Consider the following 53703-nt stretch of genomic DNA (forward strand, 5'->3'; position numbering starts at 1 on the left):
TTTACCTTGCGCAATCTCACCGAAATCCTGCAGGCGCGCGAGGAATCGTCCCGCATCATGGCGCTGCTGCTGGCGGCGGTCGCCTCGGTATCGCTGCTGGTGGGCGGCATCGGCATCATGAACATCATGCTGGTGTCGGTCACCGAGCGCACCCGCGAGATCGGCCTTCGGATGGCGGTCGGTGCCCGCGCCAAGGATATCCTGACGCAATTCCTGGTCGAAGCCGTAACCCTGTCGCTGATCGGCGGTCTCGTGGGCGTCCTGCTTGGCGCGGCCGGCTCCTTCCTGGTGGCGCATTTCGCCGGCTGGGCAACACAACTGTCGCCGCAATCCATCGTACTGGCGGTAGGGTTCTCCGCCGCCATCGGCATATTTTTCGGTTTCTATCCGGCACGCAAGGCTTCCCGGTTGCTGCCCATTCAGGCATTGCGTTATGAATGAAGTATCCTGCCGTCCCGGTTGCGGCGCCTGTTGCATCGCGCCGTCGATTTCGTCGGCCATTCCCGGCATGCCGGACGGCAAACCCGCCGGCGTGCGCTGCGTGCAACTCGACGAAGCCAACCGCTGCCGCATTTTCGGCAAGCCCGAGCGACCGGCGGTCTGCGGCAGCCTGAAGCCGTCGCTGGAAATGTGCGGTGAGCGCAGTGAACATGCGATGCATTATCTGGCGACGCTCGATGCCCTGACCGCCGCTTAAAAGATCAAGGATCACCATGACAACAAAGTCGTTTCGATACGTGTCTGTTTTGCTTGCCATCCTGCTCGCCGGTTGCGCCACGCTGCTCGGCCCGCGCCAGGTGGAAGTGCCGCTGGCCTCGCTGGAAAAGGCCCTTGCCAGCCGCTTCCCGTTCAACAATCGTCTGCTGGAGTTGCTGGACATCACAATTTCCAATCCGCGCGTGACGCTGCAGCCGGAAACCAATCGCATCCTCACCAATCTGGATGCGGTGATCGCGCCGCCTTTCATTAACCGCTCCTACAAGGGCAGCTTTGCCATCTCCGGCAACCTGCGCTTTGACCCTTCTCGCAATGCACTGGTGCTGGGCGAGCCGCGGGTCGAAAACGTCAATGTCGACGGCCTCGACAACCGCTACGGCAGCCAGATCGGCAAGATCGGCAGCCTGCTTGCCGAACAGGTATTGAAGGACATGCCGCTCTACACCTTCCGCCCCGAAGACCTGCGCTATGGCGGAACCGACTACCTGTTGTCCAAAATCACGACAAGACCGAATGGTCTCGTGGTAACCTTTGACCCGGTGAAATAAGCAGCTGTAGGTTAAATTCATAGCTGAACTGCTCCTTCCCCCTGTCAGGGGCACCCGGCGAGGGGGGAAGGGTGGGATAGGGGTGGTGAGGTCGCATCAACGCATGCGATAGCTCAACCTCACTACCCCCACCCTAGACCTCCCCCTGGCAGGGGAGGAACCAGTAGTCTGTTTGATGAACGAAATCTGCGCTTTGACCACCAGCACCCCGCATCCCAAACCCGCGCGGCGTCATCACCGGCGGGTTTTTTGTTGACTGAAACCATTTCCAACCCAGCACATGGACCTTACTCTCGCGCTCAAGGCGCTCATCATGGGCATCGTCGAAGGATTGACGGAGTTCCTGCCTATTTCCTCGACCGGCCATCTTATTTTGACTGCCAGCCTGCTCAACTTCACGGGCGACAAGGTCAAGGTATTTGAAATTGCCATCCAGGCCGGCGCGATGCTGTCGGTCTGCTGGGAATACCGCGCCCGCATCGCCAGCGTGCTGGCCGGCCTGTTCAGCGACCGCAAGGCGCAGCGATTCGCGATCAATGTGCTGGTCGCTTTCATTCCGGCCGCGACGCTCGGCTTCCTGCTGCACAAGAATATCAACGCGCTGCTGTTCCACCCTGTGCCGGTCGCAATGGCGTTCATCGTCGGCGGCCTGATCATTCTCTGGGTGGAGCGCCGCAACAAATTGAACCCCAATCCGCCGCGGGTCCAGTCCGTGGATGACATGTCGCCGCTGGATGCGCTGAAAGTGGGCCTGGCACAGTCGTTCTCGCTGGTGCCCGGCACCAGCCGTTCCGGCGCCACCATCATCGGCGGCATGCTCTTCGGCCTGTCGCGCAAGGCGGCAACCGAGTTCTCGTTCTTTCTTGCGATTCCTACCCTTTTCGGCGCGTCGATCTACTCGCTGTACAAATCCCGCGACCTGCTGTCGATGGCCGACGTGCCGCTGTTCACCATCGGCACCGTCTCCGCCTTCGTGTCGGCCTTCCTGTGCGTGCGCTGGCTGTTGCGCTACATCAGTTCGCACGACTTCACCATTTTTGCGTGGTATCGGATCGCGTTCGGGCTCGTCGTATTGGCAACGGCCTATACCGGCGTGGTGGACTGGAGCCACTGATTCATCCGGTTTGAAGTTGTCATTCCGGGCGATGCACGGAATGACAACAAGCGGTTTATCCGACCTGCAAAAATCACCTCCTGCATAGGCGGAATCCGGGCCGATAGCCCCCGTCCCGCGCCGCATCCAACTACAATAGCGGGATGCCCGACCACACCATCAGCGACCGCGCGCTGCACATACTCCAGACCATATTCGGTTATCCCTCTTTTCGCGGCCAGCAAGCGGATATCGTTCAGCATGTCGCCCAGGGAGGCGACGCGCTGGTACTCATGCCGACCGGTGGTGGCAAATCGCTTTGTTACCAGATCCCCGCATTGCTGCGCGACGGCGTCGGTGTCGTGGTTTCTCCCCTTATTGCGTTGATGCAAGATCAGGTCGATGCCCTGGCTGAAGTCGGGGTGCGCGCCGCCTTCCTCAATTCCACCCAGTCGTTCGATGAAGCGATGCAAACCGAGCGCCGGGTGCGACGAGGCGAAATCGACCTCGTTTACGTCGCGCCTGAACGCTTGATGACATCGCGTTGCCTCGAGCTTCTGGAGTCGTCGAAGATTGCCTTGTTTGCCATCGACGAAGCGCATTGCGTATCGCAATGGGGGCATGACTTCCGTCCGGAGTACATGAAGCTGTCGGTATTGCACGAGCGCTTTCCGGATGTGCCGCGCATCGCGCTCACCGCCACGGCCGATCCGCAGACCCGCGCGGAGATTGCGCACAATCTGCAGCTCGACGACGCGCCGCAATTCGTGTCGTCGTTCGACCGGCCCAATATCCGCTATCAGATCGTCGAGAAGATGAATGCCCGCAAACAGGTGCTCGACTTCATCCGCGACGAGCATCCGGGCGATGCCGGCATCGTCTATTGCCTGTCGCGCAAGAAGGTGGAGGAAACCGCCGAGTTCCTGAACGCCAACGGCATCCCGGCATTACCCTATCACGCCGGCATGGACATGCAGGTGCGCAGCGCCAACCAGGCGCGATTCCTGCGCGAGGAAGCGCTGGTGATGGTCGCCACCATCGCCTTCGGCATGGGGATCGACAAGCCCGATGTGCGTTTCGTCGCCCATCTCGACCTGCCGAAAAGCATCGAGGGCTATTATCAGGAAACCGGCCGGGCCGGCCGCGACGGCGCACCGGCTGATGCCTGGATGGCCTATGGCTTGCAGGATGTGGTGCAGCAGCGCCGCATGATCGACGAATCGGAAGCGGGCGACACCTACAAGCGCATCCAGACCGCCAAGCTCGACGCCATGCTCGGCCTGTGCGAAACGCTCAACTGCCGGCGCGTGCGGCTGCTGGATTACTTCGGCCAGCCGTCCGGCCCCTGCGGCAATTGCGATATCTGCATCAGTCCGCCGGTATCCTTCGACGGCACGGTCAAGATGCAGAAACTGCTGTCTTCGATCTACCGCGTCGAGCAGCGTTTCGGCGCCGGCCATGTGATCGACGTGCTGCGCGGTGTCGAATCGGACAAGGTCAAGCAATGGCGGCACGACAAGCTGTCCACTTTCGGCGTCGGCAGCGACGCCAGCGAAGCCGAATGGCGCGCCATCGTCCGGCAGGCGATCGCGCTGGGGTTGATCGAGGTCGACCACGACTCCTATGGCGCACTCAAGCTCACCGACCAGGCGCGCCCGGTGCTGCGCGGAGAGCAGAAGGTGCAACTGCGGGAATACCAGAAACCGGCCCGCCAGAAACGCCAGGCGGTCAAGCCGAAGGGCTATGTGGAGAGCGAACTCTCGCGCACCGAACAGGCGATCTTTGAAAAGCTGCGCTGGTGGCGCGTCGAAACGGCACGCAAGCACAACGTGCCGGCCTATGTCATCTTCCATGACGCGACGATGCGCGAGATCGCCAAGGCAAAGCCGGGCTCACTGAACGACCTGCGCAATATTTCAGGCGTAGGCGAGAAGAAGCTTGAAACCTATGGCGAGGAGATCGTCGCGGTGATTGCCGGCATGTCGTAGCCTGTCTCGATTGGCCTGATGATGGATCGCATCCCCTGTCGAGGACTCGACGCTTGCGCCCGACCTCTGGCGTGAATGTGTCACCCTCCCGAAGTCCATGCGCCATTCCGGTTTCACCGGGATTCAACAGAAATCGAGGTCATCCACTGCACGTCGCCGCAACACCGGCAGGCGAACGGGACACAAAAAATTTGCCTGCATTGCAATTAATGAGAAAATTGCGCCTTTGCAACTTTCACAATGCTGTCGATACAGCTTTATTGCATGCACAATCTCGCACCCAGTCCTCTTTCCGTTTCACGGTTGCAGGGCCTTTTTTCTCTAATGCGCCCCAGGCAATGGGTGAAGAACGGGTTTGTTCTTGCACCCCTGGTTTTTTCAGGAGAGTTCCTCGATCCCGCCGCAGTCAAGTCAAGCTTGCTTGCAATGATGCTGTTCTGCGTCGCATCGTCCGCAGTGTATGTCGTCAACGATATCTACGATATCGAACACGACCGGCGGCATCCGGTGAAATCCAAGCGGCGTCCTTTGGCTGCGGGCATCGTAACAATTCCCGTGGCGATAATTTTGCTGGTTATCCTGTACGCCACCCTGGCTGTCGGATGGCTTCTCACGCCGCACGTCGTGCTGGTGATCCTTTCCTACATCATTGTCAACGTCGCTTATACGCTTGCACTGAAGCACCTGCCGGTCATCGACATCTTCACGATCGCCCTGGGATTCGTACTACGCGTGTATGCGGGAGCCGTTGCACTTTCTCTTCCCGTATCAAGCTGGATGTTCATCACCACCCTGTGTCTCGCGCTGTATCTCGCGGCCGTCAAGCGACGCCAGGAGTTGATGCATAGCGGCGATGAGGGGCGCAAGGTTCTCGAACGATATTCCATCTCCCTGGTGGATCGCTATGCGGAGATGTCCGCGACCGGCGCGCTGGTGTTCTACGGGCTGTTCGTCATGTCAAGCAAGCCGCAAATGATTGCCAGCGTCCCGCTGGTGTTGTTTGGATTGTTTCGCTACTGGTATGTGGTCGAACAGCTGGACGGTGGCGAATCGCCGACCGATGCGTTGCTGGCCGACTGGCAGCTCATGCTCACGGTCGTACTATGGATTGCCGTCTGTGCATGGGCGGTCTGGCCGACGGGGAGCTGAGTGATGGATCTTTCCTACCTGCTCACACCATTTGCTGCCTGGCTCGTGGCCGGGACGTTGAAGTTTCTGGTGAACAGCATCCGTGCAAAAAAGCTGGCGTTTGGCCTCATCGGATATGGAGGCCTGCCGAGCAATCACAGCGCCATCGTGGCCAGCATGGCGACCCTCATCGGCTGCCGCGAAGGCCTTTCCCACCCGGCGTTCGGCGTTGCCGTCACGCTCGCCTTTATCGTGATCCTGGATGCGAACAGCCTTCGCCGCCAGATCGGCAATCATGCCAGGGCGATCAACCGCATCGCCGTCGACGATAGCGGGCATACGATATTGCGCGAACGCGTCGGCCACACCCGGCTGGAAATCGCAGCCGGCATCCTGGTTGGCGCGATGGTCGCCTTCGCCATCTGCAGCCTGTAGCTACCTGAAAGCCATTCAGGTACTTTCCCGCATCACCAGCGAAAAGCCGAGATCGATTTTCGTCGGTTCCGGCGTTTCGCCCCGCATCAACTGCAGCAGCATCGAGGCGGACGCATGGCCGATGTCGTAACGCGGCGTGGCTATCGTGGTCAGTGCCGGGCAGGTCCACGCGGACGCGGCAAGGTCGTTGAAACCGGCGACGGCGAGCTGCTGCGGAACGCGGATGCCGCGCCGCTGGCATTCGAAAAGAACGCCGTGCGCAAGATCGTCGTTGCAGCAGAACACCGCGTCGCAATCCGGCGCCTGCTGCAGCAGCCTGTCCAGCAGGCCAACGCCCATGCCGATGGATGAGGGCCTCGGGTCGAGTACTTCGCCGATCGGGTAGGTGAGTCCTGCATCATGCAGCGCGGCGCGGTGGCCCGCCAGGCGTTCCATCACCCGCGGATCGAGCTGTGCGCCGAGGAAGCCGATGCGGCGATAACCGCGCGACAGCAAATGACTGGTGATCGCCCGGCCCGCATCGAATTGTTCCAGTCCGACGGAATAGGCAGCCGAGTCGGAGAGCTCCATCATATGCACCACTGGTACCCTGCTGGCTTTCAGCAGTTGCCGGGTCGTGTCCGTCTGCTCGAAGCCGGTCACCAGGATGCCGTCCGGCGAATGCTCGAGATAGGCGCGCAACAGACTTTCCTCTTCTTCGGGGGAATAGCGGGTGTCGCCGATCAGCGTCCTGTATCCGGCGGCGTGCAGGACATCGCGCACGCCTTCCAGCAATTGGGTAAACACCGTGTTGGACAGGGACGGGATCAGTACCGCGACGCTGTCGGAGCGGGCGCGGGCCAGGGCGCGGGCCGCGCGGTTGGGCAGGTAACCGAGTTCGGCGATTGCGGTTTCGATCTGCTTGCGAAGATCTTCGGATACCAGATGTGGCGCATTCAGTACCCGCGACACGGTGATGGAACTCGTTCCGACACGCTCGGCGATTTCGCTGAGGGTGACTCGACCGCTTTGGGTCGGACGTGGTTTGCGATTGGACATGGTCTTGGTTTTACCGGATTCGATCAGTGCTCGCAACTGCCGCCGACAGCAATAAATTCTGCGACTGTCCGCAAACAGGCCGATGGTATTTCGGTTCGTCTTTGCTGCACCGCGCCATCGAAACTCCTTTACAAACTGACATCCGGGCATAAAATGCACGCACTGTTAGCGCTAACATTAAACCGAGCGCCGATCAAAAGCAAACATTTATGCAAGGAAATCCCAGCGTATGCAGGATTCGACAGAGAGCAAACTTCCCGTACCGCAGCGCTGGGTCGTCATGGGCGTAAGCGGCTGCGGCAAAAGCGCCGTGGGCCGGAGCCTGGCCGACCGCCTCGGCGTGTCTCACTTCGAAGGAGATGCTTATCATCCGCCGGCGAACATCGCAAAGATGGCAGCCGGCACGCCGCTGGAGGACGCCGATCGTCATGGGTGGCTGATGCTTCTGCAGCAGCACATCGCCGAGGCGGCAAAAAACGGCATTGGCCTTGTCCTTTCCTGTTCCGCGCTGAAGCGGCGCTACCGCGACTTGCTTCGCGAAGGCGATCCCGATCTGTTGTTCCTTCACCTGGACGGCGACCGCAAGCTGATCGCCGAGCGCATGCAGGCGCGTCCGAATCACTTCATGCCGGTCGCCTTGCTGGAAAGCCAGTTCCGCGACCTGGAGCGCTTGCAACCTGACGAACGCGGACTGGCAGCCGATATACGCCAGCCACCGGAGGCCCTGGTCGAGCAGGCGCGGCAGTATGCGAAACAGCAGGGTCGGAATGACTCTATCGCCGGGGGAGAGAGGAAATGAATGCACTGCTTCCGCGCGCCGAGCGCTTCGTGGAGTGGCTGATGGGATTGGCGCTTGCCATCATGGTGGTGCTGGTCTTCGGCAATGTGGTTCTCCGCTACGGATTCAATTCCGGCATCGCCTGGGCGGAAGAAGTATCGCGCCTGATGTTTGTCTGGCTGATTTTTCTGGGCGCGATACTCGCTTTGCGACAGCATGCGCACCTGGGCGTGGAAATGGTGCAGGCCAAGCTTCCCGCGCGGGCGCGCCGGGCCTGCGCGGTCGTCAGCCATCTGCTGATGCTGTACGGCCTCTGGCTCTTCCTCAGCGGCAGCTGGACGCAGACGGTCATCGGGCTGAATACCTATTCGACAGTGCTGCGTTATCCCACCGCCTTCATGGCGTCGGCAGGCTTGATCTGCGCCGCTTCGATGATGCTGATCGTCGCGACGAACCTGTGGCGCATCGTACGCAAGGACCCCAAAGCCATGGTGCCGGGCGATCCGCATCAAGCCGCTCCCATTGCAGCGGAAGGGGTGTCGGAATGACGCTTGCGATATTCCTTGCCGCGCTGGTGATATTGATGGCGCTCGGCATGCCGATCGCGATTGCGCTGATGCTGACCGGCGTCGTGCTGATGGTGCATCTGGATTTTTTCGATGCCCAGCTGGTCGCGCAGAACATGCTGTCCGGCGCCGATAATTTTCCGTTGATGGCGGTGCCGTTCTTCATCCTCGCCGGCGAACTGATGAACGCCGGCGGCATTTCCAAGCGCATCATCAACCTTGCCGTCAGCTTCGTGGGCCATATCCGCGGCGGTCTCGGTTATGTCGCGATCGGCGCCGCGGTCCTGCTCGCCAGCCTGTCAGGTTCCGCGATCGCCGATACCGCCGCGCTGGCGACACTGCTCATCCCGATGATGCGCGACAACGGTTATCCGGTGCCGGAAAGCGCGGGATTGATCGCCTCCGGCGGCATCATCGCGCCGATTATCCCGCCATCGATGTCCTTCATCATTTTCGGCGTCGTCACCAATACATCGATCAGCGCGCTTTTCCTGGCCGGGATCGTGCCCGGGCTGCTCATGGGCGTAACGCTGATCGGCGTGTGGGCCATGCTGACGCCGCGCATGAATGTCACCGCACAGCCCAAGGCAAGCTGGGCCGAACGCAAGCATGCGCTGTTCGACGGCGTATGGGCGTTGATGCTGCCGGTCATCATCATCGGCGGACTGCGTGGCGGCATCTTCACGCCGACGGAAGCAGCGGTAGTGGCAGCCGTTTATTCCCTGCTGGTCAGCGTATTGGTTTATCGCGAAGTGACGATGAAGATGCTCGGCAAGCTGCTGGTGGACGCTGCGCGCACCACCAGTGTGGTGATGTTCCTCACCGCAGGCGCGCTGGTGTCGTCGTACATGGTGACGCTGGCCGATCTCCCGGCACAGGTGATCGATCTGCTGGCGCCGCTGATGACTGACCCGCGCCTGTTGATGGCGGCCATCATGCTGTTGCTGCTCGCCGTCGGCATCGTGATGGACCTGACGCCGACCATCCTGGTGATGGCGCCGGTATTGATGCCGATCGCCGTCAAGGCCGGCATCGACGGCACCTACTTCGGCGTAATGTTCGTCCTCGTCGGCACCATCGGCCTGATCACGCCGCCGATCTGCACCGTGCTCAACGTGGTCTGCGGCGTCGCCCGGATATCGCTTGAAAGCGCCACCCGCGGCATCTGGCCATTCCTGCTTGCCTACCTCGTATTGCTGTCCTTGTTCGTTGCTTTTCCCGGGATCATCACCGTACCGATGGCCTGGTTCCGCTGACACTATTTTTAGGAGACATCCATGAAGAAGATCATTCAATCAATTGCCATCGCGTTGGCATTTACCAGCGTTGCCGGCGCGGTCTCCGCCGCCGACTACAAACCCCGCATCATCCGCTTCGGCTATGGACTGGCGGAAGACAGCAACCAGGGCAGGGCGGTCAAGTTCTTCAGTGAGGATCTGGCCAAGCGCACCGGCGGCAAACTCAAGGCCAAAGGCTTCGCCAGCGCCAGCCTCGGCAGCGATACCCAGATGCAGAATGCGCTGATCGGCGGCGCGCAGGAAATGATGGTCGGGTCCACCGCCACACTGGTCGGCATCGTGAAGGATTTCGGCGTGTATGACCTGCCGTTCCTGTTCAACAACGAAAAGGAAGCCGACGCCGTGCTCGATGGTCCGTTCGGCCAGAAGCTCGCCGCCAAGTTGCAGGAAAAGGGGCTGGTCGGCCTGGTCTATTGGGAAAACGGCTTCCGCAACCTGACCAACACCAAGCGTCCGGTCACCAAGATGGAAGACCTGCAGGGCATCAAGCTGCGTGTCATGCAGAATCCGGTCTACATCGATATGTTCAACAGCTTCGGCGCTAATGCCGTCCCGCTGCCGTTCTCGGAACTGTTCACCGCGCTGGAAACGAAAACCGTCGACGGTCAGGAAAACCCGGTCAACACCATCCAGTCCAGCAAGTTCTACGAAGTGCAGAAATACCTCTCGCTGACCAAGCACGTGTATAGCCCATGGATCGTTCTCGCCAGCAAGAAATGGTGGGACGGCTTGTCGGCGGACGAGAAGAAGGCATTGCAGGATTCCGCCATCGCATCGCGTGACTTCGAACGCGCCGACAGCCGCGCCGCTGCATTGAAGGCGGTCGATTTCCTGAAATCGAAGGGCATGCAGGTGAGTGAGGTCAGCGACGCCGAACTCGCCCGCATGCGCGAGAAGGCCAAGCCGGCGATCGACAAATTTGTGGCCGAGGGCGGCGCCGAGGTGGTCAAGGAATTGCAGGCGGAGATTGCCAAGGTACGCAAGTAGGCGTTGACGCGCCCGGCAGGGCGACATTGATGCAGGCGTGTCAAGAACACCTGCGCAATGTTCGCCCCGGTTGTTATACTGTACATAAATACAGTATTCAACAGGACAAGCCATGTCAAACGAGAACGACAATAGCGGTTTCCCGGCGCCGGCGCCGCAGCCGCTCCGGAAAGCCTGGAAGGGGCGCGGCGCAGTCTCCAATCTGCAAGGTCGGTACGACATTCATGCGCGGGAAGCATTCGACGACGGCTGGGCGCATGAAGATGATGACGCGACCGCTCTGGATGTCGCCCGGCCTCGCACGCAGGTCGATACGGAGCAGGCGAAAACCATCCTCAGCCGCAACGCATCGCCCGACATTCCGTTCGGCGTCTCGCTTAACCCCTACCGCGGCTGCGAGCACGGGTGCATCTACTGCTTTGCGCGCCCCACCCACAGTTATCTCGGCCTGTCTCCCGGCCTTGATTTCGAGACGAAGATCATCGCCAAGACCAATGCGCCCGACGTTCTGCGGCGTGAACTGGCAAAACCCTCCTACGTGCCGGAGCCGATTGCCCTCGGCGTCAACACCGATGCCTATCAGCCTTGCGAGCGCAGCCTGCGCCTCACGCGGCGGGTTTTGGAAGTGCTGGATGAATGCCAACATCCGGTCGCCGTCATTACCAAGTCCTCGATGATCGAGCGCGACATCGATCTGCTGGCGGCGATGGCGGCGCGGCGGCAGGCGGTTGCCGCCATCACCATCACCACGCTCGACCCCGCCGTTGCGCGCACGCTGGAGCCGCGCGCCGCGACGCCGGCCCGCCGTTTACGGACGATACGCGCGTTGACCGACGCCGGCATACCGGTCGGAGTCAGTATCGCGCCGGTGATTCCCTTCGTGACCGAACCTGACCTGGAGCGCGTGCTTGAAGCGGCGGTCGACGCCGGTGCCGTCAGCGGCAGCTATATCGTGCTTCGCCTGCCGTGGGAAGTGAGCCCCCTGTTCCGCGAATGGCTGCAAGCGCATTTTCCGGACCGGGCGCAACGGGTGATGAATCGCCTGAGCGATATGCGGGGCGGCAAGGATTATGACGCCGACTTCAAGACCCGCATGCATGGCGAGGGTGTATGGGCCGACCTGATCAGGCAGCGTTTCGAAAAGGCTGCGGCACGGCTCGGCATCGCATCAAGGGCGCGTGATTTCGGCAAGCTTGATGCGTCGGCGTTTCGACGGCCGGCGCACGTGCCGGCGCTTACCGGACGGAGCGGACAGATGGATCTGTTCTAGCCAGGCTGCGGGCATCCTCCACTGACATGATGGCGAAGCCGAGCACGAGGAATGCATACAGCGACGTCGTCATCTGTCGATCGAATATGTTGTCGCCGAGCGCGAACAGGGCGAAGCAGATGACGGTAATCAATCCGCCGAGAGGCGCGGCAATATTGACCTTCGCGGCATGAGAGCGCATCAGCCGGCGCAGGAAAAACACCAGCGGTGCGCCAAGCAGCCACAGCAGATACGCAATTCCGACGATGCCACCGGCCACCATCGCTTCGAGATACTCGTTATGCGTATGCCCGAAGACCGCGACGAAGGAAGGCGCCTGGCCGGCGGCAATCATCTGGTTCAAGTGAACGCCGAACTTGTTCAGGCCGATGCCGAACAGCGGATGCGCACTGAACATCGTCAGCGCCGCTTTCCACATCGCGATGCGGGAGCCGAGAGAGGTGTGCAGGTCTCCCGACCGGAGGGACGTAATCTCTTTTACGGTCAACAGCAGGAGTTCATGCAATTCGGCATGGAACATGCCGATCATGAATGCGGCGGCAAGAAAGCCGGCCAGCAATGCAATGCTCCGGCGGCGTCTATCGAGCTGCAGCAGATAAGCGATGCCGATTCCGGAGGCGACGACGACGAAGACCAGCCATGGTCCCCGGCTGGATATCGCCTGGCAGCCGGCGAAGCCGAGCAGCGCGGCGGCGCCGTGACCAAGGCGTTCCCTTGTCGGATTGCCGCGGTTCAGCGCCGCCGTAAGCGCCAGGAGCGAGAACAGGGTCGTCACCATGCCGAACTTGATCGCCCCGGACAAGCCGATTTCACTGACGCCATACATGCCGTACGGACGAGGAAGACCGAGTTCGAAGCGCTGATACAGCGCCAGTGCGCCGGCGCCGAATGCAGCGGCGCTGATGCCCCACCAGAAAAATCTCCGGGGACTCAGTTCAAGGAAGCAGACGGCAATGACGACGAAGTACAGGAAGTGCACGCCGTTGTCCGCGCTCTTCACCACGCCCTGGTGCAGCCAGATGCTCAGCAGCGAATAGGGCAGATACAGTCCCAGCGCCAGGACGATCGGCCGGATCGCGCGATAGCTCGCCCGTGCCTCGCCGCGCGTGGCCAGAAGCAGAATTGCCACAAGCAGAAGTACGGCATAGAGGATGCTCTTCAGCGCCGAAGGAAAAACGAGGGCCAACGGGACCAGGGACAGCGCGAGGGTGGCTGAACCGCGGGTAAATTTCGAATGAATGGACATGGCTCGGTGATAAGGGGAACACCGTCTCCTTGTAGATACTAGGTAACTGCTGCGAGCGAAAGCGCAGAGTATAGTCGATAGCACTTCGGGCAACTTGACCACAAAGAAATAGTTTGCATTCTTTTAATGTAAAGAGAGATTTTTCATGCAAGGTGAAGACAGGGGCGGGTGTGGTCAGTCCTGAAGCATGCTGCTCCGCGCGTATGATTGCCAATGCTCAATCCAGAGCGGCCGAAATCTGCTTAAAGGCGTGCGCAAATGTTTCCGCGAGCGCCGCGCCCGAATCCTGTAATGAAGCGGGGTCCACGGCGATTGCACGTGCGATCCCGTTTGCGATGCCTTTCACGTCCACTTCCACCGGCATGGCGGGCGCTTCCCAGGCAGACGCATAAGCTGCGTGCTTGCTCTGTCGATTGCCTTGCGCGGGAGGACGCAACGTGACCCGCGGCAAATCGAAAGCGGCGGCGACGATCCTGCCGTGCAGGCTGCTGCCGCAATACGCTTGGCTGCCGGCGATAAGGGCGCAGATATCCCAGAGATGCAGCGATTCGAAAACATGGGCAGGCATACGCATGCGTGTCGCCGTATTCCGGTAGAACTCCAGGCGGTCGTGCCAGGGCGCGGCACCGGCGCGGAAGAAAACGATGCCGAACCCTGTTGAATCCGCGATCAAGTCGAGCTGTCCGGCGATAACGGTTTGGGTGGCATCGTCGTTAAAGTCTTCGCTGAACTGTATGGCGATATATCCTGCGGGGAATAAGCGACGGACCGTCGCAACTTCTCCGGCCTGCATGCGGGCACGAATCACTGGGCCAAATATCTTCGCCACCATCACCGCGGGGTCGGGCATCAACAGGCTGGGGACGCCCGCGGCCTCCAGCAGGGCCTGCGTATGCCGCTCGCGTACGCTCACCATGTCGGCTTGAGAAAGATTGGTGCGCACTTCGGCATGCATGGCCGCATCCAGTTCATCGAGGTGGACGCCGCCGACCGCCGCGTAGCAAATGCGCGCTGCCGGAAACATGTCCGGACTTACCGAATACGGTACAAGCGCCGGAAGCCCGAGGCGGGCGTGGGCCCAATGCATGCGCTGCCCGGAATCAGGCGCGATCCGCGTGGATACCCGTGAGGTTTTATCGGGATGCAAAAGCATGACCGCCGCCTCCCATGCGTTGCAGGTCAGGAGCTCGCCGCCGACATGCAGAATGTCGATCGGTTCGCTGCGGTACCGTGTGGCAAGCTCCGGCAATGCCGTCACTTGGTGTCCGCCGACGGCACGCAGATCCCGTGATGCAAGTCCGGCGAACATCAGTTGCCGCTCCTTGAGCAATGCGGCAGCGATGTGCGGGAACAGCAGGTCGCCGAAATTATGCCGGTCGAATGCGCCGAAAAGGATGATCGGAACGGGTTTTCCACGCTTGAAGGTCATGCCTGCACTGTATGCCGCATCGGACAGGAAAGCGACCCGCTCGCCGGATGGACTGGCCAGTTGAAACGGTCAGCGCTTTTCGAACACCAGATCCCAGACGCCATGACCCAGTTTCAGGCCACGGTTTTCGAATTTCGTCACCGGACGGTAGTCCGGTCTCGGCGCATAGGTTTCCGCGGTGTTGCGCAGGGTAGGCTCCGCACCGAGGACTTCCAGCATCTGCACCGCATACTCTTCCCAGTCGGTTGCGCAATGCAGGTATCCGCCCGGCGCGATGCGCGACGCCAGCAACTGCACGAACGGTCCCTGGATCAGCCGCCGCTTGTTGTGACGCGCCTTGTGCCATGGATCGGGAAAGAAGACATGCACGCCGGCGAGGGAGGCGGGCGCGACCATGTGAGTGATCACCTCCACCGCGTCATGCTGGATCAGCCGCAGGTTGGTGAGTCCCTGTTCGCCGATCAGTTTCAACAGGCTGCCCACGCCCGGCGTATGCACTTCCACGCCGACGAAATCCTTGTCCGGCATCCCGGCAGCGATCTTCGCCGTCGTATCGCCCATGCCGAAGCCGATCTCGAGAATCACCGGCGCATTGCGCCCGAAAGTCTGGGAAAAATCGAATGGCGTCTTCGTGTAGGGAATGCAGAATTGCGGGCCAAGGGTGTCGATCGCCTTGGCCTGCGCGGTCGACAGCCGTCCCGCACGCGTGACAAAACTGCGGATGCGGCGCTCGGTCGGGTCATACAGCATGTGCCTGCTGCTCGAATCGTCGGAAATGTTTTCGGACATGAATGGATCAGGGAAATTTGCAATAAAAAAGGCACCTTCGGGTGCCTCGTCGACCGGTAAGGCCGCAGCGAATACTGGAGCGGGTGAAGGGAATCGAACCCTCGTCGTAAGCTTGGGAAGCTTCTGCTCTACCATTGAGCTACACCCGCGAACCCTTATTCTAAGCCATTCTCGCTACTTACCGACGCTTCGCCGCTCCGCAATTCTCACTTCCGCTCCGCAAAATCACTTCGTCGGCTCGACAATTTTACCCCGACGCAGGTAGTGCCGTTGCGTCGTTTTCACGTTGTCATGGCCCAAAAGATCGCTTGCCGCCTGCTGTCCACGCTGGTCGGACGTGTCATCCGCTGCCTTGGCCCGCAAATCCCGAAACTTGAAGTTGTCGATCTGTGCCGCCAGCTTCGGATGCTTCAATTTCGCCGCCTTACGTGCTGCGTCAAAGTGGCTCCGTAATGCTGGCTGAGTGAACGGTTTGCCGTCCCGATTCATCAGAAGTTGGTCGTGGATAATCTTGTGCTGCGCCTTCCGTACCGCAATCCTGCCAAGCAATTCGGCCAGCGCCCCGGTAATCGAGATACGCAGCCGTTTCTTTGTCTTGCCCTGGCTAATCTCCAGGAACCCGTTGGCAATGTCGCTGCCGCGCATCTTGAGGGTGTCGGCGGGCCGCTGGCCGGTGAGGTAAGCCAGATCAAGCGCATCTTTAAGCGCATCGCTGGCGCAGTCCCGTACCGCGTTAAATACCGTATCGGTCACATAGGCGGTCTTCTTTTCGATGGAATGGCCCATGATGCCGGTGCATGGGTTCGGCTCGTCCGTATAACCCCATCCCCGCGCATGGTTCCAAAGCGTGGAAAACAGCCGCTTGCAACGGTTTGCCGTGGTCGGCTTGTCCCGGTGATCCTCCAGAAAGGCTTGAATGTGCATCGGGCGGATCTGGTCAATCGGGGCGGTACTGAACGAAAACCGGATGTGCTTCATGTCGCTGGTATGCGTCTTTATCGTATTTCGGGCGAGGGTAGGCAGAACGTCGCGCACGTACCGGTCAATCACATCACCGAACACGGTTGCGGCCACCTCGACGTTCCGGCGCAGCTCCGCATACTTTTGCAGCGCTGCAATATAGTCATCGCCTAGCGGAATTTCCCGGCGCGGCTTTTCACCCGTATCGAAGTAGTAATAGACCTTGCCCGACTTTTGCGCCCGTCTGCGCATGTGCGGGGGCAAGTTGCTATGCTTGCTTGGCTTTCGACCCATGGCGTGGCATCTCCCACTTGGTTGGCATTTGCTGCTCTTTGCGACCTTCTGCTGCCGAACGCGTCACGATCGGCTTGCCGACTGCGTTAACAAAAAAGGGCAGGCCCATCTTCCGCAGGGCTTCAATCTGCTTGGACTTGATTTTACGTCCGGTCAAAACGACGATTTCCGATTCTTCAAGGAATACGGCGCTCATGTGTTTGCCTCCTTATGCTGCCTGCTCGAACAAACTGCATTGTTCGGCGCGTGGGTTCCAGTGCGTTGGGCATTGCACTGCGTCTATCTTTGCCGCCTTGCACTCCGCGCAGCCGCCGTCCCGCTTGAAGTTCTGCGCCACGTTGGTGGAGTCAGCGGACGCCAGCGGCCAATCCTGATCCATTTGCCCTAGCATCCGAAGCCCGTGAATCCACGGCATTCTGGTGCGGTGCTTGGCAAGAGCATTGAATGCTTCATCCATCCTGGCGCACCATTCCGGCGAGTTAATGTTCCAGTACCTGCCGGCCGATCCGAAACAGACTTTCGGCCATTCGTCGGTCAACTCCAGCAAATAGTCGATAGGCAGGCCAAGATGCCAAACCGGAGCGCCCAGCTCGCGGGGGAAAGGCCAGCGTGCCGTCATTTCCCTCTGCAACTCAACGCTTCCATCAATCACATCTGGCACAACCGCCCAATGCGGGTGACCAAGAATCGGCTCCACCCACTCATAAAAACCTTTCTCGTCGAGCGGGATGCCTTGGGTTTTGCAGGTAAAGGCGCCGTTATCGAACATGATGGATGAGGCAATCTGTAAGCAGCGGCGCAAGTCGTCAGGGCGAGGGTACGGCACACAGAAATTCCGACCTACCATCCGCATGATCTGCTCGATAGGGGTAATCGGCGTGCCGTGGTACTTGAGCGTCATGGCTTTACCCTGTACGTGCATGCATCTCCGCTTCCGATCCGGCGTACCGTAACCGCTGACACCGGCATGTCTTTCTTGATCTGATCGCAGATAAACACGCATAGGTTTTCCAGCGTGGGCGCTCCCAGGTCGGCAACTTCGTCAAGAAAGTGGTGATCCAGCTTCGAGCGCACCGATTCAATGGCTTTGCGCAGGTAGAACAAATCGACCGTTTGCCGTTTGTTCTTTGGCAGCGTGAAAAACTCCAGCATGCCGGCGGCGCCTTTGGTGCCGGCCACCGTCACGGTGGCGGTGTAGGTGTGGCCATGCACGCGTTTGCTCGGCGTAAATTCAGCCAGTGGCACCGCGCGGGTGAGGGTGTGCGCGGCGTCGAAGGTGAAATCCTGAGAGAGTTCAAACATCAGACTTTCCCCTAATGGTTTCGATATTCACGCCATGGTGATGCGCTGTCATGGTTTGCCTACCGCGAAACTTGTTGTAGAACTTGTCGGCAAGATCTTCATGGAAGCCAGTTTTGTGCAAAGCCGCAAACGTAACGATGTGCTCAACGTGAATCATGTGCGTGGTCTCAATGGTCAGTTGGTAGATGATCTGCGCATCGTTGATAGGGCAAGCCGCTGCAAACTGATAGCGGTAGATATTCATCCCTTTGCTCCACAGCTACACGGCCCGACCGGACCATCTGGATAGTTGCTAGTGGCGCAGTTGCTGAGATGCGCTGGTGCGGCAGATGGTGGAGCGGCGTAGAGCGGCATTCCGTTCATTTTGAGCAATCGCGCCCGTTGTTCGCCGGTTGTGCAAAGGTCGTACCGCTGGCCGTTGTCATAAATGACGACTTGTCCGATAGGCTGCTGCGCTTCTTGCGCACCTACCAACGATAGATACTGTCGATAGGTCATCGTGATCTTTTCGTCGGGATGCGCTACTGGCTGCGCGGTGTCTTGCTGCGCGTATCCCATGTTCAATGCCTGCGCCTGATCTACCAATTCCTGCATTGGGTCTTGCTGCGGGGCTGCGGCAAGCAATGCATCGGCCAGCATGTACAAGACATTTTCAGGATTGATAGCAATACTGGACGCTATTGCAGTAAAACCATTAGGCGCTTTTATCTTGATCGCCTTGAACAGCTTCTGATCCGCTCGCTCAATCGTCCATCCTTCCGGCGCACCGGCTGGCGCTGCTTGCGCGCTATCGAGAGCGGCAAGGGCGGCAAGAACTTTGTCATGTACATCCGTGCCGATCTCCCTTCGGATGTCTGGATACGCTTCAACAGCCAGTAACGCTTCCCGCGCACGCTTCAATGCTTCTTGTGGTGTGGTCATGTCAGTGCAATCCTCTCGCCATAAAAGCCAGATCCGCATTGCTGAACCAGAACAGCCACGCCACCAGCGCCATTGCAGTCACTATTACGATTGATTTCATTTCCCATCCTTCGTTTTCGGTACGTCCGCCAGCGCAAGGGCTACCACTCGCTTGATTGCCACCACTGTCGGGTTCGGTGCTGTCGGAACCCGCTGCATGTGGTCTTCGCATAACCGGGTGATTTCTTCGAGGGCTACGATGTGTTTAGCTTCCATGGCCCAGCTCCACGCCCAGCTCCTGCGCCGCATAGCATTCGATCCGAGTCATGAAGGCACTGAACTCCGTCACGTTCATGTCCGATGTGCTGATCCGCACCAGCTTGATTTCGCCAGTCGGCAGCGTGATCTCCTTCTTCGGCGCGAACATGTCTGCCAGGAGTTCATGCCATGCGTCCTTGCTGTACTGCCGGCCACCAACCCACGCCGATTCCGCGATCTCGGTCACGATGGCCCAATGCCGCTTGTTCTGGTCGAGCGTGCGTTTACTCTTGGCCTCGGTGATGGAGACGGCAAGCGGCTTGCCCGCATCGGCCATTGCTCGCCAGTTAGTGCGGAGGAATGCCCAAAGCTGCTGAGCATTCGATTCTTGGCGTAGCGTGATCGTCTTGTTCATTTGCTCCAAGCCTTTACTTTCAATGCAGCCCTTTGCACGGCCAGTGATTGAATTTCTTCCAGTCTGCTCTCGATACGTGCCGACACAACACGCAGGTATTCGAGCTGGTTGAATGCCTCTTGGACGTCGTTTGGCGAGTCCATTTGCCCGAATTTCAATATTCTCGGGGCTGCCGCCATCACTTCACCGCATACAGCCTGGAGCCGTTGTTTGGCGTCTTCGTGTGCGCCTCGCACCGTGGCGTACTCACCACGAGCAAGGCGGATTTCTTCAGGGATGGCGGATAGGTCTAGCATGGTCAGAAGGGAATATCCGTGTCTACAAAGTTGTCAGGAGTCGAGAGTGGCGCTGGCTGGCGGAGACCGCCCTTGCTGTACGTTTCTACGCCGGCATCCCGCTTGCCGCCCTGCAGTTCGATCTCGTCCACGCGAATATCAGGGCTGATCTGCTTGGCGCCGTCCTTGTTGACCCACTCCCGCAGCGTCAATGTGCCGAAGATTGTCACTTGCTGGCCCTTGACCAAATGAGGGGCAAGCGATTCGCCTCTTTTGCCAAACACGGCGCAGTTGAACCAGTTGGTCGATTTCTTCTCGCCATAGCCCACATCCGACGCAACGCGGAAGTTGGCAAGCGCATCGCCATTCGGGAGATACTTCACTTCGGCGTCTGCGACGATCCGGCCTGTAGCTGTCAGTTTGTTCATGCTGCTTTCCTTGTGGTGAGATAGTCTTTCTGCTTGTCGTAAGCAGCCTTCAGATCGGCTTGCTGCACGCCGTTGGCCTTCTTGTACGCTGCAGCAAACATTTCCTTGAGCTGATCAAGGTCGGCGCATTCGTGCATTGCAAGCTTCACCGAGTCGATGTCCGAAGCGGTCAAGCCGGGTTTGGCAACAGGCTGCGGGGCAGGGCGGGGCTGGCTGGCGCTATTGCCGTCGTCATCCTCCGGCGCTATCCCGCAGGCAGTCATCAGCGAATAGCGACGAGCGTAGGTGAGTGCGGAGCCATAGCCTTGCGGATCTTGCTTGGAGGCCGGAACGTGCAGTTTGCCGGTGCGGATCATTTCGCCCGATTCATGCAGGAACACGGTTTCGACGGTGACGCCGGTTGCGTCCTCGAATGTCTCCTGATAGACCGCAATGCCGTTTGCAAGCAGGGCATCGTCAACGGCTTCCAAGCAGGTTCCGAGGTCTGCGTACTTGCTCTTGAAATGCGGGTTGTTCTTGTCCTTCAAGGCAGGCCCGAAGGCTTTCTTGGCCTTGATGAAGGCGGGTGCGATCTGATTCATGCTTTCTCTCCTGTTCTTCTAGCCACTGCTGCTCTTCTTCCATTTCCTGCAACTGCCTCCAGCAAGCGCCGCTCATCGCAGGCTCCGTATCTCCGACTCCATGTGCGCGATCCGGTACTGGCTGTCTTTCTGGCCGGCCATCCCGTTCTTCATCTGCCATTTGAAGTGCTCAAGGTTTGAATACTCCCGGTTTACCTTGGCAATCAGTACCTGGCGGCGAATCCAGCGGCGCAGCGGTGTCAGGGATATGCTCATCAGTTGCATCACGGTTAACTCGTTGTGTAGTGGTTTCATGCTGGCTCTGGCTTGTGTTCGTGAATGTTGCAGCAGCCAAGCTTTTTCACCGCAAACTGGCCGACTCCACATCGGAAGTTCGCATCTTCTGTGTAGTCCGATCCGAAGATAGTGAAGTGCTTAGTGTCAAACTGGAGGTGAGCACAGTTGCCGCATCTCTTTGGCTCCACCCTTGGAACGTATCCTTGCTGCTTCTTGGCGACGGATTGCTTGCTCATTTCACCCCCGCAAAAGCAGCCGCCCAACCCGAGACAGCAACCGCCAGCATTGCCAGTAAGATGACGAAGCCGGTGATCATTGCGCCACCTCGACCGATACTCCACACACGCCGAACTGGTCATACGCATCCAGCATGGCTTCAATGGCAGACTTGGCGATTGCGGTATAAGCGATGCAGCCGCGAAGGGTGCGAACGGTAACGTCAAACTTTTTCATGCTTTGGCTCCCTGTATTAGTTGCCGTCTCTCCGGCTGCCAGCTCTGACGTAGGCTCTACGGGCTTGAGGACGCGCCCCGGATGCAATCGTCTCTGTAGGATTGCCCATTCCACAGACGCCTTGCGGTGGCGTCCCGACCTACTGCCTACGTTCTGAGTTCTGCTGTTCGAGCGAATCAGCGATCTTGCGAAACGAAGCCGCCAGGCCAGCACGCACCAACTTGTCTGGAACCATTTGTGCCGCCGTCATGATGATGTTCAGGCTGGCGCCGATGGCGACCGCAGCACCTTTACCCTCGCATTGCTTCCAGAGGGTCTTGGTAAGCGCTTCAACCCTGCGTTCCATGTCGTTCATTGCGGCTCCTGAGAATTGGTGCCGGTTATCGGGAGAACCGGCGACTCTCGGGTTGATCACTAACGAAGGCGACACTTAAGCGGCACTACCAGTGCAACCAACCCTTTTTGGGGCATCGACTTGTTGCTGTGTCGATAGAAGAAGTGTAGCAGCGTGCTTCACATTATGCAAGCACTAAGCTACGTTTAAATGAAGCTTGATGCTATTTATTTTCGGATTGACGTAAAAAAGCCCCGGCTAGCGGGGCGATCTGGCTACCAGCTCAAGGCCGGGAGGGGAGGGTAAAGACGAAAAAAATCCCGCACTTTAGGAGAAGTGCGGGATGAATATACTACCTCTAGGATGTCACAAATGAGCGGAGGACCACCAACGCTCAGTAATAAGAATACAACGCCTTTCTTAAGCGGCGCTTAGATAAATTTTATGGATAGATAATGTTTGCATTGTCACGCCACAAAATAAAAAGCCCACCGCAGAGGGTGGGCTTTAGATTGTCTTAATAACAATACTGTTACAGCTAGCGATTTTAATTTTTAGCCAATTCAACCTGCTTCTGGTACTCCTCAAAAGAGTGTCGCATACCTTTTTGGTGCTCTTCATTTGATAGATTCGCAATTATGGCAGACGCCATTTGATGAAGGATATTGGTCGGCATTACGACTGTGACCACGGGCCTTTGGCTTCCTGGTGGGAATGACTCTTGTGCCAATATTAGCTTCGACACAAAAGGACCAAATGCGAAAGCAGCCATTTGATCCGCATAAAGAACCGGATGTTCGATTTTCAGTGCTTGGGCATGTTTTTGCATTTCTGCCATAACCTGAGTCGAATCCATTGGGGTTTGGTTATCCATCTACATTTCCTTGTCCAAATTCTTCCTCAAAAGAGGGCGCGTATAGGGCTGCCGGGCTGAGATCTTGACTCTCTTCGGCTAGTTTTGAATAGGGGATAAAACGTACTGACAAGGCACAATCGAAAGCATGCGCCATTTTTACAAGCGTTTCCAGAGAATGCTTTCCATACTCGGGATCTTCAGCACGCGAAATGCCTGATTGAGTAGTCCCAATTAGTCGGCCGAGTTCTTCTTGTGACATTTCTCGCTTCTGCCGATTAGCTTTGATTTGCCAAGCAACACCTTCTTCGATTGAAGCGTCCATGTAAGCTTCTCGATACTCTCTATCAAACCAATTTTGTCTAATGGATCGTTGGTTTGCCGGGATCGCGCGCGACCTCTCCTGGGGTTGCGTTATCTGCCCCTGGTACAGGATCGAGACCGAAACATTGCTTAGTCCGAGCTGCGAACTGCTGATCACACGTGTGTTTGTGCTCTGTTGCTCGGTCAAGATAGTCTGAAGGAATGTAGGCGCCATCTTTTTCTGTTCCTGTATTGGTCATTGCAAATGCGCTGAAATTGTCGTTGAAGTGCCCGAATACCCGATGCTGCATACGATTCTCATCCGTGAATCGTATCACATATATGTGATTTCCTAATGGGCTTGCAAGAGGGCGTGACCATTCAGTTTTCGGTTGGTCTCTGAGCTGATCACGAGTTCGCTCGAACTTTGCCTTGGCTTTTTTAGATAAGGTGTTATGCCACTGATCAATAACATCGTCGCCTCTATGCGATAAAAAACAAAAGTAATTCCAAGGGGGCATTTTAAATAAGTGTCATTTAAATATTTATTGTTCCACCGTCTCTGTGGTTGTTCACAATGGAAAACGATTTGATTTGACTATTTATGGTGTAGAAATATTCAATATTTGTTTTAATTGCATCGTAAGAAGCAGAGCGGTTAGAGGCCGGCGCCAGGCTTGGCAGAGTCTTTGGTTTGCCCGATGCCATCAAGCAGTGCTTTTGCTGCCGTAACACTCTCATCCGCAACGCTCCAGATCCGGCTTAAGGCTACGCCGCGTGTAGCTCCATGGTTGATTCCCCATATATCTGACTTTTGTACCGGGATGTCGTACTTGCTGACAATCCCACCGACACCAGCCATGGTCGTTGGCAGCCCTCCGGCATATGCAAGCCTGTTGTCGCGCCTAGAGTAGAAATTGATGTCAGCTTGCCAGTAATCTCTCGCGTCGCCATAAGCTTCTAAAGCCTTTTCGAGGAGGGCGACCGCATCCTTCTCTTCGGGCAACTGAGCTGCTTGCCTATATTGGCCGAGATCTACTGCTATACGCTGAATGTAAGGCTGGTAGTCGTTGTAAGACACGCCAATATCGATGACGCTTTTCATAGCAGCGACGGACGCAAAGATGGTTTCGGCTCGCTTTGCCGCAATCTCCTTTACTGGCGCCTCAGGAACTGCCGGCGCTGCTGGGATAGCTTGGACGGCAGGCTGCGCGTTTGCAGATGACTTGATCGCTTCTTCCAAGCACTTATTGCGATCGCTCTGACGCTTCAGTGACTGGCAAGCCTTCACGAGAGATTCTGCATTGCCGCTCGCATGACCGCTCATCGAAAAAGCAAGAAGGGCTGCAAGGCAGATCATCCGTTTCATAACGTTCCATCAAGAGTTTCAAAAAAACAATTAAACCGTAAACCCTTCCCATGGTCATCCCATATTTATGAGAGGAAACTTTAAGCAGTTTCTACGGTACCTGACAAAGGTGCTCAAGATTAACTGTTTGACTATAGTTTTTCTAAGATTGCTGGCTTACACTGTATGCACATACAGTACTTTGATGTTCCTTCTGTTCCCCACAGAGCATCGGCCCAGCCCCGCCGACCCAGAACCACAGTTCAGGAACTCGTTATTTCGGCGAAACAAACTAAGCGCTATAGCCATTGCATATGGCAATAGCTCTCGGAGGGACTATGCAGCGGCAGGAACAGAAAAAACTTCAGGAACAAGAACAAGCGGCATTGGAAGCATTGCGGAGGATGAGTGACAGTGAGCGGGAATACGCTCTTTCATTTTTACTTAATTTTGCTCCCGATCGACGCGACGCTCCCACTCTCAAGCTGGTTATTGGCGGCGTCCGTGGCAATTCCTAGCGGCCTTGCTGCATTGACCGCAGCCAAAATGCCCTTTCGTCCAGTTTCTGTCGTTTGGCAGAAAACTGTAATCACATCCGCAAGCTGCTCAGGAGAGAAGTTATAGCCTGAAGCAGGAGGCCGGGCATCGTGATCGTTATCCATCCACCCGCGCTCAAGCTTCAGCCCTTCTTCTATGTCTCTGGCTAAATCATCGCCAACGTTGCGGATCGCTCCAGCATTGGTGGTCCGACGACTGAGTATTTGGTAGAGGGTAGGGCGGCTAAGCTTCTTCCCTCTCTCCTGGACGGCCGCAACAATCTTGCTCAAGCCTTTACCTTGATCACCAGAATCCCCGGCTGCGTTCTTCACCAGCGCTACTAAGTTGTCGTAGCGAATTTCTTGCACAGTTTTCATGCGAAGCATTTTGCTACGTTTGAACGTAGCTTGGTGCTTGCAATAAACGAAGCGTGGTGCTACAGTGTGTAGCATGAAGCTATCAGAATATCTCTCAGTCGAACGCGGTCGTGGGGCAAACATAGCCTCGGTCCTCAATGTGGCGCCTCAACAGGTCTATCAATGGGCTTCGGGCAGCCGAAGCATTCCGGTGGAACGGTGCGTCGAAATCGAACATGCAACGGAAGGTGCGGTGACCCGCCGTGATCTGCGTCCTGATGATTGGCAGCGCATCTGGCCCGAACTGGCCGCAACCAACGCAGTAAAGCACGGACGCCGCAAAGGCGATAAACGAACTTCGTAATTTGCAGCTTCGCCGGTGGCTTTCGAGCTACCGGCTTTTTTTGTACCTAAGCAACGCGGCTTGAGATTTATCAAATTCCTGAAGTCAATAGATTTCATTTAAGAACCTCCCTTAGTTGCTTGTTCTTCTAGTCGATGAAACAAGAATAGTTTTCAAAAGGAAATAAGTCATGCGCAACGTATCGCACAAATCATGGATCAGCACAGTCAGTGACGCGGTGAACGCATGGCGAGTCCGCGAAAACTGGAGCCGCGAAACGGTATGTCAGGAGTTCGTCGAAGAATTCGAGCAGACCGAATCACCGAACGCCTGGAACATCGAGTTCAGCAACCATGCCGACATCAGCCAGCGCCAGAAGAACAATGCCGACAAGATCATGCGGTGGCTCGACGACAGCAGCAAGGACACGAACCTCCTTGGCTTCAACTTCTCCCGCGTGATCCTGCGCCGCCTGCCTGCGGATCTGCGCATGGCCTGCCTGAACGAGATGCTGGCGCCGATGAACTTGTCCGTTCGAGGCCTGGAAGTGCAAGAGCAGGGCGCATTGAACGCCACCAGCCACCTGGTGAAGATCGCCCGCGAGACGTCGGAAGCGCAGGGCGCAGTTGCCAACCTGATCGACGGTGCGACGCAAGACGAACTGGCAAAGGCTGATCGTGAGCTGGCCGAGGCAGAAGAGGCAGTACGCGCCGCTCGCGCCGATGTGCGTCAGCAGATGTCATTGAGGGCCGTAGCATGATTCTCCCGCGCCCAAATACCGCGCCTCGCGCAATGCTTGAAGTAATCAATGCCCGTGGTGGCATGTCCCTGGAAGAAATCATCGAGTCGCCAACCCGCTTCGGCCTCGCTTACGCATATCACGTAAAGCATGCACTAAATGGTCTTGAAGATCGCGGCTTTGTTGTGCTCAAGGATGGCATTTTCAAGGCAACGACTGAGGCACGCGAAAAGCTCGCAGACCTGACGCCGGTCGTGAAAGCAAAGCCTGCTCTCGTCGGTCCGCGTGTCGTCAATGTGTTCACCCGCCCAATTCAGGCCAAGTACATCGCCAGTGCCACCGGCACGCGTAAAGAGGCGGAATTCTGGAAGAACGTACCAAGCAAGGGAGGGGATTGATATGGCTGTCGCAGAAACCTCTATCGAACGCTACCGCCAACTCGCCGCCGATGGCGAACTCGGCCCGCAGCAACAGAAAGTATTGGCCGCAATGAAGCCGGGCGTTCAGTACACCCGCGCTGAACTATCGAAGCTTACCGGCTTTGCTATCAACGTCATCACTGGCCGCGTCAATGAGCTGATCCACGATGAAAAGCGCCTGGAAGAGTGCGACATCAAGAAATGCCCGGTGACTGGCTACAAGGCCAAGACAGTCATGCTTGCACCGGCTGAGGGTGGCTAATGAAATCCGCAGCCCTGACCCGCAAGACGCCCATGAAGCGCACCAGCTTCACGCCATCGACACACAAGGTCGACATCAAGAGCGGTGCGAAGAAATACCGCAAATGCACCATCTGCAAGGAGGCGCCAGTCGCCAATCCGATGGCTTCGGTGTGTTCGGTCGGCTGCGCGATCGTGAAGGCGAACAAGGACCGCGAGCAGCGGGACATGCAGGCACGCCGGGTGGCACGGGCAGAGGATCGGAAGCGCAAGGAAGAAATGAAGACGCGCTCCGACTGGCTGAAGGAGGCGCAGACAGCTTTCAATGCATTCATTCGTGAGCGTGACCGCCAGGCCGGCCATCTCTGCATTTCGAGCGGCAAGCCCTTGGACTGGTCAGGGAATGGTGTCGACGCAGGGCATTACCGCAGCGTAGGCAGTGCCCCGCATCTGCGCTTCGACGAGCGCAATTGCCACGCGCAGAGCAAGCAGGACAACCGCTATGGCGCCGGTCGTGCGGTCGACTATCGCATTGGACTGATCAAGCGGATCGGCCTGGAAGCCGTCGAAGCGCTGGAGTCGGAACAGGCGCCACAGAAATGGACGATCGACGCGCTCAAAGCGATCAAGGCCACCTATAAGGCCAAGCTGAAGGCGCTGAAACAGGGGGATGCGTAATGGCTAATCCATGGTTCCGCGTATGGGGCGACATGGTCAACGACCCAAAGTGGCGGACCATCGCGCGCAAGTCCGGCCAAAAGATCGGCGACGTGATTGCCGTGTACATGCACATGCTCACCTGCGCATCCAGCGCGGAAGACCGTGGACACACCGAGGGCTGGTGCGACGAAGACGTTGCAACCGCCCTTGATATTGATACAGAGCAAGTTGAGGCAATCCGTGAAGCCATGCAGGGCCGTGTTTTGGATGGTGACTATCTCACCGGCTGGGAAAAGCGCCAGCCAAAGCGTGAACGGGAGGACGACACGGCGGCAGAACGTAAGCGCCAACAACGCGCACGGGAAGCCAATCAAGATGATGTCACGCCATGTCACGCCATGTCACACCAAAAACAGCCTAGAGAAGAAGAGATAAGAGAAGAAGAGAAGAAAGAAGAAAAGTCAAAAGCAAAGGCTTCGGCTGCGCCGAGAGCCCGCAAGCCCACAAAGTTGCCATTGCCTGCTGACTTTGCGATTTCTGATGACGTTCGCCAATGGGCCACAAGCAAAGGCTACGACCGCATTGACGAACATTTCGAGTCGTTCGTCCGGAAGGCGAGGGCGAATGGATACACCTACGTCGATTGGGACCAGGCATTGCAGAACGCTATTGCCGACGATTGGGCAAAGCTTCGGACTGCGCAGCCGCGCGCCTCGCCAGTTGCAAGCCGGCCCGAGAAGTTTGACCCGACCGCTTACGTGAACCGCCCCAGGACCCAACACCATGAACGCACCATTGAAATCGACGCAACTGGCGAACCCGTTTGACCTCTGGTTCATGCCGATCCAAGGCTTGAAGGGCATCTCCATGATGGACCACCTGTACAACCGGCTCGACGGTGCTTATCCGCACAAGTGGCGCTCGAATTTCAGCACGCCGGAAGCAATTGACAACTGGAAGGTGTCATGGGCTGAAGCATTCGAGGAAGAGGGCATCACGCCGCAGGACATCAAGGCTGGCCTGAAGGCATGCCGCACCAAGTACGACTGGCCGCCAAGCTGCGCCGAGTTTATCAAGGCTTGCAAGCCATCGGTTGACCCGCTCGTTTCCTACTACGAGGCAGTTTCAGGTGTAACAGCACGCGAAAAGGGTGAGATGGGCGAGTGGTCGCATCCTGCTGTCTATTGGGCCGCGATCAAGATGGCATTTGACCTGAAAAGCCTGACCTACTCGGCCATTAAGGATCGCTGGAACAAAGCTCTTGCCGACGAGATGGCCAAGGGCGAATGGGCGGCGATTCCGGCGCCGATGGTTGCACTGCCGGCGCCAGGTAAGACCGAGTTGAGCAAGGAAAAGGCCGCGCAGATGCTGCAGGAAATAGGTGCTTCGGAGGTGCTTAAGACCGCCGACACCAAGACTGACCACAAGCTTTGGGCGAAACGCATCCTTGAGCGCCACAGGAACGGTGACAAGTCTCTGACGATGATTCAGGTCAATTTCGCCAAAGAGTCGGTTGCATCGAGGGCGATGTGATGGCGCGGTGCACGAGCTGCGGCACCACCCGGTTCATGGAGTTTGAATGCGTCGCCTGCTGTGTCAGATGGCTATCCCAGATGACGAAGCCGGAAATCCAGACGAATGCGCCGGTAATCGAAACGGTAATGGGGAGCGAACACATGGAAAAGGTACGGCAGGCATGGAAGGAGCGCGTGTGATCGACTTTGTGCAGATTGGTATCGCCGTAACCGGAACCGTGGCCGTGTTTCTGACGCAATGCGAGCGCATCGAGTGGCGCCGGTTCGCGTGCATCTTCGGGATGCTCGGGCAACCCTGCTGGCTGTATGCGGCATGGAAAGCAGACCAGACCGGCGTTCTGTTCGTCTCCGTCCTGTACGCGATGGCATGGGCAAAGGGTATTCACACACATTGGCTCAAGGGGCTGACATGGAGCAGGTAGCCAAGCCCCTCAAGCAGTCGCCTCCCTGCTGTGTCGGGTGCGGAAAGCAACAGGGAACTGGTCACTTGCAGGGATGTGCGGTGAAGGCATACGAGCTGTTGATGGAGAAACGATCAAGGGAGGCGGCATGGACAGCGAAATGACGGATGACCAGGCAGGCGTGATGGTAATGATCGGCGCAACGGCTGCATTCCTCATGGGTGTGCTGCTCGGCGGGCTGATAGCAGTATTGATTATGAAGCACCTGAACTGAGGCAAGAATGGCAAGCAATAAGAAACCACGCAAGAAGTATGTCAAGAAGCGCGACCTGATTGACCCTATTCGCAGTGCCATCATGCGCGCGACCAAACTCCGTCCATTCGAGAAGGCGATGCTGCTGGATCCGATATGGGAAAGCTTTGAGAAGCTGAAAAAGGGCGAATGGAAGAACGAGGATTTCAAGTTCATGGCTGATTGCCTGAACGTCGCCCAGGCACTTACGCTGCCGGGGATTGGCCTGCTGCCTGACCACATGGACAAGTTCGATGCTGCTCATCACGCACTGCAGCAATTGTCCGCAAGGCGCAACGCTACTGGTAAGTGGCTGGCCAAGGGTGATGAACTGCGCACGATCGAGGTCGGGATCGAATTCCACGCTATCCAGATCGACTTTGTGTCCGCCGGCGAGCTGGCGAAGGCAACGCAGAGAGTAGACGACATCCTGAAGGGTGCGGTGTCAGGCAGTCCGGGCAAGGGGCACATTCACACGGTATTGCAGGCGGATTAATTAGGGGGAACGATGAGTAAGAGAGTCACTTGGGCACTGGCCGCATTTTTTGGGGTGGTACTTGTTGGGTTGTTCATCGGGTGGTACGGCGGCGCAGATTGGACGGTTCGGAGCGCAAAGAACGCGGAGGGTTTGTGCCTCATTCTATATATAGCGGCTAGCGCAGGCGGGTTAACACTGATGTTCCCGGGTTGGAAGTACACGCGATAAGGGGAGAACAAGGATGCGGCGAGTCAGAAAAGAAGAAGTGCAGATAGATCGGTTCGTAAAGCCTGACGCGCTGGACTATTGCCTGGAGTGCTGGGCGAGGGTGATGCAGAAGGACGATCGGGATCTGAGCGCATCCCGCATGCGACTGGATGACACTGGCGACCCGCTGCTGGACGAAAGGGGCAACCCGATCAAGGTGGCCTATGAATCCGACCCCTATGAAGAACAGCGCAAACAGGACATGAAGTACGGAGAGGCCACCGGAGCAGTCATCCAAGGCATGAAGCCTGCGCATCGGTGGGCAATATACCGGCGCTGCGGTATATCTACCCTGTGGAAATTCCCATTACTTGATTTCACAGTGGTGCTTATTGAAGCCGAACAAGATTTGCGCGACAAACTGAAAAAAAACATTGCAACCGCGACATTGTTCTGACACAATATTTCCACTGGATGCGTTTTGTCGTCCAGAGAAAAGTAAAGCCGGCCTAAAAAGCTGGCTTTTTTTTCGTCCAGACAATTCAAAGATCAGCCGGACCCCGCAAAAGCTTACGGCGCCGGACGCTGTAACCGGTACGAATTCAGGAGGCCAGCATGAGCAACGAAGCGATACGCACCATTCTCGGCTGGAAGCTCCGCAATGGGAAGTGAGGCAACTCGACTTTGGTGAATAGTTGCAGTGCACCATGTTGATGTAAAACAGTTCAAGTTGGAAATAGTGACCTATTCTGAATTTATCTCCCTAGGAAGAGATAAGTTTATTTAGCCCGCAACCGGAAACGGTTCGCGGGCTTTTTTATTCAGCAGGTTCGCCAGAGCGCTCCGAGTGGCGATGTGTAGCTGTCCCATGGGCAGAAATAACGGGCGCAGTTCCCGATGAACAAAGGCCGGGTCTCCTTCATCCTTCGGGGTGCGATCTTACGGCGCAGGCGGGAACGATTCACTTCCAGGGCTATGAAACTCCAAACACTTAAACCGCGGCTGACCACGCTCAGCACGTCAAGAGTGCAGACGCTCCCGAACATCCGCACAGGAACGGTAGAGCGCAAGCGAGGAAGCGCAGGAGTAAAGGATAGAAACAACATCCGCAAGCGTGACTGTGGCTTATGCCAGGAATGCAAGCGGAAGGGCATCGTCAGCTTGGGTCAGGTAGTCGACCACATCCACCCATTGTGGGATGGAGGCTCAGACGAGGACGATAACAAAGAACTACTGTGCGTCCCTTGCCACGACGTGAAGACAGCACGCGAGGCGAAGCAAAGGGCAGGGGGCAGTCCAATCTTTGGAAGATGAAGGGCTTGGACACCACCCGGTCCCGCACGCGCAAAAAAATCCCCCTATTCAAAAGGTAATCAAATGGCCGGAGTCAAAGGACGCAGCGGCGGACGCCGTGAAGGTGCCGGCCGTAAGCCCCAAGAACCCGCAGTAACCGCCTATACGGACCCGCTGGACTTCCTGCGGGCAGTCTGGAAGGGCGAGCTTGAGGCGAACGCGACACAAGTACGTGCGGCCTCGGCTGCGCTGCCGTTCATCCACAAGAAATTGGGTGAAGGTACTGGGAAAAAGGAAGAAGCCGAAGAAAAACAAAAGTCGGCGGCCAAGGGGCGGTTTGGTACGCGCCAACAGCCCAAGCTGGCGGCTAACGGTGGGAAGCTGGTCGAGTGAAAGAGTGGTCGACGGCCTGCCCGGACTGGGAAAGCCGGATTGTCAGCCGCGAAAGCCTGATTGCTTGCCAGCCGCTCTTCCCCGAGGTTGCAACCGAGGCATGGGAAATCTGCAGTCAGTTCGTGCTGACCGACGTCATGGGTCAACCCCTGCTGGGCGAGGCGTCGCTTCCCTGGCTGCGTGAGTTCGTGATGGCAGTGTTCGGCGCGGAAGACCCGGAGACCGGGCGGCGCCATATCAACGAATTTATGCTCATGGTGAGCAAGAAGAACGCGAAAAGTACGATCGCCGCGGCAATCATGCTGTGCGCGCTGCTGATGAACTGGCGCCAGTCAGCCGAATTGCTGATTCTCTCGCCCACGAAAGAGATAGCGGACAACAGCTACAAGCCGATCCGCGACTTCATCAAAGCCGATGAAGAACTGTCAGCGATGCTTAAAGTGCAGGATTACTTCCGCACGATCACGCACCTTGAGACAGGGGCGACGCTGAAAGTAGTTGCGGCAGACAGCGATACGGTTTCTGGCAAGAAGGCGTCTTTCGTCTTTGTCGACGAGTTGCACGAGTTCGGCAAGCAGGCGAAGGCATCAAACATGCTGCTGGAGGCCACGGGCGGACTGGCATCGCGGCCAGAAGGGTTCGTAATCTACGCCACAACCCAGTCGGCAGAACCTCCGGCAGGCGTGTTCAAGGCAAAGCTGGACTATGCCCGGAAGGTGCGGGATGGGCGGGTCACAGACAGGAAATTCCTTCCGGTGATCTACGAATTCCCGCGCGCCATGTTGGAAAGCAAGGCGTATGAAGATTTAAACAATGCCTACATCACGAACCCGAACTGGGGCGCGTCGGTAGACATTGAGCGCATCACCCAGCTACACAGCCAGGCCAAAGAAAGCGGTGAGCAGGAGTTTAAGGAATTCCTCGCGAAGCACCTGAACGTTGAAATCGGACTGAATCTTCGGTCCGACCGCTGGGCAGGTGCTGACTTCTGGGAGTCGGCGGAGACTGTATTGACGCTAGATGAACTACTGCAGCGGTGTGAGGTTGCAGTCGTGGGCGGCGACGGTGGCGGTCTGGATGACTTGCTGGGGCAAGCTGTGGTCGGTCGCGAGCGCGAAACCGGGCGCTGGCTGGCATGGTTTCACGCCTGGGCGCACAAAATCGCACTTGAGCGGCGTAAAGAGATCGCGCCACGCCTGCTGGACTTCCAACGGGAGGGATTCCTCACCATCGTTGATCGTCCCGGCCAGGACGTGCAGGAATTTGCCGATAACGTCTGCCGTGTCCGCGATGCTGGGTTGCTCCCGGAACAGCGTGGAATCGGCGTTGATGCAGCCGGCATAGGTGACATCGTTGACGAACTGGCTGCGCGCGACTTCGATCCTGAGAAAGACATCGTGGCGATTTCGCAGGGCTGGCGGCTAACAGGAGCAATCAAGACGACGGAGCGGAAGCTGGCTGGAGGGGATCTGCTGGTGGCGGCGTCGTCAATGATGCGCTGGAGCGTTGGCAATGCGCGGACTGTCCAGCAGGGCAACGCTGTATCCATTACAAAGCAGGCCAGCGGCACGGCCAAGATTGACCCACTGATGGCGCTTTTTGATGCTGTCTCGTTGATGGCACTCAACCCGGAAAGCAATCAAATTACCCAAGGATTCGTGGAACTGTGATGAAGATAAAAGACCTCGCTGCCAAAATGATGTGGTGGCGGGACTCGTCACGTCCGCAGGAAGTGCAAAACGTTACCTATTCCGACAGCGTCAATGAAGCATTCGGCCTGATCCCGGCTTCGTCGGGCGCCCATGTGACGCCGCTTTCTGCCATGCGCGTGTCGGCGGTTGCCGCCTGTGTGCAAAAAATCGCCGGTACCATCTCGACGCTGCGGCTCGATGTTTATAAGTTCGACGAGAACGGCAACGAAGTGAAAATGCCGCGTGATGCACTTTGGTATCTGTTGAACGAGCAGCCGCATTCAGACTTTACGGCGACTAGCCATTGGGAAACCCGCGTCAGCGCCCAACTCCTGCGTGGCGACGGTTTCACATGGATTCGCCGCGCATTGAACGGCTCTTTTAAAGAATTCCTCCCGCTGCCGTGGGGCTGCGTGAACCCGTTCCGCATGCCGGATGGATCGGTGCGCTATTACATCAGCCTGCCGGATTACGGCATTCAAACCTGGCTGGAACCCTACGAAGTGCTGCACTTTCCCGGTCACGGCTTCGACGGCCTGAAATCGATGTCGGTGATTGCCTATGGCGCCCGGCAGGCAGTCGGCAACGCACTGGCAATGGACGAATACAGCGGCAAGTTCTTTGCCAATGGTGCGCATCCGTCGATCATTCTGGAGGCGCCGGCCAAAATGTCGCCGGATACCATCGACAAACTGCAAGCCTCATTTGCCAACAAATACGCCGGGCTGGATAACGCGCACCGCCTGCCGCTGGTACTGACTGAGGGCATCAAGGCGGAAAAGATCAGTCTGTCAGCCGACGACGCGCAACTGCTGGAAGCGCGTAAGTTCCAGGTGACTGATATTGCCCGTGCTTTTGGTGTGCCGCCGCACATGATCGGCGAGACAACCGGTTCCAGCGCGGTGGGAGCCGGTTACGAACAGCAGGCCCGCGACTTCGTCATGCACACGTTGCGGCTGCACCTGAAGCGGCTGGAGCAGGAACTGAACCGCAAGCTGTTCCCGCGTGACACCGGGCGTTTCGTGCGTTTCGACCTTGGCGACCTGATCGAAGGCGATAGCAAGGCGCAAGCCGAATACAACCGCGCCGCGCTGGGCGGACCAGGCACCGGTATGGGCTGGATGACCGTCGACGAAATCCGCCGTACCAAGGGGCTGGCGCCGATCGGCGGCGAAGCGGCCAAAATCTTTGACCCGCGCACTACGAACGGACCACAAAATGAAAATCCTGCAACTCCTGCGTGATAACGCCACCCGCCGCCCGGTCAACCTGGTGCGCAACGGCGCCGACGCAACGCTCTACATTTATGACGTCATTGACCCGTATTGGGGCGTCAGCGCTCCCGGCGTGATCGACGCCATCGCGCAGGCTGGCGACGCCGCGACCCTGCATGTTCACATCAATTCGCCGGGTGGCGATGTTTTTGAAGGCCGCGCCATCATGGCCGCGCTGGGCCGCTTTTCGGGCAAGACAATCGCGCATATCGATTCCCTGTGCGCATCGGCGGCGACCTCGATTGCCTTGGCCTGCGATGAAGTCGAAATGTCGGACGGCGCTTTCTTCATGATCCACAACGCCAGCGGCGCGGTATGGGGCGACAAAAACGCCATGCGCGAAACCGCCGACTTACTGGAAAAGATCGAAGGCGCAATCGTCAACGACTACGTGAAAAAGACCGGTCTGGACGAAGCACAAATTGTCGACTGGATGAACCAAGAATCATGGTTCAGTGCATCCGAAGCACTTTCCTACGGCTTCGTCGATCGCATCGCCGAGGCACCGAAGGGTGCCAAGAACACATGGAACCTGTCCGCATACACGAAGGCGCCTGAAAGTCTTTGTAAAACTGAACCCGAAAAATTAGAAACACCGCCGGTGGAAACGCCGCCTGAAGACAAAAAACCGGCCATGGGCGTGGCGAATGCCAACCGCCTGCGGCTCTTACAAGTTGTTTAGCGCTTCTCGCGCATAACGCCGCAGAAGGACGGATTCCTTCGCATTAGCCACCCGATGCGGTGGCTTTTTTTATGAAAGCAAGCCATGCAAAATATCCAAGCATTGCGCGAGAAGATTGCCAACCTCGCCAACCAAGCAAAGCACCTTTTGGCTGAAAAGGGCGACCAGACATGGTCGAAGGAAGACCAGGCAAAGTTCGACGGTTTCGCCAATGAAATCGAGTCGGCTACGGCGCAGATCAAGGCCATCGAAAAGATGCGCGACATCGACGCTGACAAGTTCTTCGAGAACGCAGCACCGTCCGGCAAGTCATTGTCGAACGACACTATCGATGCGGTAGCAGCCGTTGCACTGTACCTGCGCCACGGCAACAACGTAACAGCAGAGCAGGCAATCGCCATCCGCAACGCCATGTCGACCACAACACCGGCAGAAGGCGGCTACACCGTGCCTTCCGAAATCGCTGCAATGGTGGTCGATGCGATGAAAGCATTCGGCGGCATGCGTGAAGTGTCGCAGATCATCTCGACCGCAGGCGGCAATGCGCTGAACTATCCGACATCGGACGGCACATCGGAAGTGGGCGAAATCGTTGCGGAAAACGCTGCTGCTACCGGCGCCGACATCACTTTTGGCACCGTTGCAGTCAATCCGTACAAGTACAGCTCGAAGAAGATCGCACTGCCTGTCGAGCTGATCCAGGACAGCGCCATTGATGTGGTTGCCTTCGTCGTCAACCGTCTGGCCACCCGTCTGGCACGCATTACCAACCAGCATTACACCACCGGCACAGGTTCCAGCCAGCCGTTCGGCGTAATGGGCCGCGCATCGGTCGGCAAGACTGGCACAACCGGCCAGACGTTGACAGTGACCTATGACGATTTGATCGACCTCATCCACAGCGTCAACAGCGCATACCGTGGCCGTGGTGCCCGCTTCATGCTGCGCGACACATCGGTTGCGGTCATCCGCAAGCTGAAGGATTCCGCAGGCCGTCCGATCTGGAATCCGGGCGACAACGAAAGCATCAGCGGCGGCACACCGTCGACCATCTGCGGCTATCCGTACACGGTCAATGACGATGTCGCAGCGATGGCAGCCAATGCCCGTTCAATCGCGTTCGGCGACTTCTCACAGTTCGTCATCCGTGACGTTGCCGGCTCTACCAGCCTGCGCCGCTTCGATGATTCCGCCTTTGCCTTGAACGGCCAGGTCGGTTTCTGCGGCTGGACTCGCACCGGTTCCAACCTGTTGGATACCGCTGCGGTCAAGGTGTACGTCAACTCCGCGACTTAATAGCGGCAATGGAAAGGGGGGCTTCGGCCCCCTTTTTCGGAGAACAACATGGCAACGAAAAAAGATCCGAAACAGAGCGCCACTGAAGCCGCCGTGTTGCGCGACTGCCATTTCGGCAAGGTCGGCGATGTCGTCGAGGTGTCCGCCGCTGATGCTGAGATCGGCGTTGAACACGGCATGCTCGACCCGCACCCGGACGCTGTCAAAGCGGCCAAGGCAAACAAGCAATAAGGAATCATCATGCCCATTCTGACGACCGACATTCTGTACCGTCTTTCTGGCGGCGCGGCCAATTCGACGCAATCCGCATCACTGGGCGGCGCAAAGTCGAGCAATGCCGCAACGGCTGCGATTTTCGATGATGTCAGTTCGGCGGAATCGTCGGCAGGCGACATCGAATACCGCTGCATCTATGTCCACAATAACCACGGTTCCCTGTCGCTGAACAATGCGGTGCTGTGGCTTCCGGTCAATACGCCGAGCGCATCGACCGTTGTGGAAGCAGGGCTGGGAACCTCCGCCATCAACGCAACAGAACAGACCGTTGCCGACGAAAACACCGCGCCATCGGGCGTGACGTTTGCCGCCGCCGCGACGAAGGGCGCAGGCGTTGCGCTGGGCAATATCCCGGCTGGCCAGCATCGCGCCGTATGGTTGCGCCGCACGGTCACCGCAGCAGCGGCAGCAGCGTCGGACAGCTTCACCATCCGCGTCGAAGGCGACACGGCGGCTTAACATGAACGCTCAACAACTGGCGGCATTGAAAGCCGAAGTGCAAGCGGACCCGACCGGCAAAGGCTATGCCGCGTATCTTCCGGCATCGCCTGGTCGCGTCGTGGAATTGCTCAACGCTGACACCGAAAGCGGCGTCAAGTCGCGCATGGTGACAGCTCGCGCCATCCTGGCCGAATGCGGGCCGGGCGCTTCCGTCATTCTCGACAAGCTCGAAGCCGCTGCGGCAAACCTGTCCGCCGTGAAATGGGCGGTTCGCTTTCTGTCGCAGGATGCAGGCATTGATGTCGGCAATCCGGCAACGCAGGCAATGATTAATCAACTGGTTGCCGGGAATGTGCTGACTGCTGCCGAAGGCAAGGCGCTGAAGGACATGGCATTGCAGCCAGCCAGTCGCGCCGCCGTTCTTGGATTTGGCGTCGTGACAGAAGCCGACCTTCGTACCGCATTGGAGTCATAAATGGCAACCGTCAAACAAGAAGTCGGCACCCGCACCGCGCTGACCGCAACCGGCCTTTCGACGCTGGCCAGTGCTACATACGTCGCCAGCAACGTGCTGGATGTGTCGGCAAATGACCCGCTCGATGTCATCGTGGAACTGGCGATTACGCCTGGCACGGTTGCTGGCAACAAGCAGGCGGTTCTGTTTGCGCAGGCTTCGCTCGACAATACCAATTTCCAGACTGGCCCGGCAAGCGGCACGACGACCACCGATGAAGCGGTTTTGACGCTCATCGGCACACTGCCATTGCCGACGAATGCCACCTTACAGCGCAAGGCGTTTTCTGTCGCGGCGGCTTTTGGCGGTGTGTTGCCGCCGTATCTGAAATTCGTGGTCAAGAATGATTCCGGCGCAGCATTCACGACCGGCACGATTCACACGGCGGAAGTCAGCGGCACGGTGGTCTAAATGGCGGCACTGATTCTGCCGCGCCGGTTCAGCCAGCAACCGCAGCAACCGGCGCCGCTCGACCTGTCGAACCCGCTGCTGAGAGGCACAACCGGGCTATGGTCATTCCAGAACGGGCTCGACATCCGCGACTTGGTTACCGGGATTACCGGCACGTTTTCGGATGCGGCGGGGAACTATTTTTCAGCAACCGGCCCGGCTGGGCGTGGTCTTCGGTCGGCATCGAATACCAGCCGCCAGATCAATACCGGGCGGCTTGCATCTTCGCTTGGTGTCAGTGGTTCAAGCAATCGAACCATCTATGGCGTGGCGTCGATGGACCCGATGGCCGACACGGAAGCAATCTTCACGCTGGGCGTGCCGTCATCGGGGCAAGACTGGACGCTGCGCAGGAACGGCGGCACTGGTGGCTGGCGTCTGAATATTTGGGGCGTTGTATCCGTCGATTTCACCTGCGAAGTGCCTGAAAACGGTCAGGTAATTTTTATCTGTACGCAGAACGGCACCACCATAAATATCTGGATGAATGGCGCATCGCGGGCGAATAACACTGGAACGATCAATACCACGGATGCGAATTTCTGCATCGGCGGCGGTCCATTCTGGCCATCCTGGGCGCGACCGATTCAGATGGTGGGCGTGGCCAACCGCGCATGGACAGACAACGAAAAGCGCGCTTTTTCTGACAACCCGTGGCAAGTATTTAAGGCGCCAAGCCGCCGCATATGGGTGGAGCCGGTTGCGTCAAACGGCGAATCACCGGTATCCGCCGACCTCGCCGCATCGTATGCCATTACCGGCACCGTATCAACCGACCTTGCCGCATCGTATGGCGTGGTTGCCTCCGTCAGTGCAGACCTTCCCGCCAGCTATGCGATTGTGCAGTCGGTCAGCAATGACCTGGTGGCGTCCTATGCGGTCGAAGCGTCCACCACGCCGGTCAGCGCAGACCTCGCCGCCAGCTACAGCATCGCCAGCTCGGTTTCGCTGGTGTCGTCCGACCTGTCCGCCGCGTATGGCATTTTCCAGTTGGTGGCCTCCGATCTGGCTGCATCCTATGCGGTTCTCAACGGCACCGTGGCGGTCAATGTCGATCTGGCTTGCGCGTACAGCATCAGCGGCAGTGTCTACCGCGACCTGGCTGCATCGTTCGCCATCCTGTCGGTGCTGAACTATGCGCGTGCGCCAGCAGGCGGCGGATATGCGCCAGCGCGCAGGACCATCACACGGCCCGGCAGCGAATCGTCAAGCCGGGCAGCAGCACTACAAAGGAACAACCGATGACCACCCGACTGATAACACCGGCGACTGAACTGGCGGTCACGCTGGCGGACGCAAAGGCGCATTTACGCATCGACGGCGACGACCAGGATGCAATGGTGGAAGCGTGGATCCGCGGCATCACCGCCCATGCCGAGCATCAGATGGGGCGGTCGATCCTGACGCAGACATGGAGGTGCACGCTTGATGCATTCCCTGACGCCATCCGGCTGGACTTCCCGCCGATCGTGTCGGTTTCGTCGGTCAAGTACATCGACGAAGACGGTGCCGAGCAGACGCTTGACCCTGCAGACTATATCGTGGACACGGTCAGCGAACCGGGTTACATCGTGCCGGCTGACGGCGTCGAATGGCCTGCCACGATGGCGCGCATCAACGCGGTGAATGTCGAGTATGTCGCGGGCTACGGCGCCACTCAGGCAGCGGTGCCGCACGGCATCAAAATGTATCTGCTGGCCAAGCTGATGGAACAGTACCGACCGAACGCCGCGCTGAAGGACGGCATCCAGACTTCGTTCATCGAAAGCCTGCTCCATCCATTCAAGATTTGGAGCCTGTAATGGATCCGCGCAACTTCACCGAACGAATAACCATTCTGCAGCAAGGGTCAAGTGTTGATGCGATTGGCCAGCCGGCAGCTGCTGACTGGGCCGAATTTGCGAAGGTGTGGGCTGACCCTCGCGGATTGAACGGGCTGGAATCGATCAAGGCTAATGCGCCGACCTCGACGGTGAAAATCAGCAGGCGCATCCCCTACAGAACCGGCATCACCGCAGGAATGCGCGTGTTGAGCAATGGAGTGTTGTACGACATCGCAGCGGTGTTGCCGGACCTGAAGACAAGGGAATATGTCGACCTTGAATGCGTGGTGATCAATGGCTGACGCCTTCAAGATCGATTTCGACCTGTCCGGCATCAATGCTGCGCTCGACAACCTTGCCGATGGCGTCAAGGAACACGTTCGGCCCGCCGCGCAGGCTGGCGCGCAGGTGCTTTACCGCGAAGTGCTTCAGCGGGTGCCGGTGGCAAAAGAGGCGCGCACCGTCAAGGGCAAGACATACCAGCCCGGCACGCTGAAGGCGTCGATTTACCAGGCATACAGCGACGACAACAGCCGCGCAGGGCAGGCGACTTATCACATCAGCTGGAACCGCCGCAAGGCACCGCACGGCCACCTGATCGAATTCGGCACATCGCGCATGGAGGCGCAGCCATTCCTTCGTCCGGCATACGACGCCGCGCACAAGGCAGCGCTGGAAGTGGCGCGGGATCGGCTTGCCGCTGGCGTGCAACAACTCCTTCGGAAGGCAACATGACAGTCGAATCGGATATTTTCAACCTGCTGAAGGGGCTGGCCGGCAACCGCGTCTATCCGGATCGCGCACCAGCCGATACCGCTCGCCCGTACATCGTTTATCAGCAGGCGGGCGGCGAATCCATCGCCTATGTCGAGAACACGCTGCCTGACCAGGAAAACGCACGCTTCCAGATTGCTGTGTGGGCAGACACCCGCATGGCTGCAAAGGCACTTATCAAGCAGGTGGAAGCCGCGCTGGTCACCACCACGATGTTCCAGACCAAAGCGCTGGGCGCATCGGTGTCGACGATGGACGAAGAATTGTATGGTTCGCGGCAGGACTTCAGCATCTGGAGTTCCCGCTAAAAAGTAGTGAATCCGCCCGCAAGGGCATCCCCATAAAGCCGCATCGGATCGTCCGCTGCGGCTTTTTTCTTGCCCCCTAAAGGGGCTTTTTTATGCCCGTTCGGGCAAGAAAGGCGTTTCAAATGGCATCCGTACCAACCGGCACCACCTTCTTCATCGCATCGGCTTACGCTGCTGCGATCCCCACAACCATCGTTTCCAACGCAGCCGAGGCAGTCGTGACTGCAACGGCGCACGGTCTGGCCAACGGCGACATCGTTGAAGTTACCAGCGGCTGGGGTCGCCTGCACAAGCGCATCGCCCGCGTCAAGACTGCCGCAGCGAACACCTTCGTTCTCGAAGGCATGGACACATCCAGCCTGAACTTCTTCCCGGCTGGTCAGGGCATCGGTTCGGTTCGCAAGGTCAACACCTTCACGCAGATCACCGGCGTGCTGGCGACCAGCTTCAGCGGCGGCGACCCGATCAACGTCAGCTACAAGTACCTCGAATCGGATGTGCAGTCGAGCATCAACGACGGTTTCAACCCGGTCAACGGCACGCTGAACATCGATGCTGACATGATCGGCACCGCTGGCTACAACGCAGCGAAGACGCTGACCGATGTGCAGACCGACACCTGCGTGCTGATGGTTTCCCGCAATGGCTCCAAGGTCTACCGTCCATGCACCGTTGCGCTGAACGAAGAAGTCACCGTTAACGACGGCAACATCAACCAGGTGGTCCTGTCCGTCAACGGTAACAACCGTTCGACACGCTACGCGTCTTAATCCCCCGGGCTTTTAGCCCATCACCAGGCACCGACCGGGCTGCTGTCTTCCTTCGCGGGAAGCAGCGGCTCGGCACGGGCATAGTTTTATCCCGCGAAAGGTAACAACATCATGGCTAAGCCAAAACTCGTATTGACCGCCGCTCCGACCTTCAAATCCAAGGTTGCCATCCCCGTACCAGGTGGCCAGCCTGCCGTCGTCGAATTCACAATGAAGGGTCGCACCAAGGACGAATTCAAGGAATTCATCAACGCACTGGCAGGGCGCGACGACATTGACGTTCTGATGGACATCATCAGCGGCTGGGATCTGGAAGACGCATTCAACCGCGACGCCGTCGAGAAGATGGATCAGATCTACATCGGGGCCGCACGCGCCATTATCGAGCGCTACATCGCCGAACTGACCGCGGCACGGCTGGGAAACTGAAAGAGGCGGCGCGGGCGCTCTACAAGCGTCCGCCATCCGCCGAAGAAATCGCCGCCAGCGGCTTCGCACCGGAAGACTTCGAGGAAGATCCGGTCGAAGTGTGGCCGGACAATTGGGATGCGGTCATCCTGTTCCAGCGCATGGGCCGGCAATGGCGCACCGGCATGAATGGTGCGACCGGGCTGGATTTCAATGTCTTGTTCCGGATGATGGACCGCATGAACCTGACGCCGTCCCGCTACGACGAACTGGAATATGAAATCACCGTGCTGGAAGGCGCAGCGCTCGAAGCAATGCATGAAAAAGACTAGATCACCGAGGACTTATGTCTGACTTAAAAGCGCAACTAGAATTTACCGCTAACGCCGACGGCGTCGAAGCCGGTGTCAGCAAGGCGAAGCGCTCCCTGACAAGCCTCGGTGAAACTGCTGAAAAGGTAGGCAAGCAGACTGCCGACGGTCTTGAAAAGATGGGTAGCGGCGGCGAAAAGGCCGCGGCCAAGGTCGACAAGACGACGAAGAACCTGGCCGAATCGATCCAGCGCGCAACCGCTGCGATGAATGCTGGTGCAAAGGGTTCGGCGGAATACTATGCGGCACTGGCCAACACTCGCGGCGCAGATGCCAAGGTGCTGGCACCTTACCTGGCTGCACTGAAGGAAGCCGCCGACCGCACGAAGATTGCCGCCGAGGCGAACAAGAAGCTGGAGGAATCCACGCGGTTCCTCGACAACCTGCGCAACAAGTCCGACAGCATCGGCAAGACCGCGTCCGAGCTGGCCGCATTGCGCGCCGCGCAGTTGGGCGTGTCGGACGCCGCCGGCCCGATGATTGCGAAAATGCGCGCCGCCGAAGAAGCCGCCGAGCGCGCAGGCAAAGGCATGTCGCGCTTCGGTGCAGCAGCGCTGAATGCGATCGGTGCATTTGCGACTATCCAGACGGTAATCAGCGCCATGAATAAACTTGGCGCGGCGGTCGACCGGCTCGACAAGTTCGATGAACTGTCGCAAAAGCTGTCCATCAATGCGAAAACGCTGCAGGAACTCGCCTATGCGGGCAAGATGTCCGGTATCGAGCTGGATGTGATGGCGGCATCGTTCAAGAAGCTGCAGACCAATATGTTCGAGGCCACCACCGGCGGCAAGGAACAGGCTGCGGTGTTCAAAGCGATGGGTGTGGCGATCACCGATGCAGCCGGCAACCTGCGCGCCACCGAGGATGTGCTGGGCGATGTGGCTGAAGTATTTTCCGGGCTGGAAGATGGCGCGACGAAGACCGCGCTGGCTGTCAAGCTGTTCGGCAAGAGCGGCACCGACCTCATCCCGACCCTGAACGAAGGCCGGGCCGGGCTGGCAAAGCTGACTGAGGAAGCGCAGCGGCTGGGCGCGGTGATGGGCAGCGACGCCATCAAGAACGCCGCCGAGTTCAACGACAACCTCGACCGCATGCGGACGCTGGCGGCAAGCGCTGCCAACGGTCTGGCGTCGAACATGATTCCGGCGCTGAACAACGTCATCGAACGCTTCCTGGCAGCGACGAAGCATTCCGGCTCCTTCATCGAGCAGATGAAGATTGCCGCCGGCATCACTGTGCGCGGTGCGTTCGGGCAGGATTACGGCGACCAGATCCGCGCCACCGACCGGCAGATTGCCTTGCTGGAAACCCGCAAGGAACTTTCCATCTTCGGCAAGGGCGCGCTAGACGAAGACATCAAGAAGCTGCAGACCGTGCGCAAGTCGCTGCAGGAAATGCAAAGCCTGCGTGCGCTCGAAGGCAGCGACGGTTATGCCGACGCAAGCGACCGGCGCGCAGCAGGCGGGTCCACCGGCGCCAGTGCGTCGTCGATCGCCGCAGTGCTGCGCGACAGCAAGGACACCGGCGGCAAGGGTGGTGCCGCGACCATATCCGAATACGACAAGCTGGTTGCTAGCTCGACCGCATTCATCGAAAACCTGAAGTTGGAAGCCGCGCAAGTCGGGCTGACGAACAACCAGGTGAAGATGATGGCAGCGGCCAAGGCGGCAGCGCAGGCGCCGACCGAAGCGCTGCGCAAGGCGATCATGGAATCCGCGCTGGCACTGGAAATTGCCACCACGCGACGCGAAGAACTGACCGAAGCGGAAAGAGCCGCCGCCGCCATCCAGAAACGATTCGACGACAATGCCGACCGGGTGCTGGAACAGGTGCGCGCACTGGAACGCGAACTCGACACCTACGGGCTGATCGGCTCGGCGGTCACCGACCTGTCCATTGCGAAGACGCAGGCAGCGCTTCAGTCCCGCGAACTGAACGAGGGGGAAGTCCGTTCGCTGGAATTGCAATTGTCGGCATTGCAGCGGCTGAAGGATTTGCAACTTGACAAGGAAGAACGCGACGCATCGGCAAAGATTGCCGCCGATGCGCTGAAAGCGGCAGACGCCGCGGCAAAGGAATGGCAGCGCGCATCAAGTGAAATCGAGCGGTCATTGACCGACGCATTGCTGCGCGGCTTCGAGTCCGGTAAGGGGTTCGGCAAGAACCTGGTCGACTCGCTGAAGAATATGTTCAAGACGCTGGTGCTGCGTCCGGTCATCTCTGCGGTGATGAATCCGATTGCAGGCGGCATCCAGAACATGATCGGCGGCGCCATTGGTCAAGCCGCCACCGGCGCGGTCGGTCAGGTTGCCGCCAGCGCGGGCGGCAGCATGGTCGGCAGTCTGCTGGGCAATGCCGCCGGCCTGCTGTCGCCTGGCGGCACCGGGCTTGGTGGCTTGCTCGCCGGTGGTGGAGTGCTGGGTCCGCTTGCGCTGGGCATCGGCGCCATCCTTGCCATCCACAAGGCGACGAAAGGCGAAACCCGCGCAGGCGGTCAATACGGCTATTCATTCGATGGTCGCAGCGTCATCAACAACCGCCGCGGCGAAGTCCTGACAGCAGGCGGCATCGGCGCGCAATTCCTCGAAGGCCCGAGCGGCGGCGACCCGTATGCAAAGGAAGCGAAAGCCGCCATCAACGGCACCGTCGACAGCATCAATGCGGTACTGAAAGCGGTTGGTTCGCAAGCGTCGCTGGTGGGCTTCCAGGCGGCATATGAAACATCGGGCAAGGGTCGCGGGGGCGTGTTCGCGGGTGGTCGTCTGTCGACCGGCGCCATGTTCGGCGAAAGCGGCGAAGGAAGCAACTACGAAGGCACGCTGTACGAATCGACCTCGACGCAGTCGCCTGACGCGCAGACCGCCATTGCGAACTTTGCGACCGACCTAAAGCAGGCCACCATCCAAGCATTGCAGGCGGCAAACGACATCCCGAAAGCCATCGCCGATGTGGTCGCCAATATCGACGCAGAAGCATTGAGCGACGATGCTGCCGGCCAGTTGCTGACGACGATCGACAACATCACCAAGGGTGTGACGCTGCTGCGCGAAGGCATCGCATTGCTGCCGTTTGATAACCTGGCAGGGCTGAGTTTCGACGCCGCGGCGAACCTGATCAAGCTGGCAGGCGGCATTGATGCGCTGGCAGGCGGAACATCGGCATTCGTTCAGAATTTCTACACCGAAGCCGAACGGATGGCAAAGGTCGCCGAGTCGGTTGAAAAGCAGATGGCAGCGCTCGGCCAGTCCAGCGTCGACACCAAAGAAGAATTCCGCGCACTGGTCGAAGGGTTGGACCTTGCCCGGGAAGCCGATGCAAAGCTGTACGTCGAGCTGATGAAACTCGCGCCGGCCTTTGCCAGCGTGGAAGACTATGCAAAGCAGGCAGCGGAAGCGGTCGAGGAAACCGTCAAGGAAACCGTCGACGCAGCCAAGGCACTGAACGTTGCCGCAGCCGAACGGCTGGCCATGCTCGAGCGCGAGCGCGATGCCATCGAGGAAGCGAACGCCATCATCGGCGACCTGTCCGCCACGCTGGAATCGCTTGCGAAACCGGCAGCGCGGGCGGCAATGGCGTCCAACACCTACGGGCTGACGGCGCAGGAGCAGGAAAAGTTCGGCAACTTCGTCGGCTTCCTCGACCAGGCGAACGATGCGCTGGCTGACATCGTCGCGCTGGGATTCCCGGCGGCGATGGCGGCGCAACTGGCCGAGGCGCAGAACCTGATGCGCGAAGGCACCCGCATGCTGGTGGCTGGACTTGTGCCGGATCGCCTGCGCGCTGGCAACGGTGCCGGTGCGCTGGGTGCGCAGATGATGGTCGACGGACCCGACCCGAGCGGCTATTTCGCCCGCGGCGACATCTCCGGATACAACCGCGCGGCCATCCTTGCGCGTGCGCGTACCGGCTCCAACCTGGCAGGGCAGGCATCCGCCGATGCGCTCAACATTCAGAATGTTGCGCAAGTCATTCGGGATCTGATGGCACCGACCCGCGATGAAGACTTGTTCCAGATCGTTCGCAAAAGCGTGTCGGACGGTTACGGCATCGGGCAACCTGGCCGCAGCGGCGCGGGCTTGTTCGATCTGCTCAACTTCGAAACGCAGCGCAGCATCGAAGATCAGTATCTGCCGACCGGGCCGGGCATCGCTGGCGTGCAGCGGGCGCAAATCCTTGGCGCTCGCGCCGGCTCCGATGCCGGCTTGACCGAATATAACCGGGCGATTTCGCAGATCAAGCAGGCGCATCATATCGGCGCGCTGACGGCGGACGAATATGCCGAAGCGCTGGAAGTCGCCAACGAGATCGGTGAAAAGTACATCATCAGCGCGGAGGATCGCGCCTTTGCGGTCGAAGCCGCCGCACGCAATATCCAGCGTGCCGGTCTGGATTCGATTGCCTATTACTTCGATCAGATTGGCCAGTCCGTTGCCGCCATGACCGAAGCCGCAGCGGCTGCGAATGAGCCGATCGCACTGGCAACCGCTGCCATCGGTCGCCTGACCTCGACCGCTTATGTGTTCGGTGAATCGGCCAAGGCAGCGCAAGGCGGCGACTTTACCGCATCCGAAAATGCCAGCGTGCGCAATGCCGCGCTGGTGGCCGAAGCCGCGAAGATTGCCGCCGCAGCCATGACGACGCAGGACGCCGCAAGGGTGGCCGAGCAACTGAAGGGCAAGGACGCATTCAAGGGTCTCGGCAGCGATGCGGTGCGCGATGTGTCGCTGCTGCTGGACGGCGTGCGCGAATATGATTCCGCATCCTTCGAGAAGGCATTTGCGAAGATCAACAATGCGCTGGCCAATGGCACGTTGTCCGAAGGCCAGTATGCGGAACTGTTCTCGCTGGGGCTGGAACTGTTCACCGGTCCGGACAAGGAAGCCAACAAGCTGACCGATGCGTTCGCTAGCCTGCGCAAAGCGGCGGAAAGCCTCGCCGATTCGCTGCTGGTCGATGATGTGCGTTCGACCCTGAACCCGCAGCAGATGATCGCCGAGGCGCGGCGCCAGTACGAGGAAGCGGTTGCCGGTTCCCGCAACGGCGACACCGATGCGATCGCCAAACTCGACGGTGTCACGCGCAACCTGCTGGATGTGCTGCAGGCAAATGCCGCGTCCGGTCTTGAATATAAGACCTCATTTGCTGGCATCATCGCCACGCTGCGCGAGCTGGAAAAGCTCAACGGTGGCCCGGTCGGGTCGAAGTTCGCATTGCCTGGCTTTGCGGTCGGCACCAACTACCTGCCGCAGGACATGGCGCTGTACGCGCACGAAGGCGAGCGCATCGTGCCTGCCGCAGACAACCGCGCCATCATCGCAGCGCTGCGCGGCAACAGCGGCAACGACAAGGTCGAGGCACGGCTGGCGCAACTGGAAGCGGTACTGCGCGACATCAGCGCGGAAACACGGGCGAGTGCGCAGCACGGCAGCAGGCTGACAAAACTGATTGAACGGGCAATGCCGGACGGCGACGCCTTGGCGATAAGGGAAGCGACAACATGACCATGTCCGTAATTGCACCGGTGGACATTAGGACCGCCATGCTGACATCCAGCACGGTGGCCGAAAATGATTTTCCGGTATGGGTGTCGGGCACCACCTATGCGGTCGACGACAAGCGCATCCGCACCGAAACGCACCGCATCTATCAGCGGCTGACCGCCGGCGCAGGCACGACGCCACCGGAAAGTGATCCGACGAATTGGGTGGACATCGGGCCAACCAACCGCTGGGCAATGTTCGATAACGTCGTCGGCACGGTCACAACCGGCACTTCGCCGCTGACGGTGACGATTCAGCCGGGCAGCATCGGCGGGCTGGCAGCGATGGAACTGGTCGGCACATCAGCAACGATCACGATGAAGGACGCACCAGGTGGCACGACGGTCTATAGCCGCACGGTCGACCTCGATGGCTCCATGATCGATTCCATCTACGACTGGTTCTTCGCCGAGCAGGAGCAGCGCGCCGACTTCGTTTTAACTGATCTGCCGGCGGCATTTACCGGCTGCGAACTGACCATGACCATCACCGCCAGCAGCGGCAACGTGTCCTGCGGCGTGTTCAAGGTCGGGCCGATTACCGAAATCGGACGCACGCAGGCCGGCGCGCAAGTGCGAACGCTCGACTATTCACGCAAAGAAGCCGACGCGTTTGGCTATGTCGAAATCGTCGAGAGGCCATTTCGCAAAATGGCTAACTTTTCGGTTGTCACCGACGCAGCCCGCTTCAATAGTATTTATCGTTTCCTGACCTCGCGCCGCGCCAAGCCGTCGATCTTCATCGGCTCCGAAAAGACCGGGTTGGAACCGCTGTTGGTCTATGGATTTATGCGCGACTTCTCCATTGATGTCGCCTATTTTTCGCATCACCTTTGCTCCCTTGAGTTGGAAGGATTAATCTAAATGGAATTGACGCCGCTCCCATCCCTTGACCGTACCAGCGCGACGTTCAAGAACGATGTCAACACGTTCTTCGGCACCTCATTGCCGCAGTTGGTGAACGAAATAAATACCGGCATGCCGGATCTGGAAAGTGCCGCCAACCTGGTAGAGGGTGGTTTGCCGTCGATCGTCGCCGCGGCCAATTACAAGGGGCTATGGTCGACGCTGACCGGCGCGCTGGCCATTCCTGCGTCGACCTTCCACAATGGCCAGTTCTGGCAACTGCTGGAAAACGTCGCCGATGTGACCGCCGAAGTGCCGGGTGTATCGTCGAAATGGGCAGCGTACAGCACGAAGCCAACCATCCCCCTTGGCACAACGGTCGCAGCCGGTTCGCTGGTGGCCGAAGATGACAGCGGCAATTCTTTCCCGGTCACGGTGCCATCGACTTCGGTGATCGCATCAACGGCAGTCACGGATCGCCTGATTATCGAACTGGCGAACGGCAATTTGTTGGATCTGTATAGCGTATCGGCTTCGCCGTATGCCATCGTGGCAACGGTGTTGAATGCGGCAACCGGCGCGGTGGTGGCAACAAACACGATTTCGGTCGGCACGCAAACATCATCGCAGCGTCCGATCGCCTTCCCGTTGACCGCCGGCGGCTTTGTCGCCTTCTATACTGCCAGCGCTGGCGCGTCACTGATCGCGCAGCGGTACGACAACAGCGCGCAGCCGGTTGGCGCGGCACTGACGCTGACAACAACCGCATCCACGACCGGAACCTATCTGTGCGGCGGCTGCCAGATGGTCGATGGAAACGTCGCGTTTGTCTGGTGCGACACCAGCGGCGGCAACCATGTTCGGCGCGCTATCTATTCCGCCGACCTGACAACGGCGACGGTCGCGGCTGGCGCGTTTTCGGTGGCGATCTCCCATCTTGGATACGGTTCCAATCCGGTCGCATTGCCTGCGGGCGGCTTTGCGTTCTCACTGTCGGACGGCGGCACGAATCACAACCTTTACACGGTCAACGCATCAGGCGTGCGCGTGTCGACCGTTGCTATCAGTTCATTTACCAACGTGCATGATTCGACGCTAGTCGTTCCGACCACCGGCGAAGCTCTCGTTCATGTCTTCCGATCCGGCTCGACGCTTGGCCGCACCGCGTACATTCTGACTGGTCAAACGATCAGCAATACACTCGGTTCCGCTTACGCATCCGGCGGGCCAGTCGACGGCGCGACGCTCGCCGCAAACTATATTTGGGCTTGCGCTTTGGGCGATGGCACCATCGGCATGTTGTCCGTGCCATCAAATATGCCATACCTGATGTTTACGCGCACCGATGGGCGTGGAGCCGTGCTTGAGCATGGCCCGCTGATCGAAGAATCGACGATTATTTATCCAATCATCTGCAAATCTGGCATTAACGGTTTTGCGGTCGCCTATCGCGGCACCAGCCAATTCCCGCGCACGCACATTACACGGAGTGGCTATCTTGTCGGCGTATCACGCGGCGAAAGCGGCGGGCGCATCCAGTTCGACCCGTACGGCGAAGTCGATATAGGTAGTTATATGCGCGTCAACGTCGGCGGCGCAAAAGTAGGGTATGAGCGTCGCGGTCGGAAGATCCGCATTTAATCAAGGGGCAATATCATGTTCTATCTGATCGACAATGCAACCGGCACGGCACTCGCGCAAAGCAGGAAACCGGCAACCTTCAGCGCCGACCATATCGACTTTGCCGGCGAGCGCTGGCTATGCTTCACCAATGCCAACGCCAGCGTCATCGAGGCGGCAGCGGTCGACTTCGCGCCTGGCAAGTACAAGCTGGAAAATGGCGCGCTGGTGCTCAATGCCGCCTATGTGCCGCCGACACCACCGGCGCCAGTCGTGCCGGAACAGGTCGCCATGTGGCAGGCGCGTGATGCGATGATCGATGCCGACTTGCTCGACGATGTCGAGGCGGCTATGGCGGCAATTCCCGACGCCAAGGCACGCAAGAAGGCGCAGCAGAAATTCGAATATTCCAACAACATGCGGCGCGACGATCCGCTCTTGAAGATGCTGGCTCCGTCGCTGGGCCTGTCCGAGGCGCAGATTGATGCGCTGTTCATCGCTGCGGCAAAGAAAGTCTGACCATGCTGCGCGCTGCGTTCTATAAGGGAACCCGGCCCGGCATCCCCGGCATCTATAACCGCCTTGTGCGGTGGTGGACACGTTCGCCATATTCGCATTGCGAGCTGGTGTTCTTCGATGGGCGGTCGGCATCGTCTTCCTTTATGGATGGTGGCGTGCGGTTCAAGAAAATCGACTTCAATCCGGACCACTGGGATTTCGTCGACTTGCCGCTGTATCTGGAAGTGCCGGCACGCGACTGGTTCATGCAGCACATGGGGCAACCCTACGACATCCTCGGCAACATCCATTTCATCCTGTCACCGATCGGACACGACAAGCGCAAGTGGTTTTGCAGCGAAGCGATGGCCGCCGCGCTCGGGTTTGAAGATCCGCACCGATACGATCCCGGCACTTTGCATAGTGCGTTACGTGCTTTCAGACAACCGCCTTCTGGCGGTTTTTTTACGTCAACCGCTTAAAGGAAGCACATGACAAACGAGGAAATCCACGCTGAAATCGGCGCGGTCAAAGGACTCATCCAGGCAATGGCCGACCGATTCAATCGCATGGAGAAGTCCATCGATTCTGTCGTGTCGCTCGACAAAGCGGTTGGCGAACAGGCAATCCGGCACGACAACCAGCAGCGTGAGATTCGGGAACTGGCGCACGATATAAAGAACTGCCAGCAGCATCACATCTTGCAGAACACCGCTACTGCAACCCGCGTCAGCACCTTGGAGGAAAAGGCGAACAAGGTGCAGGGCGCAATCTTTGCGATGAAAGTATTTTCCGGCTTCGTGTCCATGGTGCTGGTGTTTTCCAGCAAGTGGGCATATGACCGCATCGAAACAGACCACGCCAAGATCATCGCGCTCGGGCATAGAAGCGAATTGCGCAACCTCGAAGTGGCGGACTTGCAGCGGCAGATTAACGAAATGAAGCAGACAAGGAGCGCACCATGATTCTCACTCTCATCTCCATGTTCGGCGGCGGCCTGATGCGTTTGCTGCCCGAAATTTTCAACTTCCTGAACAAGAAGACAGACAACAAGCACGAACTCGACATGCTGGATCGCCAGTTTCAGCTCGAGCAAACCCGTGCGGCTGCGCGCGTGGATGAAATGGTCGTTCAGGGCAACATCGACACGGCGCTTGAAATGCTGAAAGTGCAGGGCGCCGCGGTGAAAGCTCAGATGCAGAAAACCGGCATTACATGGGTGGATGCAGCCAATTTCGCAGTACGTCCGCTGACCACCTATTACATGCTCCTGCTGTATGGAGTGGTCAAGATCGCAATGTTCATCGTGTCGCTGCGCTCGGGCTTGTCAGGATGGGAAGCGATCCTGCACATCTACGACCATGAAGACCGGGCGATGCTGTCGGGCATTCTGGCGTTCTGGTTCGTTGGCCGTGTATTCGACAAGCACAAATGAACGACATAGTCGAACTGGCGGCAGAAGTCGTCAAGCCGTTCGAAGGGTGTCATCGCAAGGTCCGAACGTCGGACGGCTATCTGTTGAAGCCGTACCTGTGCCCGGCAAATGTCCTGACGATCGGATGGGGCGAAACCGGACCGCACATCACGCCGGAAACCCGGTGGACGCAGGAGCAGGCGGACATGACGCTCGAGCTTCGGCTGAAGCAGTACCTGCTCGGCGTCTACAAACGGTGTCCGGCGCTATACCTGCTGCCTCCCGAAATGGCCGCAGCCTGCACTTCGCTGGCATACAACATTGGCCTTGGCGCCTTTGGGGCCAGTTCGGTATGTCGGCACATCAAGCGCGGCGATCTAGCCAAGGCTGCAGACTCGATTCTGCTCTGGAATAAAGGCGGGGGAAGGGTGCTTGCCGGGCTGACGCGGCGACGCCATGCGGAGAGATTGCTATTCCTGAAGGGATTGGATCGGTGAGCGCCTATGCCATGGCGATGCTATG

At 58.5% G+C, this 53703-nt stretch carries 72 protein-coding genes and 1 tRNA gene; 49 read left to right on the plus strand and 24 right to left on the minus strand.

Going from position 1 to position 53703, the window contains the following annotated elements; genetic code table 11:
• The 7 genes from VGU61_RS19580 to VGU61_RS19610 form a co-directional block, all read left to right on the plus strand.
• On the plus strand, nt 1-441 hold a 441-nt coding region (locus VGU61_RS19580), incomplete at its 5' end, for an ABC transporter permease (RefSeq protein WP_326860968.1).
• Nucleotides 434-697, plus strand: coding sequence for a YkgJ family cysteine cluster protein (locus VGU61_RS19585; RefSeq protein WP_326860969.1), 264 nt, complete (start codon nt 434-436; stop codon nt 695-697). The genes VGU61_RS19580 and VGU61_RS19585, both read left to right, overlap by 8 nt.
• 16 nt (nt 698-713) lie before the next feature.
• Complete coding sequence (locus tag VGU61_RS19590) at nt 714-1265, plus strand: DUF1439 domain-containing protein (RefSeq protein ID WP_326860970.1); 552 nt, start codon at nt 714-716, stop codon at nt 1263-1265.
• A gap of 280 nt (nt 1266-1545) precedes the next feature.
• Entirely contained in the window at nt 1546-2379 is an 834-nt protein-coding gene (locus VGU61_RS19595) for an undecaprenyl-diphosphate phosphatase (protein WP_326860971.1), read from the plus strand.
• A 143-nt stretch (nt 2380-2522) separates the two neighbouring features.
• Nucleotides 2523-4346 carry a DNA helicase RecQ gene (gene recQ, locus VGU61_RS19600; RefSeq protein WP_326860972.1) on the plus strand — a complete coding sequence of 608 codons (1824 nt, stop codon included), beginning with the start codon at nt 2523-2525 and terminating at the stop codon, nt 4344-4346.
• Between the two features lie 264 nt (nt 4347-4610).
• A complete protein-coding gene (locus VGU61_RS19605; protein ID WP_326860973.1) occupies nt 4611-5495 on the plus strand; it encodes a decaprenyl-phosphate phosphoribosyltransferase in 885 nt (294 codons plus the stop codon).
• A gap of 3 nt (nt 5496-5498) precedes the next feature.
• Nucleotides 5499-5909: a divergent PAP2 family protein gene (locus VGU61_RS19610; protein WP_326860974.1), complete on the plus strand. Its 411-nt coding sequence runs from the start codon at nt 5499-5501 to the stop codon at nt 5907-5909.
• 15 nt (nt 5910-5924) lie between these two features.
• Here the strand turns inward: VGU61_RS19610 and VGU61_RS19615 are convergent, their stop codons facing one another.
• Nucleotides 5925-6947: a LacI family DNA-binding transcriptional regulator gene (locus VGU61_RS19615; RefSeq protein WP_326860976.1), complete on the minus strand. Its 1023-nt coding sequence runs from the start codon at nt 6945-6947 to the stop codon at nt 5925-5927.
• Nucleotides 6948-7176: 229 nt separating this feature from the next.
• Between VGU61_RS19615 and VGU61_RS19620 the strand changes: the two genes are divergently transcribed.
• The 5 genes from VGU61_RS19620 to VGU61_RS19640 all read left to right on the plus strand — a co-directional run bounded on the left by VGU61_RS19620 (nt 7177) and on the right by VGU61_RS19640 (nt 11846).
• Nucleotides 7177-7746, plus strand: coding sequence for a gluconokinase (locus tag VGU61_RS19620; protein WP_326860977.1), 570 nt, complete (start codon nt 7177-7179; stop codon nt 7744-7746).
• Nucleotides 7743-8273: a TRAP transporter small permease gene (locus VGU61_RS19625; RefSeq protein WP_326860978.1), complete on the plus strand. Its 531-nt coding sequence runs from the start codon at nt 7743-7745 to the stop codon at nt 8271-8273. Before VGU61_RS19620 ends, VGU61_RS19625 begins: the two co-directional genes overlap by 4 nt.
• Nucleotides 8270-9547, plus strand: a complete 1278-nt coding sequence (locus VGU61_RS19630; RefSeq protein ID WP_326860979.1) for a TRAP transporter large permease subunit — start codon at nt 8270-8272, stop codon at nt 9545-9547. Before VGU61_RS19625 ends, VGU61_RS19630 begins: the two co-directional genes overlap by 4 nt.
• A gap of 21 nt (nt 9548-9568) precedes the next feature.
• Complete coding sequence (locus VGU61_RS19635; protein WP_326860980.1) at nt 9569-10576, plus strand: TRAP transporter substrate-binding protein; 1008 nt, start codon at nt 9569-9571, stop codon at nt 10574-10576.
• A 112-nt stretch (nt 10577-10688) separates the two neighbouring features.
• The gene (locus tag VGU61_RS19640; protein ID WP_326860981.1) at nt 10689-11846 is read left to right on the plus strand and encodes a PA0069 family radical SAM protein; all 1158 of its coding nucleotides are present in this window, start codon (nt 10689-10691) and stop codon (nt 11844-11846) included.
• On the opposite strand, the gene VGU61_RS19645 is transcribed toward VGU61_RS19640, so the two are convergent.
• The 23 genes from VGU61_RS19645 to VGU61_RS19755 all read right to left on the minus strand — a co-directional run bounded on the left by VGU61_RS19645 (nt 11812) and on the right by VGU61_RS19755 (nt 25204).
• Nucleotides 11812-13092, minus strand: a complete 1281-nt coding sequence (locus VGU61_RS19645; protein ID WP_326860982.1) for an O-antigen ligase family protein — start codon at nt 13090-13092, stop codon at nt 11812-11814. The two genes, VGU61_RS19640 and VGU61_RS19645, sit on opposite strands and share 35 nt — an antisense overlap.
• Nucleotides 13093-13309: 217 nt before the next feature.
• Nucleotides 13310-14521 carry a polysaccharide pyruvyl transferase family protein gene (locus tag VGU61_RS19650; protein WP_326860983.1) on the minus strand — a complete coding sequence of 404 codons (1212 nt, stop codon included), beginning with the start codon at nt 14519-14521 and terminating at the stop codon, nt 13310-13312.
• 69 nt (nt 14522-14590) lie between these two features.
• Nucleotides 14591-15310, minus strand: a complete 720-nt coding sequence (trmB, locus tag VGU61_RS19655; RefSeq protein WP_326860984.1) for a tRNA (guanosine(46)-N7)-methyltransferase TrmB — start codon at nt 15308-15310, stop codon at nt 14591-14593.
• 75 nt (nt 15311-15385) lie between these two features.
• Nucleotides 15386-15459, minus strand: a tRNA-Gly gene (locus tag VGU61_RS19660).
• A gap of 76 nt (nt 15460-15535) precedes the next feature.
• Nucleotides 15536-16534 (minus strand): tyrosine-type recombinase/integrase, encoded by a 999-nt coding sequence (locus VGU61_RS19665; RefSeq protein ID WP_326860985.1) that lies wholly within the window; start codon nt 16532-16534, stop codon nt 15536-15538.
• A gap of 4 nt (nt 16535-16538) precedes the next feature.
• On the minus strand, nt 16539-16760 hold the full coding sequence (locus tag VGU61_RS19670) for a DUF4224 domain-containing protein (RefSeq protein WP_326860986.1): 222 nt from the start codon (nt 16758-16760) through the stop codon (nt 16539-16541).
• A gap of 12 nt (nt 16761-16772) precedes the next feature.
• Entirely contained in the window at nt 16773-17465 is a 693-nt protein-coding gene (locus VGU61_RS19675) for a hypothetical protein (protein ID WP_326860987.1), read from the minus strand.
• On the minus strand, nt 17462-17866 hold the full coding sequence (locus tag VGU61_RS19680) for a 6-carboxytetrahydropterin synthase (RefSeq protein WP_326860988.1): 405 nt from the start codon (nt 17864-17866) through the stop codon (nt 17462-17464). The genes VGU61_RS19675 and VGU61_RS19680 overlap by 4 nt, the downstream gene beginning before the upstream one ends.
• Complete coding sequence (locus tag VGU61_RS19685) at nt 17859-18110, minus strand: hypothetical protein (RefSeq protein WP_326860989.1); 252 nt, start codon at nt 18108-18110, stop codon at nt 17859-17861. Before VGU61_RS19685 ends, VGU61_RS19680 begins: the two co-directional genes overlap by 8 nt.
• Nucleotides 18107-18787, minus strand: coding sequence for a hypothetical protein (locus VGU61_RS19690; protein ID WP_326860990.1), 681 nt, complete (start codon nt 18785-18787; stop codon nt 18107-18109). The genes VGU61_RS19685 and VGU61_RS19690 overlap by 4 nt, the downstream gene beginning before the upstream one ends.
• Nucleotides 18788-18883: 96 nt before the next feature.
• Nucleotides 18884-19042, minus strand: a complete 159-nt coding sequence (locus VGU61_RS19695) for a hypothetical protein (protein WP_326860991.1) — start codon at nt 19040-19042, stop codon at nt 18884-18886.
• Nucleotides 19032-19439 carry a recombination protein NinB gene (locus VGU61_RS19700; protein ID WP_326860992.1) on the minus strand — a complete coding sequence of 136 codons (408 nt, stop codon included), beginning with the start codon at nt 19437-19439 and terminating at the stop codon, nt 19032-19034. The genes VGU61_RS19695 and VGU61_RS19700 overlap by 11 nt, the downstream gene beginning before the upstream one ends.
• Nucleotides 19436-19735, minus strand: coding sequence for a hypothetical protein (locus VGU61_RS19705; RefSeq protein ID WP_326860993.1), 300 nt, complete (start codon nt 19733-19735; stop codon nt 19436-19438). Before VGU61_RS19705 ends, VGU61_RS19700 begins: the two co-directional genes overlap by 4 nt.
• Before the next feature lie 2 nt (nt 19736-19737).
• Nucleotides 19738-20142, minus strand: a complete 405-nt coding sequence (locus tag VGU61_RS19710) for a single-stranded DNA-binding protein (RefSeq protein WP_326860994.1) — start codon at nt 20140-20142, stop codon at nt 19738-19740.
• The gene (locus tag VGU61_RS19715) at nt 20139-20723 is read right to left on the minus strand and encodes an ERF family protein (RefSeq protein WP_326860995.1); all 585 of its coding nucleotides are present in this window, start codon (nt 20721-20723) and stop codon (nt 20139-20141) included. Before VGU61_RS19715 ends, VGU61_RS19710 begins: the two co-directional genes overlap by 4 nt.
• 72 nt (nt 20724-20795) lie before the next feature.
• Nucleotides 20796-21017 carry a hypothetical protein gene (locus tag VGU61_RS19720; RefSeq protein WP_326860996.1) on the minus strand — a complete coding sequence of 74 codons (222 nt, stop codon included), beginning with the start codon at nt 21015-21017 and terminating at the stop codon, nt 20796-20798.
• A gap of 294 nt (nt 21018-21311) precedes the next feature.
• A complete protein-coding gene (locus VGU61_RS19725) occupies nt 21312-21452 on the minus strand; it encodes a hypothetical protein (RefSeq protein WP_326860997.1) in 141 nt (46 codons plus the stop codon).
• Between the two features lie 139 nt (nt 21453-21591).
• Complete coding sequence (locus VGU61_RS19730; RefSeq protein ID WP_326860998.1) at nt 21592-21807, minus strand: hypothetical protein; 216 nt, start codon at nt 21805-21807, stop codon at nt 21592-21594.
• Nucleotides 21808-22333: 526 nt separating this feature from the next.
• A complete protein-coding gene (locus VGU61_RS19735; protein WP_326860999.1) occupies nt 22334-22660 on the minus strand; it encodes a hypothetical protein in 327 nt (108 codons plus the stop codon).
• On the minus strand, nt 22653-22964 hold the full coding sequence (locus tag VGU61_RS19740) for a helix-turn-helix transcriptional regulator (RefSeq protein WP_326861000.1): 312 nt from the start codon (nt 22962-22964) through the stop codon (nt 22653-22655). The genes VGU61_RS19735 and VGU61_RS19740 overlap by 8 nt, the downstream gene beginning before the upstream one ends.
• Nucleotides 22965-23001: 37 nt before the next feature.
• A complete protein-coding gene (locus VGU61_RS19745; RefSeq protein ID WP_326861001.1) occupies nt 23002-23253 on the minus strand; it encodes a hypothetical protein in 252 nt (83 codons plus the stop codon).
• 347 nt (nt 23254-23600) lie between these two features.
• The gene (locus VGU61_RS19750; protein ID WP_326861002.1) at nt 23601-24311 is read right to left on the minus strand and encodes a hypothetical protein; all 711 of its coding nucleotides are present in this window, start codon (nt 24309-24311) and stop codon (nt 23601-23603) included.
• A gap of 419 nt (nt 24312-24730) precedes the next feature.
• A complete protein-coding gene (locus VGU61_RS19755; RefSeq protein ID WP_326861003.1) occupies nt 24731-25204 on the minus strand; it encodes a hypothetical protein in 474 nt (157 codons plus the stop codon).
• 73 nt (nt 25205-25277) lie between these two features.
• Here VGU61_RS19755 and VGU61_RS19760 point away from each other — a divergent pair, with 73 nt between their 5' ends.
• The 37 genes from VGU61_RS19760 to VGU61_RS19940 all read left to right on the plus strand — a co-directional run bounded on the left by VGU61_RS19760 (nt 25278) and on the right by VGU61_RS19940 (nt 53678).
• A complete protein-coding gene (locus VGU61_RS19760; protein WP_326861004.1) occupies nt 25278-25547 on the plus strand; it encodes a transcriptional regulator in 270 nt (89 codons plus the stop codon).
• Between the two features lie 169 nt (nt 25548-25716).
• Nucleotides 25717-26286, plus strand: a complete 570-nt coding sequence (locus tag VGU61_RS19765) for a hypothetical protein (RefSeq protein WP_326861005.1) — start codon at nt 25717-25719, stop codon at nt 26284-26286.
• Nucleotides 26287-26318: 32 nt separating this feature from the next.
• On the plus strand, nt 26319-26663 hold the full coding sequence (locus VGU61_RS19770) for a hypothetical protein (protein WP_326861006.1): 345 nt from the start codon (nt 26319-26321) through the stop codon (nt 26661-26663).
• 1 nt (nt 26664) lies between these two features.
• On the plus strand, nt 26665-26946 hold the full coding sequence (locus VGU61_RS19775; protein ID WP_326861007.1) for a hypothetical protein: 282 nt from the start codon (nt 26665-26667) through the stop codon (nt 26944-26946).
• Complete coding sequence (locus tag VGU61_RS19780) at nt 26946-27602, plus strand: recombination protein NinG (RefSeq protein WP_326861008.1); 657 nt, start codon at nt 26946-26948, stop codon at nt 27600-27602. Before VGU61_RS19775 ends, VGU61_RS19780 begins: the two co-directional genes overlap by 1 nt.
• On the plus strand, nt 27602-28411 hold the full coding sequence (locus VGU61_RS19785; RefSeq protein ID WP_326861009.1) for a hypothetical protein: 810 nt from the start codon (nt 27602-27604) through the stop codon (nt 28409-28411). Before VGU61_RS19780 ends, VGU61_RS19785 begins: the two co-directional genes overlap by 1 nt.
• Complete coding sequence (locus VGU61_RS19790) at nt 28368-29117, plus strand: replication protein P (RefSeq protein WP_326861010.1); 750 nt, start codon at nt 28368-28370, stop codon at nt 29115-29117. The genes VGU61_RS19785 and VGU61_RS19790 overlap by 44 nt, the downstream gene beginning before the upstream one ends.
• A gap of 178 nt (nt 29118-29295) precedes the next feature.
• Nucleotides 29296-29541 (plus strand): hypothetical protein, encoded by a 246-nt coding sequence (locus VGU61_RS19795; protein ID WP_326861011.1) that lies wholly within the window; start codon nt 29296-29298, stop codon nt 29539-29541.
• 127 nt (nt 29542-29668) lie between these two features.
• A complete protein-coding gene (locus VGU61_RS19800; protein WP_326861012.1) occupies nt 29669-29794 on the plus strand; it encodes a hypothetical protein in 126 nt (41 codons plus the stop codon).
• 7 nt (nt 29795-29801) lie between these two features.
• Nucleotides 29802-30308, plus strand: coding sequence for a hypothetical protein (locus tag VGU61_RS19805; protein ID WP_326861013.1), 507 nt, complete (start codon nt 29802-29804; stop codon nt 30306-30308).
• Between the two features lie 223 nt (nt 30309-30531).
• Nucleotides 30532-30954: a hypothetical protein gene (locus tag VGU61_RS19810; protein ID WP_326861014.1), complete on the plus strand. Its 423-nt coding sequence runs from the start codon at nt 30532-30534 to the stop codon at nt 30952-30954.
• A gap of 518 nt (nt 30955-31472) precedes the next feature.
• Entirely contained in the window at nt 31473-31811 is a 339-nt protein-coding gene (locus VGU61_RS19815) for an HNH endonuclease signature motif containing protein (protein ID WP_326861015.1), read from the plus strand.
• Nucleotides 31812-31874: 63 nt separating this feature from the next.
• Nucleotides 31875-32183 (plus strand): terminase small subunit, encoded by a 309-nt coding sequence (locus tag VGU61_RS19820; protein WP_326861016.1) that lies wholly within the window; start codon nt 31875-31877, stop codon nt 32181-32183.
• A complete protein-coding gene (locus VGU61_RS19825) occupies nt 32180-33853 on the plus strand; it encodes a terminase large subunit (RefSeq protein WP_326861017.1) in 1674 nt (557 codons plus the stop codon). The genes VGU61_RS19820 and VGU61_RS19825 overlap by 4 nt, the downstream gene beginning before the upstream one ends.
• Nucleotides 33853-35118 (plus strand): phage portal protein, encoded by a 1266-nt coding sequence (locus VGU61_RS19830; protein ID WP_326861018.1) that lies wholly within the window; start codon nt 33853-33855, stop codon nt 35116-35118. Before VGU61_RS19825 ends, VGU61_RS19830 begins: the two co-directional genes overlap by 1 nt.
• The gene (locus VGU61_RS19835; protein ID WP_326861019.1) at nt 35093-35830 is read left to right on the plus strand and encodes a head maturation protease, ClpP-related; all 738 of its coding nucleotides are present in this window, start codon (nt 35093-35095) and stop codon (nt 35828-35830) included. Before VGU61_RS19830 ends, VGU61_RS19835 begins: the two co-directional genes overlap by 26 nt.
• Before the next feature lie 84 nt (nt 35831-35914).
• Nucleotides 35915-37126, plus strand: a complete 1212-nt coding sequence (locus VGU61_RS19840; RefSeq protein ID WP_326861020.1) for a phage major capsid protein — start codon at nt 35915-35917, stop codon at nt 37124-37126.
• Nucleotides 37127-37174: 48 nt separating this feature from the next.
• Entirely contained in the window at nt 37175-37357 is a 183-nt protein-coding gene (locus tag VGU61_RS19845; RefSeq protein WP_326861021.1) for a hypothetical protein, read from the plus strand.
• A gap of 9 nt (nt 37358-37366) precedes the next feature.
• Complete coding sequence (locus tag VGU61_RS19850) at nt 37367-37861, plus strand: hypothetical protein (RefSeq protein WP_326861022.1); 495 nt, start codon at nt 37367-37369, stop codon at nt 37859-37861.
• A 1-nt stretch (nt 37862) separates the two neighbouring features.
• Complete coding sequence (locus tag VGU61_RS19855) at nt 37863-38318, plus strand: hypothetical protein (RefSeq protein WP_326861023.1); 456 nt, start codon at nt 37863-37865, stop codon at nt 38316-38318.
• Entirely contained in the window at nt 38319-38768 is a 450-nt protein-coding gene (locus VGU61_RS19860) for a hypothetical protein (protein WP_326861024.1), read from the plus strand. It begins immediately after the preceding gene.
• Nucleotides 38769-40052 (plus strand): hypothetical protein, encoded by a 1284-nt coding sequence (locus tag VGU61_RS19865; protein ID WP_326861025.1) that lies wholly within the window; start codon nt 38769-38771, stop codon nt 40050-40052.
• Complete coding sequence (locus VGU61_RS19870; protein ID WP_326861026.1) at nt 40049-40609, plus strand: head-tail connector protein; 561 nt, start codon at nt 40049-40051, stop codon at nt 40607-40609. The genes VGU61_RS19865 and VGU61_RS19870 overlap by 4 nt, the downstream gene beginning before the upstream one ends.
• Nucleotides 40609-40932 (plus strand): phage head closure protein, encoded by a 324-nt coding sequence (locus VGU61_RS19875; protein WP_326861027.1) that lies wholly within the window; start codon nt 40609-40611, stop codon nt 40930-40932. Before VGU61_RS19870 ends, VGU61_RS19875 begins: the two co-directional genes overlap by 1 nt.
• Complete coding sequence (locus VGU61_RS19880; RefSeq protein ID WP_326861028.1) at nt 40925-41365, plus strand: HK97-gp10 family putative phage morphogenesis protein; 441 nt, start codon at nt 40925-40927, stop codon at nt 41363-41365. Before VGU61_RS19875 ends, VGU61_RS19880 begins: the two co-directional genes overlap by 8 nt.
• Nucleotides 41362-41712, plus strand: coding sequence for a DUF3168 domain-containing protein (locus VGU61_RS19885; protein ID WP_326861029.1), 351 nt, complete (start codon nt 41362-41364; stop codon nt 41710-41712). Before VGU61_RS19880 ends, VGU61_RS19885 begins: the two co-directional genes overlap by 4 nt.
• Before the next feature lie 122 nt (nt 41713-41834).
• On the plus strand, nt 41835-42482 hold the full coding sequence (locus tag VGU61_RS19890) for a phage tail tube protein (protein ID WP_326861030.1): 648 nt from the start codon (nt 41835-41837) through the stop codon (nt 42480-42482).
• A gap of 111 nt (nt 42483-42593) precedes the next feature.
• Complete coding sequence (locus tag VGU61_RS19895) at nt 42594-42911, plus strand: phage tail assembly chaperone (protein ID WP_326861031.1); 318 nt, start codon at nt 42594-42596, stop codon at nt 42909-42911.
• Between the two features lie 47 nt (nt 42912-42958).
• On the plus strand, nt 42959-43222 hold the full coding sequence (locus VGU61_RS19900) for a DUF1799 domain-containing protein (RefSeq protein ID WP_326861060.1): 264 nt from the start codon (nt 42959-42961) through the stop codon (nt 43220-43222).
• 14 nt (nt 43223-43236) lie between these two features.
• Nucleotides 43237-48765: a hypothetical protein gene (locus tag VGU61_RS19905; protein WP_326861032.1), complete on the plus strand. Its 5529-nt coding sequence runs from the start codon at nt 43237-43239 to the stop codon at nt 48763-48765.
• On the plus strand, nt 48762-49667 hold the full coding sequence (locus VGU61_RS19910) for a hypothetical protein (RefSeq protein ID WP_326861033.1): 906 nt from the start codon (nt 48762-48764) through the stop codon (nt 49665-49667). Before VGU61_RS19905 ends, VGU61_RS19910 begins: the two co-directional genes overlap by 4 nt.
• Nucleotides 49668-51290, plus strand: coding sequence for a hypothetical protein (locus VGU61_RS19915; protein ID WP_326861034.1), 1623 nt, complete (start codon nt 49668-49670; stop codon nt 51288-51290).
• A 15-nt stretch (nt 51291-51305) separates the two neighbouring features.
• The gene (locus VGU61_RS19920) at nt 51306-51788 is read left to right on the plus strand and encodes a hypothetical protein (RefSeq protein ID WP_326861035.1); all 483 of its coding nucleotides are present in this window, start codon (nt 51306-51308) and stop codon (nt 51786-51788) included.
• A 2-nt stretch (nt 51789-51790) separates the two neighbouring features.
• Nucleotides 51791-52249 carry a hypothetical protein gene (locus VGU61_RS19925; protein WP_326861036.1) on the plus strand — a complete coding sequence of 153 codons (459 nt, stop codon included), beginning with the start codon at nt 51791-51793 and terminating at the stop codon, nt 52247-52249.
• Nucleotides 52250-52258: 9 nt separating this feature from the next.
• Nucleotides 52259-52732: a hypothetical protein gene (locus VGU61_RS19930; protein WP_326861037.1), complete on the plus strand. Its 474-nt coding sequence runs from the start codon at nt 52259-52261 to the stop codon at nt 52730-52732.
• Nucleotides 52729-53202: a hypothetical protein gene (locus VGU61_RS19935; RefSeq protein ID WP_326861038.1), complete on the plus strand. Its 474-nt coding sequence runs from the start codon at nt 52729-52731 to the stop codon at nt 53200-53202. The genes VGU61_RS19930 and VGU61_RS19935 overlap by 4 nt, the downstream gene beginning before the upstream one ends.
• Entirely contained in the window at nt 53199-53678 is a 480-nt protein-coding gene (locus VGU61_RS19940) for a lysozyme (protein ID WP_326861039.1), read from the plus strand. Before VGU61_RS19935 ends, VGU61_RS19940 begins: the two co-directional genes overlap by 4 nt.
• Nucleotides 53679-53703 lie beyond the last annotated feature (25 nt).

Origin of the sequence: Noviherbaspirillum sp., from assembly GCF_035944575.1 — a bacterium.
In the GTDB taxonomy this organism is placed as follows: Bacteria; Pseudomonadota; Gammaproteobacteria; order Burkholderiales; family Burkholderiaceae_D; genus Noviherbaspirillum.

Bases quoted from the DNA above. Each gene is read 5' to 3' on its own strand.
- VGU61_RS19720 (WP_326860996.1), bottom strand. From the start codon at position 21,017: ATGAAACCACTACACAACGAGTTAACCGTGATGCAACTGATGAGCATA.
- recQ (WP_326860972.1), top strand. From the start codon at position 2,523: ATGCCCGACCACACCATCAGCGACCGCGCGCTGCACATACTCCAGACC.
- VGU61_RS19775 (WP_326861007.1), top strand. From the start codon at position 26,665: ATGGCTGTCGCAGAAACCTCTATCGAACGCTACCGCCAACTCGCCGCC.
- VGU61_RS19815 (WP_326861015.1), top strand. From the start codon at position 31,473: ATGAAACTCCAAACACTTAAACCGCGGCTGACCACGCTCAGCACGTCA.
- VGU61_RS19675 (WP_326860987.1), bottom strand. From the start codon at position 17,465: ATGACGCTCAAGTACCACGGCACGCCGATTACCCCTATCGAGCAGATC.
- VGU61_RS19745 (WP_326861001.1), bottom strand. From the start codon at position 23,253: ATGCAGCATCGGGTATTCGGGCACTTCAACGACAATTTCAGCGCATTT.
- VGU61_RS19830 (WP_326861018.1), top strand. From the start codon at position 33,853: ATGAAGATAAAAGACCTCGCTGCCAAAATGATGTGGTGGCGGGACTCG.
- VGU61_RS19785 (WP_326861009.1), top strand. From the start codon at position 27,602: ATGGCTAATCCATGGTTCCGCGTATGGGGCGACATGGTCAACGACCCA.
- VGU61_RS19590 (WP_326860970.1), top strand. From the start codon at position 714: ATGACAACAAAGTCGTTTCGATACGTGTCTGTTTTGCTTGCCATCCTG.
- VGU61_RS19870 (WP_326861026.1), top strand. From the start codon at position 40,049: ATGACCACCCGACTGATAACACCGGCGACTGAACTGGCGGTCACGCTG.
- VGU61_RS19930 (WP_326861037.1), top strand. From the start codon at position 52,259: ATGACAAACGAGGAAATCCACGCTGAAATCGGCGCGGTCAAAGGACTC.
- VGU61_RS19725 (WP_326860997.1), bottom strand. From the start codon at position 21,452: ATGAAAAAGTTTGACGTTACCGTTCGCACCCTTCGCGGCTGCATCGCT.
- VGU61_RS19730 (WP_326860998.1), bottom strand. From the start codon at position 21,807: ATGAACGACATGGAACGCAGGGTTGAAGCGCTTACCAAGACCCTCTGG.
- VGU61_RS19855 (WP_326861023.1), top strand. From the start codon at position 37,863: ATGAACGCTCAACAACTGGCGGCATTGAAAGCCGAAGTGCAAGCGGAC.
- VGU61_RS19700 (WP_326860992.1), bottom strand. From the start codon at position 19,439: ATGAACAAGACGATCACGCTACGCCAAGAATCGAATGCTCAGCAGCTT.
- VGU61_RS19635 (WP_326860980.1), top strand. From the start codon at position 9,569: ATGAAGAAGATCATTCAATCAATTGCCATCGCGTTGGCATTTACCAGC.
- VGU61_RS19905 (WP_326861032.1), top strand. From the start codon at position 43,237: ATGTCTGACTTAAAAGCGCAACTAGAATTTACCGCTAACGCCGACGGC.
- VGU61_RS19760 (WP_326861004.1), top strand. From the start codon at position 25,278: ATGAAGCTATCAGAATATCTCTCAGTCGAACGCGGTCGTGGGGCAAAC.
- VGU61_RS19705 (WP_326860993.1), bottom strand. From the start codon at position 19,735: ATGCTAGACCTATCCGCCATCCCTGAAGAAATCCGCCTTGCTCGTGGT.
- VGU61_RS19710 (WP_326860994.1), bottom strand. From the start codon at position 20,142: ATGAACAAACTGACAGCTACAGGCCGGATCGTCGCAGACGCCGAAGTG.
- VGU61_RS19925 (WP_326861036.1), top strand. From the start codon at position 51,791: ATGCTGCGCGCTGCGTTCTATAAGGGAACCCGGCCCGGCATCCCCGGC.
- VGU61_RS19790 (WP_326861010.1), top strand. From the start codon at position 28,368: ATGAACGCACCATTGAAATCGACGCAACTGGCGAACCCGTTTGACCTC.
- VGU61_RS19695 (WP_326860991.1), bottom strand. From the start codon at position 19,042: ATGGAAGCTAAACACATCGTAGCCCTCGAAGAAATCACCCGGTTATGC.
- VGU61_RS19670 (WP_326860986.1), bottom strand. From the start codon at position 16,760: ATGAGCGCCGTATTCCTTGAAGAATCGGAAATCGTCGTTTTGACCGGA.
- VGU61_RS19940 (WP_326861039.1), top strand. From the start codon at position 53,199: ATGAACGACATAGTCGAACTGGCGGCAGAAGTCGTCAAGCCGTTCGAA.
- VGU61_RS19840 (WP_326861020.1), top strand. From the start codon at position 35,915: ATGCAAAATATCCAAGCATTGCGCGAGAAGATTGCCAACCTCGCCAAC.
- VGU61_RS19650 (WP_326860983.1), bottom strand. From the start codon at position 14,521: ATGACCTTCAAGCGTGGAAAACCCGTTCCGATCATCCTTTTCGGCGCA.
- trmB (WP_326860984.1), bottom strand. From the start codon at position 15,310: ATGTCCGAAAACATTTCCGACGATTCGAGCAGCAGGCACATGCTGTAT.
- VGU61_RS19680 (WP_326860988.1), bottom strand. From the start codon at position 17,866: ATGTTTGAACTCTCTCAGGATTTCACCTTCGACGCCGCGCACACCCTC.
- VGU61_RS19860 (WP_326861024.1), top strand. From the start codon at position 38,319: ATGGCAACCGTCAAACAAGAAGTCGGCACCCGCACCGCGCTGACCGCA.
- VGU61_RS19750 (WP_326861002.1), bottom strand. From the start codon at position 24,311: ATGAAACGGATGATCTGCCTTGCAGCCCTTCTTGCTTTTTCGATGAGC.
- VGU61_RS19820 (WP_326861016.1), top strand. From the start codon at position 31,875: ATGGCCGGAGTCAAAGGACGCAGCGGCGGACGCCGTGAAGGTGCCGGC.
- VGU61_RS19605 (WP_326860973.1), top strand. From the start codon at position 4,611: ATGCACAATCTCGCACCCAGTCCTCTTTCCGTTTCACGGTTGCAGGGC.
- VGU61_RS19735 (WP_326860999.1), bottom strand. From the start codon at position 22,660: ATGGATAACCAAACCCCAATGGATTCGACTCAGGTTATGGCAGAAATG.
- VGU61_RS19835 (WP_326861019.1), top strand. From the start codon at position 35,093: ATGAAAATCCTGCAACTCCTGCGTGATAACGCCACCCGCCGCCCGGTC.
- VGU61_RS19685 (WP_326860989.1), bottom strand. From the start codon at position 18,110: ATGAATATCTACCGCTATCAGTTTGCAGCGGCTTGCCCTATCAACGAT.
- VGU61_RS19920 (WP_326861035.1), top strand. From the start codon at position 51,306: ATGTTCTATCTGATCGACAATGCAACCGGCACGGCACTCGCGCAAAGC.
- VGU61_RS19890 (WP_326861030.1), top strand. From the start codon at position 41,835: ATGGCATCCGTACCAACCGGCACCACCTTCTTCATCGCATCGGCTTAC.
- VGU61_RS19625 (WP_326860978.1), top strand. From the start codon at position 7,743: ATGAATGCACTGCTTCCGCGCGCCGAGCGCTTCGTGGAGTGGCTGATG.
- VGU61_RS19880 (WP_326861028.1), top strand. From the start codon at position 40,925: ATGGCTGACGCCTTCAAGATCGATTTCGACCTGTCCGGCATCAATGCT.
- VGU61_RS19690 (WP_326860990.1), bottom strand. From the start codon at position 18,787: ATGACCACACCACAAGAAGCATTGAAGCGTGCGCGGGAAGCGTTACTG.
- VGU61_RS19845 (WP_326861021.1), top strand. From the start codon at position 37,175: ATGGCAACGAAAAAAGATCCGAAACAGAGCGCCACTGAAGCCGCCGTG.
- VGU61_RS19935 (WP_326861038.1), top strand. From the start codon at position 52,729: ATGATTCTCACTCTCATCTCCATGTTCGGCGGCGGCCTGATGCGTTTG.
- VGU61_RS19765 (WP_326861005.1), top strand. From the start codon at position 25,717: ATGCGCAACGTATCGCACAAATCATGGATCAGCACAGTCAGTGACGCG.
- VGU61_RS19620 (WP_326860977.1), top strand. From the start codon at position 7,177: ATGCAGGATTCGACAGAGAGCAAACTTCCCGTACCGCAGCGCTGGGTC.
- VGU61_RS19770 (WP_326861006.1), top strand. From the start codon at position 26,319: ATGCTTGAAGTAATCAATGCCCGTGGTGGCATGTCCCTGGAAGAAATC.
- VGU61_RS19805 (WP_326861013.1), top strand. From the start codon at position 29,802: ATGGCAAGCAATAAGAAACCACGCAAGAAGTATGTCAAGAAGCGCGAC.
- VGU61_RS19645 (WP_326860982.1), bottom strand. From the start codon at position 13,092: ATGTCCATTCATTCGAAATTTACCCGCGGTTCAGCCACCCTCGCGCTG.
- VGU61_RS19875 (WP_326861027.1), top strand. From the start codon at position 40,609: ATGGATCCGCGCAACTTCACCGAACGAATAACCATTCTGCAGCAAGGG.
- VGU61_RS19615 (WP_326860976.1), bottom strand. From the start codon at position 6,947: ATGTCCAATCGCAAACCACGTCCGACCCAAAGCGGTCGAGTCACCCTC.
- VGU61_RS19585 (WP_326860969.1), top strand. From the start codon at position 434: ATGAATGAAGTATCCTGCCGTCCCGGTTGCGGCGCCTGTTGCATCGCG.
- VGU61_RS19780 (WP_326861008.1), top strand. From the start codon at position 26,946: ATGAAATCCGCAGCCCTGACCCGCAAGACGCCCATGAAGCGCACCAGC.
- VGU61_RS19610 (WP_326860974.1), top strand. From the start codon at position 5,499: ATGGATCTTTCCTACCTGCTCACACCATTTGCTGCCTGGCTCGTGGCC.
- VGU61_RS19810 (WP_326861014.1), top strand. From the start codon at position 30,532: ATGCGGCGAGTCAGAAAAGAAGAAGTGCAGATAGATCGGTTCGTAAAG.
- VGU61_RS19915 (WP_326861034.1), top strand. From the start codon at position 49,668: ATGGAATTGACGCCGCTCCCATCCCTTGACCGTACCAGCGCGACGTTC.
- VGU61_RS19715 (WP_326860995.1), bottom strand. From the start codon at position 20,723: ATGAATCAGATCGCACCCGCCTTCATCAAGGCCAAGAAAGCCTTCGGG.
- VGU61_RS19640 (WP_326860981.1), top strand. From the start codon at position 10,689: ATGTCAAACGAGAACGACAATAGCGGTTTCCCGGCGCCGGCGCCGCAG.
- VGU61_RS19800 (WP_326861012.1), top strand. From the start codon at position 29,669: ATGGACAGCGAAATGACGGATGACCAGGCAGGCGTGATGGTAATGATC.
- VGU61_RS19910 (WP_326861033.1), top strand. From the start codon at position 48,762: ATGACCATGTCCGTAATTGCACCGGTGGACATTAGGACCGCCATGCTG.
- VGU61_RS19865 (WP_326861025.1), top strand. From the start codon at position 38,769: ATGGCGGCACTGATTCTGCCGCGCCGGTTCAGCCAGCAACCGCAGCAA.
- VGU61_RS19895 (WP_326861031.1), top strand. From the start codon at position 42,594: ATGGCTAAGCCAAAACTCGTATTGACCGCCGCTCCGACCTTCAAATCC.
- VGU61_RS19595 (WP_326860971.1), top strand. From the start codon at position 1,546: ATGGACCTTACTCTCGCGCTCAAGGCGCTCATCATGGGCATCGTCGAA.
- VGU61_RS19755 (WP_326861003.1), bottom strand. From the start codon at position 25,204: ATGAAAACTGTGCAAGAAATTCGCTACGACAACTTAGTAGCGCTGGTG.
- VGU61_RS19630 (WP_326860979.1), top strand. From the start codon at position 8,270: ATGACGCTTGCGATATTCCTTGCCGCGCTGGTGATATTGATGGCGCTC.
- VGU61_RS19850 (WP_326861022.1), top strand. From the start codon at position 37,367: ATGCCCATTCTGACGACCGACATTCTGTACCGTCTTTCTGGCGGCGCG.
- VGU61_RS19740 (WP_326861000.1), bottom strand. From the start codon at position 22,964: ATGGACGCTTCAATCGAAGAAGGTGTTGCTTGGCAAATCAAAGCTAAT.
- VGU61_RS19885 (WP_326861029.1), top strand. From the start codon at position 41,362: ATGACAGTCGAATCGGATATTTTCAACCTGCTGAAGGGGCTGGCCGGC.